The organism is Streptomyces albicerus (assembly GCF_008905045.1).
GTDB classification, from domain to species: domain Bacteria; phylum Actinomycetota; class Actinomycetes; order Streptomycetales; family Streptomycetaceae; genus Streptomyces; species Streptomyces albicerus.
In genome coordinates this window covers 1-56,243 of the sequence record NZ_VWMY01000062.1, presented here as the reverse complement: position 1 = coordinate 56,243, position 56,243 = coordinate 1, and the positions used below count along the sequence as shown (strand labels likewise).

General features: G+C 70.1%; 53 protein-coding genes and 1 pseudogene. 33 read left to right on the top strand and 21 right to left on the bottom strand.

Translation table 11 applies throughout. The annotated features are described in order from the left end of the window. Window positions 1-216 precede the first annotated feature (216 nt). Window positions 217-1,575, top strand: a complete 1,359-nt coding sequence (gene glmM, locus GAS53_RS41785) for a phosphoglucosamine mutase (RefSeq protein ID WP_151482992.1) — start codon at window positions 217-219, stop codon at window positions 1,573-1,575. Between the two features lie 142 nt (window positions 1,576-1,717). On the opposite strand, the gene GAS53_RS41775 is transcribed toward glmM, so the two are convergent. Both GAS53_RS41775 and coaA read right to left on the bottom strand, forming a co-directional pair. Continuing rightward, window positions 1,718-2,656 (bottom strand): DUF389 domain-containing protein, encoded by a 939-nt coding sequence (locus tag GAS53_RS41775; protein ID WP_151482991.1) that lies wholly within the window; start codon window positions 2,654-2,656, stop codon window positions 1,718-1,720. 37 nt (window positions 2,657-2,693) lie between these two features. Beyond that, window positions 2,694-3,683, bottom strand: a complete 990-nt coding sequence (gene coaA / locus GAS53_RS41770) for a type I pantothenate kinase (RefSeq protein WP_151482990.1) — start codon at window positions 3,681-3,683, stop codon at window positions 2,694-2,696. Between the two features lie 214 nt (window positions 3,684-3,897). Here coaA and GAS53_RS41765 point away from each other — a divergent pair, with 214 nt between their 5' ends. Both GAS53_RS41765 and glmS read left to right on the top strand, forming a co-directional pair. Then, on the top strand, window positions 3,898-4,095 hold the full coding sequence (locus GAS53_RS41765; RefSeq protein ID WP_151482989.1) for a hypothetical protein: 198 nt from the start codon (window positions 3,898-3,900) through the stop codon (window positions 4,093-4,095). A gap of 146 nt (window positions 4,096-4,241) precedes the next feature. After that, on the top strand, window positions 4,242-6,089 hold the full coding sequence (gene glmS / locus GAS53_RS41760) for a glutamine--fructose-6-phosphate transaminase (isomerizing) (protein ID WP_151482988.1): 1,848 nt from the start codon (window positions 4,242-4,244) through the stop codon (window positions 6,087-6,089). Here the strand turns inward: glmS and GAS53_RS41755 are convergent. Next, window positions 6,050-6,250 (bottom strand): annotated as a pseudogene (locus GAS53_RS41755) (DUF397 domain-containing protein); the annotation flags it as partial. The gene glmS and the pseudogene GAS53_RS41755 sit on opposite strands and share 40 nt — an antisense overlap. A 53-nt stretch (window positions 6,251-6,303) precedes the next feature. Between GAS53_RS41755 and GAS53_RS41750 the strand changes: the two are divergent. The 7 genes from GAS53_RS41750 to tsaE all read left to right on the top strand — a co-directional run bounded on the left by GAS53_RS41750 (window position 6,304) and on the right by tsaE (window position 13,260). Beyond that, window positions 6,304-6,675 carry a holo-ACP synthase gene (locus GAS53_RS41750; protein WP_151482986.1) on the top strand — a complete coding sequence of 124 codons (372 nt, stop codon included), beginning with the start codon at window positions 6,304-6,306 and terminating at the stop codon, window positions 6,673-6,675. A gap of 347 nt (window positions 6,676-7,022) precedes the next feature. Then, entirely contained in the window at window positions 7,023-7,547 is a 525-nt protein-coding gene (locus tag GAS53_RS41745; protein WP_151482985.1) for a hypothetical protein, read from the top strand. Between the two features lie 141 nt (window positions 7,548-7,688). Beyond that, window positions 7,689-9,128, top strand: a complete 1,440-nt coding sequence (locus tag GAS53_RS41740; protein WP_151482984.1) for an NAD(P)H-hydrate dehydratase — start codon at window positions 7,689-7,691, stop codon at window positions 9,126-9,128. Between the two features lie 153 nt (window positions 9,129-9,281). Further along, the gene (locus tag GAS53_RS41735) at window positions 9,282-10,175 is read left to right on the top strand and encodes a L,D-transpeptidase family protein (protein WP_151482983.1); all 894 of its coding nucleotides are present in this window, start codon (window positions 9,282-9,284) and stop codon (window positions 10,173-10,175) included. Between the two features lie 35 nt (window positions 10,176-10,210). Further along, entirely contained in the window at window positions 10,211-11,362 is a 1,152-nt protein-coding gene (gene alr / locus GAS53_RS41730; protein ID WP_151482982.1) for an alanine racemase, read from the top strand. A gap of 127 nt (window positions 11,363-11,489) precedes the next feature. Then, window positions 11,490-12,743, top strand: a complete 1,254-nt coding sequence (locus GAS53_RS41725; protein ID WP_151482981.1) for an alpha/beta fold hydrolase — start codon at window positions 11,490-11,492, stop codon at window positions 12,741-12,743. Then, window positions 12,709-13,260, top strand: a complete 552-nt coding sequence (tsaE, locus tag GAS53_RS41720) for a tRNA (adenosine(37)-N6)-threonylcarbamoyltransferase complex ATPase subunit type 1 TsaE (protein ID WP_151482980.1) — start codon at window positions 12,709-12,711, stop codon at window positions 13,258-13,260. The genes GAS53_RS41725 and tsaE overlap by 35 nt, the downstream gene beginning before the upstream one ends. A 494-nt stretch (window positions 13,261-13,754) precedes the next feature. On the opposite strand, the gene GAS53_RS41710 is transcribed toward tsaE, so the two are convergent. Then, entirely contained in the window at window positions 13,755-14,309 is a 555-nt protein-coding gene (locus tag GAS53_RS41710; protein WP_151482978.1) for a hypothetical protein, read from the bottom strand. 110 nt (window positions 14,310-14,419) lie between these two features. On the opposite strand from GAS53_RS41710, the gene tsaB reads away from it, so the two are divergent. Genes tsaB through GAS53_RS41690 form a run of 4 tightly spaced genes read left to right on the top strand, consistent with a single transcriptional unit; the run spans window position 14,420 to window position 16,953 of the window. After that, complete coding sequence (tsaB, locus tag GAS53_RS41705) at window positions 14,420-15,076, top strand: tRNA (adenosine(37)-N6)-threonylcarbamoyltransferase complex dimerization subunit type 1 TsaB (protein WP_151482977.1); 657 nt, start codon at window positions 14,420-14,422, stop codon at window positions 15,074-15,076. A gap of 20 nt (window positions 15,077-15,096) precedes the next feature. Next, on the top strand, window positions 15,097-15,600 hold the full coding sequence (rimI, locus tag GAS53_RS41700; protein WP_151483010.1) for a ribosomal protein S18-alanine N-acetyltransferase: 504 nt from the start codon (window positions 15,097-15,099) through the stop codon (window positions 15,598-15,600). Continuing rightward, entirely contained in the window at window positions 15,593-16,696 is a 1,104-nt protein-coding gene (gene tsaD / locus GAS53_RS41695; protein ID WP_151482976.1) for a tRNA (adenosine(37)-N6)-threonylcarbamoyltransferase complex transferase subunit TsaD, read from the top strand. Before rimI ends, tsaD begins: the two co-directional genes overlap by 8 nt. After that, window positions 16,693-16,953: a hypothetical protein gene (locus GAS53_RS41690; RefSeq protein ID WP_151482975.1), complete on the top strand. Its 261-nt coding sequence runs from the start codon at window positions 16,693-16,695 to the stop codon at window positions 16,951-16,953. The genes tsaD and GAS53_RS41690 overlap by 4 nt, the downstream gene beginning before the upstream one ends. A 91-nt stretch (window positions 16,954-17,044) precedes the next feature. On the opposite strand, the gene GAS53_RS41685 is transcribed toward GAS53_RS41690, so the two are convergent. From GAS53_RS41685 to GAS53_RS41670, 4 genes are all read right to left on the bottom strand, one after another. Continuing rightward, the gene (locus GAS53_RS41685; protein ID WP_151482974.1) at window positions 17,045-19,354 is read right to left on the bottom strand and encodes a beta-xylosidase/alpha-l-arabinosidase; all 2,310 of its coding nucleotides are present in this window, start codon (window positions 19,352-19,354) and stop codon (window positions 17,045-17,047) included. A gap of 97 nt (window positions 19,355-19,451) precedes the next feature. Next, the gene (locus tag GAS53_RS41680; RefSeq protein WP_404829405.1) at window positions 19,452-20,357 is read right to left on the bottom strand and encodes a carbohydrate ABC transporter permease; all 906 of its coding nucleotides are present in this window, start codon (window positions 20,355-20,357) and stop codon (window positions 19,452-19,454) included. A 4-nt stretch (window positions 20,358-20,361) separates the two neighbouring features. Next, window positions 20,362-21,264, bottom strand: a complete 903-nt coding sequence (locus tag GAS53_RS41675; RefSeq protein ID WP_151483008.1) for a carbohydrate ABC transporter permease — start codon at window positions 21,262-21,264, stop codon at window positions 20,362-20,364. Window positions 21,265-21,275: 11 nt separating this feature from the next. Beyond that, the gene (locus GAS53_RS41670; protein ID WP_151482973.1) at window positions 21,276-22,649 is read right to left on the bottom strand and encodes an ABC transporter substrate-binding protein; all 1,374 of its coding nucleotides are present in this window, start codon (window positions 22,647-22,649) and stop codon (window positions 21,276-21,278) included. Window positions 22,650-22,791: 142 nt separating this feature from the next. Here GAS53_RS41670 and GAS53_RS41665 point away from each other — a divergent pair, with 142 nt between their 5' ends. The 5 genes from GAS53_RS41665 to GAS53_RS41645 all read left to right on the top strand — a co-directional run bounded on the left by GAS53_RS41665 (window position 22,792) and on the right by GAS53_RS41645 (window position 28,510). Continuing rightward, the gene (locus tag GAS53_RS41665) at window positions 22,792-23,859 is read left to right on the top strand and encodes a LacI family DNA-binding transcriptional regulator (protein ID WP_151482972.1); all 1,068 of its coding nucleotides are present in this window, start codon (window positions 22,792-22,794) and stop codon (window positions 23,857-23,859) included. 163 nt (window positions 23,860-24,022) lie between these two features. Beyond that, window positions 24,023-25,114 carry an LCP family protein gene (locus tag GAS53_RS41660; protein ID WP_151482971.1) on the top strand — a complete coding sequence of 364 codons (1,092 nt, stop codon included), beginning with the start codon at window positions 24,023-24,025 and terminating at the stop codon, window positions 25,112-25,114. A 170-nt stretch (window positions 25,115-25,284) separates the two neighbouring features. After that, the gene (locus tag GAS53_RS41655; RefSeq protein WP_151482970.1) at window positions 25,285-25,641 is read left to right on the top strand and encodes a YciI family protein; all 357 of its coding nucleotides are present in this window, start codon (window positions 25,285-25,287) and stop codon (window positions 25,639-25,641) included. A 181-nt stretch (window positions 25,642-25,822) separates the two neighbouring features. Further along, window positions 25,823-27,055, top strand: a complete 1,233-nt coding sequence (locus tag GAS53_RS41650; RefSeq protein WP_225859415.1) for an RNA polymerase sigma factor — start codon at window positions 25,823-25,825, stop codon at window positions 27,053-27,055. A 228-nt stretch (window positions 27,056-27,283) separates the two neighbouring features. Then, window positions 27,284-28,510, top strand: a complete 1,227-nt coding sequence (locus tag GAS53_RS41645) for a dipeptidase (RefSeq protein ID WP_192583502.1) — start codon at window positions 27,284-27,286, stop codon at window positions 28,508-28,510. A gap of 25 nt (window positions 28,511-28,535) precedes the next feature. Here GAS53_RS41645 and GAS53_RS41640 read toward each other — a convergent pair whose 3' ends face one another. Beyond that, window positions 28,536-28,901, bottom strand: a complete 366-nt coding sequence (locus GAS53_RS41640) for a VOC family protein (protein WP_151482968.1) — start codon at window positions 28,899-28,901, stop codon at window positions 28,536-28,538. Window positions 28,902-29,114: 213 nt separating this feature from the next. On the opposite strand from GAS53_RS41640, the gene GAS53_RS41635 reads away from it, so the two are divergent. Next, entirely contained in the window at window positions 29,115-29,615 is a 501-nt protein-coding gene (locus GAS53_RS41635; RefSeq protein WP_151482967.1) for a CGNR zinc finger domain-containing protein, read from the top strand. Between the two features lie 113 nt (window positions 29,616-29,728). On the opposite strand, the gene GAS53_RS41630 is transcribed toward GAS53_RS41635, so the two are convergent. After that, window positions 29,729-31,072 (bottom strand): UDP-glucose dehydrogenase family protein, encoded by a 1,344-nt coding sequence (locus GAS53_RS41630; RefSeq protein WP_151482966.1) that lies wholly within the window; start codon window positions 31,070-31,072, stop codon window positions 29,729-29,731. Between the two features lie 190 nt (window positions 31,073-31,262). Between GAS53_RS41630 and GAS53_RS41625 the strand changes: the two genes are divergently transcribed. After that, complete coding sequence (locus GAS53_RS41625; RefSeq protein WP_151482965.1) at window positions 31,263-32,420, top strand: acyl-CoA dehydrogenase; 1,158 nt, start codon at window positions 31,263-31,265, stop codon at window positions 32,418-32,420. A gap of 106 nt (window positions 32,421-32,526) precedes the next feature. Here the strand turns inward: GAS53_RS41625 and GAS53_RS41620 are convergent, their stop codons facing one another. Further along, entirely contained in the window at window positions 32,527-33,249 is a 723-nt protein-coding gene (locus GAS53_RS41620; RefSeq protein WP_151482964.1) for a tellurium resistance protein TerA, read from the bottom strand. Between the two features lie 202 nt (window positions 33,250-33,451). Between GAS53_RS41620 and GAS53_RS41615 the strand changes: the two genes are divergently transcribed. From GAS53_RS41615 to GAS53_RS41595, 5 genes are all read left to right on the top strand, one after another. Then, window positions 33,452-34,693 carry a methyl-accepting chemotaxis protein gene (locus tag GAS53_RS41615; RefSeq protein WP_151482963.1) on the top strand — a complete coding sequence of 414 codons (1,242 nt, stop codon included), beginning with the start codon at window positions 33,452-33,454 and terminating at the stop codon, window positions 34,691-34,693. Next, window positions 34,690-35,187, top strand: a complete 498-nt coding sequence (locus tag GAS53_RS41610; protein ID WP_151482962.1) for a hypothetical protein — start codon at window positions 34,690-34,692, stop codon at window positions 35,185-35,187. Before GAS53_RS41615 ends, GAS53_RS41610 begins: the two co-directional genes overlap by 4 nt. An 85-nt stretch (window positions 35,188-35,272) precedes the next feature. Then, window positions 35,273-35,938 carry a vWA domain-containing protein gene (locus tag GAS53_RS41605; protein ID WP_151482961.1) on the top strand — a complete coding sequence of 222 codons (666 nt, stop codon included), beginning with the start codon at window positions 35,273-35,275 and terminating at the stop codon, window positions 35,936-35,938. Window positions 35,939-35,975: 37 nt separating this feature from the next. After that, the gene (locus GAS53_RS41600) at window positions 35,976-37,190 is read left to right on the top strand and encodes a protein phosphatase 2C domain-containing protein (protein WP_151482960.1); all 1,215 of its coding nucleotides are present in this window, start codon (window positions 35,976-35,978) and stop codon (window positions 37,188-37,190) included. Further along, a complete protein-coding gene (locus tag GAS53_RS41595; protein ID WP_151482959.1) occupies window positions 37,187-38,137 on the top strand; it encodes a hypothetical protein in 951 nt (316 codons plus the stop codon). Before GAS53_RS41600 ends, GAS53_RS41595 begins: the two co-directional genes overlap by 4 nt. Window positions 38,138-38,188: 51 nt before the next feature. Here the strand turns inward: GAS53_RS41595 and GAS53_RS41590 are convergent, their stop codons facing one another. After that, window positions 38,189-38,428 carry an HAD-IA family hydrolase gene (locus GAS53_RS41590; RefSeq protein WP_404829404.1) on the bottom strand — a complete coding sequence of 80 codons (240 nt, stop codon included), beginning with the start codon at window positions 38,426-38,428 and terminating at the stop codon, window positions 38,189-38,191. A gap of 259 nt (window positions 38,429-38,687) precedes the next feature. Then, window positions 38,688-39,965, bottom strand: a complete 1,278-nt coding sequence (locus tag GAS53_RS41585; RefSeq protein WP_151482958.1) for an LCP family protein — start codon at window positions 39,963-39,965, stop codon at window positions 38,688-38,690. Between the two features lie 119 nt (window positions 39,966-40,084). Here GAS53_RS41585 and GAS53_RS41580 point away from each other — a divergent pair, with 119 nt between their 5' ends. After that, window positions 40,085-40,633 (top strand): acyl-CoA thioesterase, encoded by a 549-nt coding sequence (locus GAS53_RS41580; protein ID WP_225859412.1) that lies wholly within the window; start codon window positions 40,085-40,087, stop codon window positions 40,631-40,633. 142 nt (window positions 40,634-40,775) lie between these two features. Here the strand turns inward: GAS53_RS41580 and GAS53_RS41575 are convergent, their stop codons facing one another. Continuing rightward, window positions 40,776-42,224 (bottom strand): LCP family protein, encoded by a 1,449-nt coding sequence (locus GAS53_RS41575; protein ID WP_450165028.1) that lies wholly within the window; start codon window positions 42,222-42,224, stop codon window positions 40,776-40,778. A 127-nt stretch (window positions 42,225-42,351) separates the two neighbouring features. Here GAS53_RS41575 and GAS53_RS41570 point away from each other — a divergent pair, with 127 nt between their 5' ends. Then, complete coding sequence (locus tag GAS53_RS41570) at window positions 42,352-43,380, top strand: glycosyltransferase family 2 protein (RefSeq protein ID WP_151482957.1); 1,029 nt, start codon at window positions 42,352-42,354, stop codon at window positions 43,378-43,380. Between the two features lie 108 nt (window positions 43,381-43,488). Here the strand turns inward: GAS53_RS41570 and GAS53_RS41565 are convergent, their stop codons facing one another. From GAS53_RS41565 to GAS53_RS41555, 3 genes are read right to left on the bottom strand one after another with little or no spacing between them, the layout of a single operon-like run. Further along, a complete protein-coding gene (locus GAS53_RS41565; protein WP_225859410.1) occupies window positions 43,489-43,854 on the bottom strand; it encodes an SH3 domain-containing protein in 366 nt (121 codons plus the stop codon). 59 nt (window positions 43,855-43,913) lie between these two features. Then, on the bottom strand, window positions 43,914-44,867 hold the full coding sequence (locus tag GAS53_RS41560) for a hypothetical protein (protein WP_151482956.1): 954 nt from the start codon (window positions 44,865-44,867) through the stop codon (window positions 43,914-43,916). A 15-nt stretch (window positions 44,868-44,882) separates the two neighbouring features. After that, entirely contained in the window at window positions 44,883-45,284 is a 402-nt protein-coding gene (locus tag GAS53_RS41555) for a hypothetical protein (protein WP_151482955.1), read from the bottom strand. A 254-nt stretch (window positions 45,285-45,538) separates the two neighbouring features. Between GAS53_RS41555 and GAS53_RS41550 the strand changes: the two genes are divergently transcribed. The 5 genes from GAS53_RS41550 to GAS53_RS41530 are packed head-to-tail and all read left to right on the top strand — an operon-like array spanning window position 45,539 to window position 50,273. Then, window positions 45,539-46,906 (top strand): peptidoglycan-binding protein, encoded by a 1,368-nt coding sequence (locus tag GAS53_RS41550; protein ID WP_151482954.1) that lies wholly within the window; start codon window positions 45,539-45,541, stop codon window positions 46,904-46,906. Continuing rightward, window positions 46,903-47,598, top strand: coding sequence for an ABC transporter ATP-binding protein (locus GAS53_RS41545; protein WP_151482953.1), 696 nt, complete (start codon window positions 46,903-46,905; stop codon window positions 47,596-47,598). Before GAS53_RS41550 ends, GAS53_RS41545 begins: the two co-directional genes overlap by 4 nt. 14 nt (window positions 47,599-47,612) lie before the next feature. Then, the gene (locus GAS53_RS41540) at window positions 47,613-48,866 is read left to right on the top strand and encodes an ABC transporter permease (protein WP_151483003.1); all 1,254 of its coding nucleotides are present in this window, start codon (window positions 47,613-47,615) and stop codon (window positions 48,864-48,866) included. A gap of 58 nt (window positions 48,867-48,924) precedes the next feature. Continuing rightward, complete coding sequence (locus GAS53_RS41535; protein WP_151482952.1) at window positions 48,925-49,803, top strand: hypothetical protein; 879 nt, start codon at window positions 48,925-48,927, stop codon at window positions 49,801-49,803. Between the two features lie 53 nt (window positions 49,804-49,856). Further along, window positions 49,857-50,273, top strand: coding sequence for a hypothetical protein (locus tag GAS53_RS41530; RefSeq protein ID WP_151482951.1), 417 nt, complete (start codon window positions 49,857-49,859; stop codon window positions 50,271-50,273). Window positions 50,274-50,387: 114 nt separating this feature from the next. Here the strand turns inward: GAS53_RS41530 and GAS53_RS41525 are convergent, their stop codons facing one another. The 4 genes from GAS53_RS41525 to GAS53_RS41510 form a co-directional block, all read right to left on the bottom strand. Next, window positions 50,388-50,849: a hypothetical protein gene (locus GAS53_RS41525; protein ID WP_151482950.1), complete on the bottom strand. Its 462-nt coding sequence runs from the start codon at window positions 50,847-50,849 to the stop codon at window positions 50,388-50,390. 276 nt (window positions 50,850-51,125) lie between these two features. Beyond that, window positions 51,126-52,760: an LCP family protein gene (locus GAS53_RS41520; RefSeq protein WP_151482949.1), complete on the bottom strand. Its 1,635-nt coding sequence runs from the start codon at window positions 52,758-52,760 to the stop codon at window positions 51,126-51,128. A 76-nt stretch (window positions 52,761-52,836) separates the two neighbouring features. Then, window positions 52,837-54,579 (bottom strand): LCP family protein, encoded by a 1,743-nt coding sequence (locus GAS53_RS41515; protein ID WP_151482948.1) that lies wholly within the window; start codon window positions 54,577-54,579, stop codon window positions 52,837-52,839. A gap of 236 nt (window positions 54,580-54,815) precedes the next feature. Then, complete coding sequence (locus GAS53_RS41510; RefSeq protein ID WP_225859408.1) at window positions 54,816-56,129, bottom strand: LCP family protein; 1,314 nt, start codon at window positions 56,127-56,129, stop codon at window positions 54,816-54,818. Between the last annotated feature and the right edge of the window lie 114 nt (window positions 56,130-56,243).

Sequence of the window (56,243 nt, the reverse complement as noted above, 5' to 3'; positions counted from 1 at the left end):
CCTCACGGGCGCGGGGAACAACCGGACTTCGGCAACGCATCGCCCCGGCGGCACTACTTGTGCCGCCGGGGCGTTCGTTTACGGCGGGGAAGCACTTATCCCGGCCTTAGGTCACGGTACGGACCTTTGAGGACAGGCCCGGGGGATATACCTGACCGAAGCCAACCTGGACACTCGGCATGAGCCGCAATTTCTGAGCAAGTTCGGAGGACACCAGTGGGACGACTCTTCGGCACGGACGGAGTACGCGGTGTTGCCAACGCGGATCTGACGGCCGAGCTCGCGCTCGGACTGTCCGTCGCGGCGGCGCACGTACTGGCCGAGGCGGGCACCTTCGAGGGCCACCGGCCGACGGCGGTGGTCGGGCGGGACCCGCGCGCGTCCGGGGAGTTCCTGGAGGCCGCCGTGGTCGCCGGACTCGCCAGCGCCGGCGTGGACGTGCTGCGCGTCGGCGTACTGCCGACTCCCGCGGTGGCGCATCTCACCGGCGCGCTCGGCGCCGACCTCGGCGTGATGCTGTCCGCCAGCCACAACGCCATGCCGGACAACGGCGTGAAGTTCTTCGCCCGCGGCGGGCACAAGCTCGCCGACGAGCTGGAGGACCGGATCGAGGCCGTCTACGAGGAGCACCGCACCGGCGCTCCCTGGGACCGGCCGACCGGCTCAGGCGTCGGTCGGGTCCGCTCGTACGAGGAGGGCTTCGACCAGTACGTCGCCCATCTCCTCACGGCGGTTCCGAACCGTCTGGACGGTATGAAGGTCGTCCTCGACGAGGCGCACGGCGCGGCCGCCCGGGTCTCGCCCGAGGTCTTCACGCGCGCGGGCGCCGAGATCGTCACGATCGGGGCCGAGCCGGACGGGTTGAACATCAATGACGGCTGCGGTTCCACCCATCTCGACCTGCTGAAGGCCGCCGTCGTCGAGCACGGGGCCGATCTCGGCATCGCGCACGACGGGGACGCCGACCGCTGCCTCGCCGTGGACCACACCGGCGCCGAGGTCGACGGCGACCAGATTCTGGCCGTACTCGCGCTTGCGATGCGGGAGCGTTCCGCACTGCGCTCCGACACCGTTGTCGCGACGGTCATGTCCAACCTGGGCTTCAAGCTGGCCATGGAGCGGGAGGGGCTGTCGCTCGTCCAGACCGCGGTCGGCGACCGTTACGTGCTGGAGGAGATGAAGGAGCACGACTACGCGCTGGGCGGTGAGCAGTCGGGGCACGTGATCATCCTGGATCACGCCACGACGGGTGACGGCACGCTGACCGGGCTGCTGCTCGCCGCCCGGGTCGCTGAGACCGGGCGTACGTTGCGGGAGTTGGCGGCCGTGATGGAGCGGTTGCCGCAGGTTCTCATCAACGTGCCGGATGTTGATCGGGCGCGGGTGGGGAGCTCTGCCGAGCTGGCCGCCGCGGTTGTCGAGGCCGAGCGTGAACTCGGGGCCACCGGGCGGGTGTTGTTGCGGCCGTCGGGGACCGAGCCGTTGGTTCGCGTGATGGTTGAGGCCGCGGATATCGATCAGGCTCGGTCTGTGGCTGGGCGGCTTGCCGATGCGGTGAAGTCCGCGCTGGGGTAGGTGCCGTTCCGGGTAGGGGGTGGGGGTTCTGTGCGTTGCGGGCTGCGGGTTCGTTGTGGCTTGTCGCGCCCACGCGGCGGAGCCGCATAATGTCAGAGCCCCGCGCCCCTAAGGGGCGCGCCCCTCACGGGCCGCGTACCCCTCACGGGGCGTAGCGGCGGCCTCCCTGCCTTGACCACAGCCACTTCTGGGCGAGCAGGGTGAGCGTGCCGGCGAGGATGATGCCCAGCAGGTTGAGCAGGAGTTGCCCCGTCGAGCCCCAGGTCTGGCTCATGTCCCCGTAGCTCAGGGCCACCGCCGCGTTGGCGGCCGCAGGGACGGTCGTCACGGAGATGGCGACGCCGACCAGGGCGCCCGACTTGGCGGAGGTCAGCGAGAGCGTGCCTGCGGCGCCCGCGAGGACGGCCACGACGAAGGAGAACGCGTCGGGCGCGTAGACGAAGGCGGTGTTGGGCCGTTCGCCCTCCAACTTCCCCTCGGTGAACAGGCCGACGCCGTCCATGAAGAAGCTGAAGCCCACGGTCACGGCCATCGCCACGGCGAAGCCCACCAGGAGCGCGATCAGCGAACGTGCCGCCAGCCGTGGACGACGCTGCACGACCGCCGTGCTGAACCCCGCGAGCGGTCCGAACTCCGGGCCCACCGCCATCGCGCCCACGATCAGGATCGCGTTGTCGAGGACCACACCGCAGGCCGCGATCATCGTGGCGAGGGTGATGAAGGCGACGTACGTGATCGAGAGCGTCGACTCCTCGTGCGTGGCCTCCGCCAGCTGCTCCCAGAGGACCGCGTCCGCGCCCTCGCCCGGCGCGTCCTTCTCCGCCTTCTCGGCGCGCTTCGACAGCGACAGGTGGATGTCGTCGACGGCGATCGAGCCGCACTTTTCGATGTCCAACGCGACCAGCCCGCTGATCAGTTCGTCGCCCGCCTCGCGTGCGACGTCGCACGTCACGATGTCTCCGACAGGATTGCGGGCGGCTCCCGCAATGACGACGAGGTGGGTGGCGCCGACCGTCTTCTCGATCAGGCGCACCACGTCGTCGGTCTTGTCGGCCGGGGTGATCAGGCGGAGGTGCAGCATGCGGGCAGAGTAACCGTGCCCGATTACGGCTGGTGGATCACAGCTTGCGCAGGCTCAGCCGCTGCACCTTGTGGTCCGGGCCCTTGCGGACGACGAGGGTGGCGCGGCCGCGGGTCGGGGCCACGTTCTCCAGGAGGTTGACCTTGTTGATGGTCCGCCACGTCGTACGGGCGTAGTCGAGCGCCTCCTCCTCGGAGACCTGGGTGTACTTGCGGAAGTACGAGGACGGGTTCTGGAACGCCGTCTCGCGCAGCCTGCGGAAACGGTTCAGGTACCAGCGCTCGATGTCCTCGGGCCGGGCGTCCACGTACACGCTGAAGTCGAAGTAGTCAGCCAGACCGACCCGGGTGCGGCCGTCCTTGCCGGGGAGGGCGGGCTGCAGGACGTTCAGGCCCTCGACGATCAGGATGTCCGGGCGGCGGACGGTGAGGCGCTTGCCGGGGACGATGTCGTAGATGAGGTGCGAGTAGACGGGGGCCGTCACCTCGTCCTTGCCCGCCTTGATGTCCGCGACGAAACGGGTCAGCGCGCGGCGGTCGTACGACTCCGGGAAGCCCTTGCGGGACATCAGGCCGCGCGCCTGGAGCTCCTTGGTCGGCAGCAGGAAGCCGTCCGTGGTGACCAGCTCCACCCGCGGATGCTCGGGCCAGCGGGACAGCAGGGCCTGCAGGAGGCGCGCGACGGTGGACTTGCCGACGGCGACCGAGCCGGCGACGCCTATCACGAACGGCGTACCGGACTGGGAGCCCTTCTCGCCGAGGAAGGTGTTCAGCGCCCCTCTGAGTCCGTCGGTCGCGCCGATGTAGAGATTGAGGAGCCGGGACAGCGGCAGATAGATGTCCCGTACCTCGTCGAGGTCGATGACATCGCCCAGGCCGCGTAGCTTCTCCACCTCCTCGGCGGTCAGCGGGAGCGGCGTCTTCTCACGCAGCGCACTCCACTCCGAGCGGGTGAGGTCGACGTAGGGAGTCGCCTCCGGCCTGGGCCGGTTGGCGCTCCGCGGCAACGAGGAGACCGGTGAGATCACAGTCCATTGTTACGGGAGTTCGTACGGACCGGCGGGTGGAGTCCGTCACGTCGGTGGGCTCTACACGCGTCCACAGGTATGGACCGCAGGGGCGTACGGGGATAGCGTCCCGCCATCCGGGAGCGAGCCGCCTTCCGGGGTTCTGGGGGGTTGGGTGGTCGTCATGGCCGTACGTTTCCGTGTGCGTGGCTTCGTCAGACGCAGACCCGGGTCCGTGGCGAGGGTGCCGTCGGCGGAGCTGGAGGGCCGGGTCTGCAGCGAGCTGTCCGTCGATCTGCCGGACGAGGATCTGGGGGAGTACCTCTACGACTGCATCGACCTGTACGAGATGGGCAGCAAGCCGCGCTGCGAGGAGGTCGAGTACCTGGGGCTGGTGCAGGAGGCGATTGACAGGGTCGAGCGGGGGGACTAGGGGGCCAGGGGATCGGCCGGTGCGGTATCGCGCCCCGTAAGGGGCGCGGGGCCGTGACATATGCGGCTCCGCCGCGCGGGCGCGACCAGCCCCCACCGGCCCGCGGCTTCATCACCTGTTCCCAGCGGAGCGCTTAGGCTGCCGCCATGTGCGGAATCGTGGGATACGTGGGGCCGCAGTCGGCGCTTGATGTGGTGGTGGCCGGGCTGAAGCGGCTGGAGTACCGGGGTTACGACTCGGCGGGTGTCGCGGTGCTCGCGGACGGCGGGATGGCGGCGGCCAAGAAGGCCGGGAAGCTCGCCAACCTGGAGAAGGAGCTGGTTGAGCGGCCGTTGTCGACCGGGTCCACGGGCATTGGCCACACGCGGTGGGCCACCCATGGAGGGCCGACCGACGCGAACGCGCATCCGCATCTCGACAACGCGGGACGGGTCGCCGTCGTCCACAACGGCATCATCGAGAACTTCGCCGCCCTGCGGGCCGAGTTGGCGGACCGGGGGCACGAGCTGGCCTCCGAGACCGACACCGAGGTCGTCGCGCATCTGCTGGCCGAGGAGTTCTCCGCGTGCGCCGATCTGGCAGAGGCCATGCGGCTGGTGTGCCGGCGGCTCGAGGGTGCCTTCACGCTGGTCGCCGTCCACGCCGATGATCCGGATGTCGTGGTGGGGGCGCGGCGCAACTCGCCGCTCGTGGTGGGGGTCGGGGATGGCGAGGCCTTCCTCGCCTCCGATGTCGCGGCGTTCATCGCGCACACGCGGTCGGCCATCGAGCTGGGACAGGACCAGGTGGTCGAGCTGCGGCGGGACGGGGTGACCGTCACCGGGTTCGACGGGCAGCCCGCCGACGTGCGGTCGTACCACGTCGACTGGGACGCGTCCGCCGCCGAAAAGGGCGGCTACGACTACTTCATGCTCAAGGAGATCGCCGAGCAGCCGAAAGCTGTCGCGGACACCTTGCTCGGGCGGATCGACGCGGGTGGGTCGCTGACCCTCGATGAAGTACGCATCTCCCCGGGGGAGTTGCGGAAGGTCGACAAGGTCGTCGTGGTGGCGTGCGGGACCGCCTTTCACGCCGGGTTGATCGCCAAGTACGCCATTGAGCACTGGACTCGGATTCCGTGTGAGGTGGAGCTCGCGAGTGAGTTCCGGTACCGGGATCCGATCCTGGACGCGCGGACGCTCGTCATCGCCATCTCGCAGTCCGGGGAGACCATGGACACGCTCATGGCGTTGCGGCACGCGCGGGAGCAGGGGGCCAGGGTGCTGGCCGTCTGCAACACGAACGGGTCGACGATTCCCCGGGAGTCGGACGCCGTGCTGTACACGCACGCGGGGCCGGAGGTGGCGGTCGCCTCGACGAAGGCGTTTCTGACGCAGCTCGTGGCCTGTTATCTCGTGGCGCTGTATCTGGGCCAGGTGAGAGGGACCAAGTGGGGGGACGAGATCGGGGCTGTTGTTCGCGATCTGTCCCGGATCTCCTGCGAGGTCGAGCGGGTGCTGGAGACCATGGAGCCGGTACGGGAGTTGGCCCGGTCGCTGGCCGGCAAGAACACCGTGCTGTTCCTGGGGCGGCACGTCGGTTATCCCGTCGCGCTCGAAGGTGCGTTGAAGCTGAAGGAACTCGCGTACATGCACGCGGAGGGCTTTGCGGCGGGGGAGTTGAAGCATGGCCCGATCGCTCTGATCGAGGAGGATCTGCCGGTGGTGGTGGTCGTGCCGTCGCCCCGGGGGCGGTCCGTCCTGCACGACAAGATCGTGTCGAACATCCAGGAGATCAGGGCGCGGGGGGCTCGGACGATCGTGATCGCGGAGGAGGGGGACGAGGCGGTCGTCCCGTACGCGGATCACTTGATTCGGATTCCGGCTACGCCGACGTTGTTGCAGCCGCTCGTGGCTACTGTCCCGCTGCAGGTGTTCGCCTGCGAGTTGGCTACCGCCCGGGGCAACGAGGTGGATCAGCCGCGGAACCTGGCGAAGTCGGTGACCGTGGAGTGAGTCGTCTTTAGGGCTTCGATGAATGGGGTGAAGGCTCCGGTCGGGAAGGTGAGGGCGGCCCTGGCCGGGGCTTTCGTGTCGCGTACGGCGACTTGAGTGGGGGAGTTGGCTATCAATACGCAGGCGTTCCCGTCGCCTTCGCCCGAGTAGGACGACTTCCGCCGTCACCGGGGAGCCGAGCGCGCGGCCGTCGGACGGATCGTAGAGTGCCCGGATGAGCATCATCGGCGTCGGAATCGACGTAGCCGAGATCGACCGGTTCGAGGCGTCGCTGAAGCGGACGCCCGGGATGGCGGAACGGCTGTTTCTGGAAAGCGAGTTGCTGCTGCCCAGCGGGGAACGCCGGGGCGTCGCCTCTCTCGCCGCCCGCTTCGCCGCCAAGGAGGCGCTGGCCAAGGCGCTCGGTGCGCCGTCCGGTCTGCACTGGACGGACGCCGAGGTCGTCGTCGAGGACAGCGGGCAGCCGCGACTGCGGGTCAAGGGCACAGTGGCGGCACGGGCGGCCGAGCTGGGCGTGCGGTCCTGGCACGTGTCGCTGAGCCATGACGCGGGGGTGGCCTCGGCGGTGGTGATCGCGGAGGGGTGACGGTTCTCGCGCGGCCTGGTCCTACTCGCCCGGAGAGTCGTTTCGGTCGGCGGGCGGCTGCCGGTGGCCGTTTCCCGAGCGCACAGCAAAAAGCCTTGCGCACAGGAATTCCGTGGAGTCGGCAGCTTTTGCGGCACCACCTGGACGAAGACCGCGTCCAAGCTCAACCACTACGGTGACGACAGCGACAGTCCCCGCTGGATCATCGAGGACACCGCCACGGGCGAACTGCTTCCACAGAAGGGGCCAACTCCTCGGCTACCTCCACGTCATCGGCGACTGGCTCTACCGGAGGGGTACCTCAAGTGACGACAAGTGAGGTCGAAGACGTGTCGAGAAGCGGACGGGTGCCCACGAAACCCTGGGTTCCCTTCGTGTCCCTCACGGTGTCCGTCGTGGCGGTTCTGTGCGCCGCGGAACTCGGCGCTGCCTACTTCCTCGGTGGCGGCCTGGTCCTGGACGGCACGGGAGCCGACTGCGAGGAGAGCGGCAAGCGCATGGCGCAGGTCTCCTCGGCGTCCGTCGTCCCGCTGCCGCCCGTTGGTGCCACCCTTCTCGGGGGACATGAGGATGCCGGCAGCGAGTGCATGGATGACAGTGGCCAGGCGTGGCTCGCTGTCGATCGCTACTACCGGTTCGACGGTGACCAGGAGGCCGTGATCACCCATTACCGGCAGGCGGCGGAGAAGAGCGGGTGGACTCCGAGCAGTTCGGAACCCGCGGATGCGAGTGCCTCGGGGGCACCCGCCGATGTCTGCTTCGGCAAGGATCTGGCGGGTGCACCGGCTCTCCTGCGGCTGCACGTCGACACGACGCGGACCTACCTGACGAGCGTCGAGTCCTCGCTGGACGGAGAGCCGATGGAATGCTGACGCGTCGTTGACGACAGCCCGGCCTCGCCAGGCGCGTGTGCGGACCCGGGGCCGGGCTGTTCCCTGCGCCGCGCGCGTACCAACGGCATCGGAGGCCGGCTGTTCCAGCGGAAGTGACGGTTTCGAGGGAAACTCGACTCCATGCGTACTGCGTACAGCGTGGAGACGGTGAGGGTGGCCGAGCGGGAGCTGATGGCGCGGCTGCCGGACGGGGCGTTGATGCAGCGGGCGGCGGCCGGACTGGCCGCGGCCTGTGCCGAGTTGCTGGGGCGGGTGTACGGCAGTCGGGTCGTGCTGCTGGTGGGGAGTGGTGACAACGGGGGCGACGCGTTGTACGCGGGAGCCCGGCTGGCCCGCCGCGGCGCCGGCGTCGTAGCTGTGTTGCTCGCGCCCGAGCGGACCCACTCCGGCGGGCTCGCCGCGCTGCGCCGGGCAGGCGGCACGGTGGTGCGGGCGGAGGAGGACGCCGCCGGGGAGTCGGTCCGCCGGGCCGACCTCGTCGTGGACGGCATCGTCGGGATCGGCGGCAAGGGCGGGCTGCGGCCGGACGCCGCACCGCTGGCGGAGGCGGTTGGTGAATCCCGGGCAGCCGTTGTCGCAGTCGATCTGCCCAGTGGCATCGAGGCCGACACCGGGGAGGTACGGGGCGCGGCCGTACGGGCCGACCTCACCGTGACCTTCGGGACGCACAAGCCCGGGCTGCTCGTTGATCCCGCGCGGGAGTACGCCGGATCGGTGCGGCTCGTCGATATCGGGCTGTCGCTGCCCGGTGAGGCCGAGTTGGAGGCCTTGCAGCACGCCGACGTGGCGGCGCTGCTGCCGGTGCCGGGGGCCGAGAGTGACAAGTACCGGCGGGGGGTGGTCGGGATCGTCGCCGGGTCCGCCCGGTATCCGGGGGCGGCCGTGCTGGCCGTCGCCGGGGCCCTGCGGGGCGGTGCTGGGGCCGTACGGTACGTCGGGCCCGCCGGGGACGCCGTGATCGCGAGGTTCCCGGAGACGTTGGTGTCGTCCGGTCCGCCCGAGCGGGCCGGACGGGTGCAGGCGTGGGTCGTGGGGCCCGGCGTCGGGGAGGACGCCGATGCCGTGGCGGGTGTGCTGAAGGCCGACGTTCCCGTGCTCGTGGACGCGGACGGGCTGCGGCTCGCGGACCGGGACGTCGTACGGGAGCGGACGGCGCCCACGCTCCTCACGCCGCACGCCGGTGAGGCCGCCGCGCTGCTCGGTGTCTCGCGGGACGAGGTCGAGGGAGCGCGGCTGGCGTCCGTACGGGAACTCGCCGGCCGGTACGGGGCGACCGTGCTGCTCAAGGGGTCGACCACCCTCGTGGCCTCCCCGGAAGGCGGGGCCGTGCGGGTGAATTCGACCGGGACGTCCTGGCTGGCCACCGCGGGGAGCGGGGACGTGCTGTCGGGGCTCACCGGGTCGCTGCTCGCCGCCGGGCTCGGGGCGTTGGACGCCGGGAGTGTGGGGGCGTACCTCCATGGGCTGGCCGGGCGCTTCGCGGCGGACGGGGCGCCCGCGGGGGCGCAGGACGTGGCCGACGCGGTGCGTGCGGCCTGGCGGGATGTCATGGACGGCTGAGCGGGTGGGGTGGTGACAGGTGGGCTGGTGAGTGGACGGGTCACTGGTGGGCTCGTGAGCGGGTGACGCGTGCCGCCGTCCGCGTGCGCACAACGGGGGACCCTGCCGCGCGGCTGACCCTGGCGCGGCCCGCTCCGGGGTTTCGCTGGGCGCATGGTCCGTCAGAGAACCGTCGCGCTGCTGGTCGCCGTCGTCGCCGTGCTGTCCGTGCCGGGGGCCGTCGCCGCGCCGCCGCCCGCCCCCGGCGCGCCCGTCGCGCTGAGTGAGCTGGTGCCCGGGGTGCCGCCGGGCCCGTACCAGCCATGGCAGTTGGACACACCCGACCAGGCGCTGGCCCCGAAGGTGTACACGCCGAGCGCCGAGGAGGACTCCGTCGAGCCGTGGGACGCGGCCGCGGAGAGTGACGCGCTGATCGAGTACGTACCGCTGAGCGACGCCGTGGCGCGGCACGCGGGAGTGGTGGCGTGCAGCAAGCGGACGGGACCGTACCAGCGGCAGGTCGAGCGGTGGCTGCGGCTCAGAGTGGACGGGAGGCAGTCGGCCAGGGACTGCAAGGCCATCCGGGTGTTTCAGGTCAAGCACGGGATTCGGCCCACCAGCGGCTTCGCCGGGCCCGTGACCTGGGCCCGGATGCGGCTCCTGTCGGCGGCGAAGAACCCGAACGCGGCCGGGAAATGCCCCGTCCGCCGGTACCGGGTCGCCTGTGTCGACCTCACCCGGCAGCTGACCTGGGTGCAGAAGGGGACGAAGGTGCTGTTCGGGCCCGTACCCGTGCGGAGTGGAAAGGCCGGCTACCGGACCAGGACCGGCCTGCACCGCGTCTACTGGAAGCACAAGAACCACTGGTCGACGCTCTACAACACCCGCATGCCGTACAGCCAGTTCTTCAGCAAGGGCCAGGCCTTCCACGGTATCTACGGGAACGTCTACAGCCCGCCCGGCTCGATGGGCTGTGTGAACCTGCGGGTCGCCGACGCCCGCACCCTGTGGGGTGTGCTGCACAAGGGTGACCGCGTGTACGTGTGGGGCCGGAAGTCCGGCACCTGAGGGCCGTGTCGGACCCCTCTGAGACACTGGGCGCGATGACTGGAACAGCACCCGCGCGCGCCCGCGCCGAGATCGACCTGGCCGCCCTGAGGGCCAATGTGCGGACCCTGCGTGCCCAGGCACCGGCCGCCGCCCTCATGGCGGTGGTCAAGTCCGACGCGTACGGACACGGGGCCCTCCCGTGCGCCCGCGCGGCCCTGGACGCGGGCGCGACCTGGCTCGGCACGGCCACGCCTGAGGAGGCCCTGGCCCTGCGCGCGGCCGGTCTGTCGGGCCGGATCATGTGCTGGCTGTGGGCTCCGGGCGGGCCCTGGCGGGCGGCTGTCGAGGCCGGTCTGGATCTGGGGATCAGCGGGATGTGGGCCCTGCGGGAGGCCTCCGAGGCCGCGCGCGCCGCCGGACTCACCGCCCGCGTCCAGCTCAAGGCCGACACCGGACTCGGGCGCAACGGCTGCCAGCCAGCCGACTGGCCCGAGCTGGTCGCGGAGGCCCTGCGCGCCGAGGCCGAGGGCCTGGTGGACATCACCGGGCTCTGGTCCCACTTCGCCTGCGCCGACGAACCGGGCCACCCCTCCATCGACGCCCAGCTCACCCGGTTCCGCGAGATGCTGGCATACGCCGAGGGGCAGGGCGTACGCCCCGAGGTGCGGCACATCGCCAACTCGCCCGCCACGCTCACGCTCCCCGAGACCCACTTCGATCTCGTGCGGACCGGGATCGCGACGTACGGCATCTCGCCCAGCCCCGAGCTGGGCACCGCCGCCGACCTCGGACTGCGCCCGGTGATGACGCTCTCGGCGTCGCTCGCGCTGGTGAAGCACGTGCCGGCGGGCCACGGCGTCAGTTACGGGCATCACTACGTCACGCCCGGCGTCACGACCCTCGGCCTCGTGCCCGTCGGGTACGCGGACGGCATCCCGAGGCACGCCTCAGGCACCGGCCCCGTCCTGGTCGGCGGCAAGTGGCGGACGGTCGCGGGACGGGTCGCGATGGACCAGTTCGCCGTCGACCTCGGCGGGGACGAGCCGCCGGTCGGCGAGAGAGTGATCCTCTTCGGCCCCGGCGACCACGGCGAACCGACCGCCGAGGACTGGGCCCAGGCCGCGGGCACGATCGCGTACGAAATCGTCACCCGGATCGGAACCCGCGTGCCCCGCGTCTACGTGAATAAGCAACAAGACGGGTAACGGCATATGTGTCCGATCCGGGACAGCGGGAACCAGCAGCACCGACAGCAACTGAAGCACCAGAAGCAATAGCAGCACCAGAAGCAACAGCAGACCTAGGGATCATCCCGGCGAAGAGGAGCGGTACGTGAGCGAGAGCAGTGCGGAGGCCGCCGTGGAAGCGGCCACGGCCGCAGCCTCGGCCGTCTCCGCGGCGGGGGCGGCGGCGAACTGGCGCAGGGCCGGAATCGCGGGCGCCGCCATAGGCGTGGTCGCCGCGGGCGCCGCCGCCGGAGTCGCGATCGAGCGGCTCACGGTCGGCCGCGGCATGCGCAGGAAGGCCCGCCTCGCCCTCGACTCGGCCGGTCCGTACGGGGCACTGCGCGGCATGCCCGGCAAGGCCGTCGCGGACGACGGCACCGAGCTGTACTACGAGGTCGACGACGTGGAGCCCGACGCCACCCTGGCCCCGCGCCGCCGCCGGCTCTTCGGCCGCAAGGCCCCCGCCCCCGTCACCGTCGTCTTCAGCCACGGCTACTGCCTCAGCCAGGACTCCTGGCACTTCCAGCGGGCCGCGCTGCGCGGAGTCGTACGGACCGTTCACTGGGACCAGCGCAGCCACGGCCGCTCCGGGCGGGGCGTGGCCCAGGTCCAGGGCGACGAGCCGGTCACCATAGACCAGCTCGGCCGCGACCTGAAGGCCGTCATCGACGCGGCGGCGCCCGACGGCCCGCTCGTGCTCGTCGGCCACTCGATGGGCGGCATGACGGTGATGGCCCTGGCCGACCAGTACCCCGACCTGATCCGCGAGCGCGTCGTCGGCGTCGCCCTCGTCGGTACGTCGTCGGGGAAGCTCGGCGAGGTCAACTTCGGGCTGCCCGTCGCGGGCGTCAACGCGGTGCGGCGGGTGCTCCCCGGTGTGCTGAAGGCGCTCGGCCAGCGGGCCGAGCTGGTGGAGCGCGGGCGGCGGGCCACGGCCGACCTGTTCGCGGGGATCATCAAGCGGTACTCGTTCGCGTCCAGGGACGTCGACCCGGCGGTCGCGCGGTTCGCGGAGCGGCTGATCGAGGGCACGCCGATCGACGTCGTCGCCGAGTTCTACCCGGCCTTCACCGACCACGACAAGACGGAGGCGCTCGAGCACTTCGCCGAACTGCCCGTGCTGGTGCTGGCCGGCGTCAAGGACCTCGTCACGCCGAGCGAGCACAGCGAGGCCATAGCGGACCTGCTGCCGGACGCCGAGCTGGTGCTCGTGCCGGACGCCGGGCACCTGGTGATGCTGGAGCACCCGGAGGTCGTCATAGACCGTCTCGCCGACCTCCTCACCCGCGCGGGCGCCGTCCCCGCGGGGGCTACCGTGGGTGGTTATGGAAGCACCAGCAGCACCGCGCAACCCGGCTGAGCCCTCGGGACCCTCGGAGCCTTCCGTGGCCGGCGTCAGCACCGAGATCATCGTCAACTCACCCGAACAGATGCAGGAGTTGGGCCGCCGCCTGGCCAAGCTGCTGCGCGCCGGCGACCTCGTGATGCTCACCGGCGAACTCGGCGCGGGCAAGACGACACTGACCCGCGGACTCGGTGAGGGGCTCGGCGTACGGGGCGCGGTCACCTCCCCGACCTTCGTGATCGCACGCGTGCACCCGTCCCTCGGTGACGGTCCGCCACTGGTCCACGTGGACGCGTACCGCCTCGGCGGCGGGCTCGACGAGATGGAGGACCTCGATCTCGACGTCTCGCTGTCCGACTCGCTGATCGTCGTGGAGTGGGGCGAGGGCAAGGTCGAGGAGCTGACCGACGACCGGCTGCACGTCCTCATCCACCGGGCCGTCGGCGACACGACGGACGAGGTACGGCACGTCACGCTGACCGGGGTCGGGGAGCGGTGGGCGACGGTGGATCTGGGCGTGCTGTCCGCCTGATCAGGGCCAGTCACAGCTTCGGCACACCCCCGCCTCGTACGTTCACCCCAACATTCCGACAAGACGTCGGGAAGATGTTGCGTCCGGTGGCTTCGGCGTGTTCACATGGACGGAGGAGTTAGTTAGGTCTACCTAACCACGTCTGCTCCCGGAGCCTCAGGAGGCCGCCATGCCGACGTCGGAACGTGACGTGACGCGTCCGCGGGTTCCTGCGGAGGTTCCTGCGGAGCCTGGCGGGGTGTCGATGCGGGAGTTGCTTGCGGCCGGTGTGCTTGCTCGGGCCGTTTCCACGCCGCCGCGGCCGCCGGAGCCGGCCCAGGCCTCGGCTGCGCCTGGGCGCCAGGGGCGGCGCCGGGCCGCGTAGCGCTTCGCGGGGAGCGCCGTTCGGATTCTGCGGGTTCGTTGTGGCTGATCGCGCAGTTCCCCGCGCCCCTACGGGGCGCCGTTCGCCGCGCCGCTTACGGGGTGCCGTTCGCCGCGCCGCTCGGGGTGCGCTACTTGATCACGACGACCCTCGTGCCGATTGTTGCGAAGTCCCACATCGCGTTGCCGTTCTTGCGGGACTCGCGGATGCCGCCGAGTCTCTTTCTGGGGTCGGGGGCGGAGATCGAGCCGTCGACGGCCGCGCTGAAACCGACCGCGACGCCCTCCACGTTCGCGAAGCGGACGACGTGCTCGACGGCCACACCGTCGGAGCCGGTGATCCTGCCCGAGCGCGAGGTGACGACGTACGCGTCGGGCGCCGGATCCACCGTCCCGGGGGTCACCCTGAACGTCCGCTTGACCCGGTCATCCCGGCCGACCAGCCACACCCGGTCGTCGTCCACCGAGTACACGACCCGCGGACCCGTGCCCGACCCGGAGGGCAGCGCCGTCGGGTGCTCCTTGTCCCGCGGGGCCTTGGAGACCGTGGCCGCGGTGGACTCGGCGGGCTGCGGTGAGCTCAGACTGGTCGGCGCGTTCGCCGACGCCTGATAGGCGAGGAATCCGATCGCGGCGAGCGCCGTCGCGGTGAGCCCGGCCACGATTCCCGAGCTGCTCCTGACCACCTTGGATGCCCACCTCTCGTACGGCTTATGTCCTTGCCGTGACGGTAGCAGCAGGTATGTACCGGATTGAGGCGGCCGTGCTCCGAGCGCGGGCGCCGTAGGCTGTTCGCGTGCTCTTGCTCGCTCTGGATACCGCCACCCCCGCCGTCACCGTCGCCCTGCACGACGGGACGTCCGTCCTCGCCGCCTCCAGTCAGGTGGACGCGCGTCGGCACGGGGAGTTGCTCCTGCCCGCCGTCGACCGGGTGCTCGCCGAGGCCGGGCTGCGCCTCGACGCCGTCACCGGCATCGTGGCCGGCGTGGGCCCCGGCCCGTACACCGGGCTGCGCGTCGGCCTGATGACCGCCGACACCTTCGGGCTCGCGCTGGGCGTGCCCGTGCACGGACTGTGCACACTCGACGGCCTCGCGTACGCGGCCGACGGCTCCATTGCCGACGGACCTTTCGTCGTGGCGACCGACGCCCGACGCAAGGAGGTCTACTGGGCGCAGTACGCCGACTCCCGAACGCGGGTCACCGAACCCGCCGTCGACCGGCCGGGGGACCTGGACATCGGCGGTCTGCCCGCCGTGGGCGCGGGCGCGCTGCTCTACCCTGACACCTTCCCGGACGCCCGCGGCCCCGAGCACGTCTCGGCGGCCGCCCTCGCGGCCCTGGCGGCCGAGCGGCTGGCGGCGGGCGAGGAACTGGAGGCCCCGCGGCCCCTGTATCTGCGCCGCCCCGACGCCCAGGTGCCCAAGAACTACAAGGTGGTCACCCCCAAGTGACGACCGCGGTGCTGCGTGAGATGCGCTGGTGGGACATCGAGCCCGTACTGGCGCTCGAGAAGGACCTCTTTCCCGAGGACGCCTGGTCGCGAGGCATGTTCTGGTCCGACCTGGCCCACGCGCGCGGGCCGGAGGCGACACGGCGGTACGTCGTGGCCGAGACAGAGGACGGCGGGCGGATCGTCGGGTACGGCGGCCTCGCCGCCGCCGGGGACGTCGCCGACGTACAGACCATCGCCGTCGCCCGCGACCAGTGGGGCACCGGCCTCGGCGCGCTGATCCTGACCGAACTGCTGCGGGCCGCGACCGCGTTCGAGTGCGTCGAGGTGCTGCTCGAGTGCCGCGTCGACAACGTCCGCGCCCAGAAGCTGTACGAGCGCTTCGGCTTCGAGCCGATCGGTTTCCGGCGCGGCTACTACCAGCCGGGGAACGTGGACGCGCTCGTCATGCGACTGGACACAGCATCCGACAGCGGCCTCGCCGCAAGCTCAACTTCCGTACAGGGAACAGATATCAATGACTGACGAACCTCTCGTCCTCGGCATCGAGACCTCCTGCGACGAGACCGGAGTCGGCATCGTCCGCGGCACCACGCTCCTCGCCGACGCGATCGCGTCGAGCGTCGACGAGCACGCCCGCTTCGGGGGTGTGGTGCCGGAGGTCGCGTCCCGCGCGCACCTGGAGGCGATGGTGCCGACCATCGACCGGGCGCTGAAGGAAGCGGGCGTCTCGGCGAGGGACCTGGACGGGATCGCGGTCACCGCCGGTCCGGGGCTCGCGGGTGCGCTGCTCGTCGGGGTGTCTGCCGCGAAGGCGTACGCGTACGCGCTGGGGAAGCCGCTGTACGGCGTCAATCATCTGGCATCCCATATCTGCGTGGACCAGCTCGAGCACGGGGCCCTGCCCGAGCCGACCATGGCGCTGCTCGTGTCCGGCGGGCACTCCTCGCTGCTCCTGTCCTCGGACATCACGAGTGACGTGCGGCCCATGGGCGCGACCATCGACGACGCGGCAGGCGAGGCCTTCGACAAGATCGCCCGCGTGCTGAACCTAGGGTTTCCCGGCGGTCCGGTCATCGACCGGTACGCGAAGGAGGGCGACCCGCGGTCCATCGCCTTTCCGCGTGGGCTCACCGGGCCGCGCGACGCCGCGTACGACTTCTCCTTCTCCGGACTGAAGACCTCCGTGGCGCGCTGGATCGAGGCCAAGCGGGCGGCGGGGGAGGACGTGCCGGTGCGCGATGTGGCCGCGTCCTTCCAGGAGGCCGTCGTCGATGTGCTGACACGCAAGGCCGTACGCGCCTGTCGTGACGAGGGCGTCGAGCACCTCATGATCGGTGGCGGCGTCGCCGCGAACTCGCGGTTGCGGGTGCTTGCCCAGGAGCGGTGCGAGGCTGCCGGGATTCGACTCCGGGTGCCACGGCCCAAGTTGTGCACGGACAACGGGGCGATGGTCGCCGCGCTGGGCGCGGAGATGGTGGCCCGGGGGCGGGCCGCCTCGGACTGGGATCTGTCCGCGGACTCGTCGTTGCCGGTGACGGATCCGCATGTGCCGGGGCGCTTGCGCTCGCATTCGCATGATCATGTGCACGAGGTCGCGAAGGGCAACCTGTACTCATGACCGTTGCGTTGATGTGGGAAGCCCGGGCTGTGGAGGGGCGTGGGGAGGAACTGCTCGCGTGGGTGCGGGAGCAGGACCTCCCGGCGCGGCCCCTGCGTCGGGAGGTCCTGCGGGCTCCGGGGGATCGGGTGCTCGTCATTACGTGGTGGGATGCCGCGTATGACTCCGAGCTGCCTGAATTGCCGGAGCCGGCTGGGGAGTTGGAGTTGGTTGCGCGGGCCGTTCATCGGTGGCGGTTTGAGACGGTGGAGGAGTAGGGCTTCTGCGGGTGGTTCGTCGGGTGCGGGTTGGGTGTGGCTGGTCGCACAGTTCCCCGCGCCCCTGAAAGATGCGCAGTTCCCCGCGCCCCTAAAAGGGCGCCTCTGTCTCCTTGGATTCGCAGCGTAGGCGGCGGTTCGGGCCCAGGAATCGTTCCTGGCCCTTCAGCGTCACGCGTGTCGTGTGGCGGATGTCGGTGCTGGACCTGCCCAGGCGGAGTTCCAGGGCGCCGGGTTCCACGATGCGGCGGCCTGTGCGGTCCGTGAACGCCGACAGGTCCGGGTGGAAGTGGAAGGTGACGCGGCGGGCCTCCCCGGGAGACAGGGTGAGGCGGTGGTAGCCGATGAGGCGGACGTCCGGGCGGGTTACGCGGGCCACCGGGTCGTGGAGGTAGAGCTGGACGACCTCCGCGCCTTCGCGGTCGCCCGTGTTGCGGACGGTCACCGACACGTCGTATGACGCGTCCGTGCCGATCTCCGCCTCCCGGTCCTCGACATCCTCCCAGGTGAACGCCGTGTAGCCGAGGCCGTGGCCGAAGGGGTGCAGGGGGGTCGGGTCCAGGTTGCTGACCGTGCCGGCCAGGCCCAGCGGGGGCTGGAGGTAGGTCCACGGCTGGCCACCGGGAGCGTGCGGGACGCTCACGGGGAGCCTGCCCGACGGGTTTACGCGGCCCGACAGCACTCCAGCCACTGCCGGGCCGCCCTCCTCCCCCGGGAAGAACGCCTGGACGGAGGCGGCCAGGCGGTCGTGCCATCGGCCCAGCGCGTACGGGCGGCCCGTGAGCAGGACCAGTACGACGGGTGTGTCGGTGGCGGTGAGAGTGTCCAGCAACTGGGCCTGTACGCCCGGCAGTTGAAGATCGGCCACATCGCAGCCCTCGCCCGATGTGCCCCGGCCGAAGAGGCCGGCCCGGTCGCCCAGTACGGCCACGCAGACGTCAGCCTCGGCGGAGCGCGCGATGGCCTCCTCGAACCCGGAGGTGTCCGGGTCCGTGGTGTCGCAGCCCTCGGTGAACGTGATCTTGGCATCGGGGAGTTCCGTGCGGAGGGACTCCAGCAAGGTGGGGATCTCGATGCCCATGGGCTTGTCGGGGTGGTGCGTTCCCACATGGGAGGGGAACGAGTAGCAGCCCAGCATGGCCAGCGCGTCGGCGGCCCGCGGACCCACCACGGCGATCCGGGTGTCGAGGGCGAGGGGGAGCAGGCCGTCCGGGTTGGAGAGCAGGACGACGGATTCCTCGGCCAGGCGACGGGCCAGGACGCGGTTCTCGAGCGAGTCCAGGTCGATCGGGCCCGTCGGCTCCGGGGACCAGTCCTCGTCCAGCAGGCCCAGTTCGCACTTCTGGCGCAGGACGCGGGCCGCCGCCCGGTCGACCAGGGACTCCGGGATGTCGCCCGCTCGTACCGCTTCCACGAGCGGGACTCCGTAACAGCGGACCGTCGGCAGTTCGACGTCGATCCCGGCCGCCAGTGCCGCGTGCGCGGCCTCCGCCTTCGTGCCCGCGACCCGGTGCAGGGTCTCGAGGAAGCCGATGCCGAAGTAGTCGGCGACGACCGTACCCGTGAACTGCCACTGCTCCCGCAGGAGTTCCGTCAGCAGATACGGGTCCGAGGAGGCGGGCACACCGTCCGTGTCCGTGTACGCGGCCATCACCGAGCGGGCCCCGCCCTCGCGCAGCCCGAACTCGAACGGCGGCAGGGTGATGTCGGCGAACTCCCGTACACCCGCCCGTACGGGAGCGAGATTGCGGGCGCCCGCCGAGGACGCGTACCCGGCGAAGTGCTTGAGCGTGGCGACGATTCCGGCGGACTCCAGACCGCGGACGTAGGCCGCGCCGATCGTGCCGACGAGATACGGGTCCTCGCCGATGGTCTCCTCGACTCGGCCCCAGCGCGGGTCCCGTACGACGTCCAGGACGGGGGCGAGACCCTGGTGGACGCCGACGGACGCGAGGTCGTGACCGATGCGGCGGGCCATCTCCTCGACCAGGTCCGGATCGAAGGTGGCGCCCCAGGCCAGGGGTACCGGGTATGCGGTGGCGCCCCAGGCCGTGAAGCCGGCGAGGCACTCCTCGTGGGCGACGGCCGGGATGCCGAAGCGGCCGGCCTCGGCGATACGGCGCTGGGCGCGGGCCAGTGCCTGTGCGGCGAGGGCCGGTTCCACGGGGGCCGTGCCGAAGGAGCGGGTGAGCTGGCCGAGGCCCTGGGCGATCAGCTCGTCCCAGTCGTAGTCCGAGGTCATCTCGGCCTGGTTCGGGGCGACTCCGTCGCCGTCCGTGGCGGCGCCCACCCACACGCCGTACAGCTGGGCGGTCTTCTCCTCCAGGGTCATCCGGGCGAGCAGGTCGTCGACCCGGGCCTCGGCGGGCAGGGCGGGGTCGCGCCAGGGGGCGGTGGTCATGAAACTCCTGTCAGATGCCGGACGTCGGATGACAGATGGGGGGTGACAGATATCAGATGACGGATGACAGATTTCAGATTTCGATATTTGTCAGGTGTCACTTGCCACCCACGCCCATCAGGCCGCCGACCAGAGCACGGCGGGCCACCAGATAGACGGCGAAGATGGGGATGCCGGAGAGGACGACCGAGGCGAGCAGGGCGGGGATGTTCACGCCGAACTGGCTGACGTAGTTGAAGAGTCCGAGGGTCAGGACGCGCGGGCCGTCCGACTGCGTGAAGATCAGCGGGAAGAGGAAGCCGTTCCAGGCCTGCAGCGCCGAGTAGATGACGACCGTGCTGATGCCGCCCTTGGCCATCGGGATGGCGAGCTGGAACAGCATCCGCTGCGGGGAGGCGCCGTCCAGGGCCATCGCCTCGTACAGCTCCTCCGAGACGTCCCGCAGGGTGCCCACGAGGACGAGTACCGAGACCGGCATCGCGAAGGCCGCCGTCGGCAGGATGACCGCCAGCAGGCTGTCGTACAGGTCGAGTTTGGCGATCAGGAGGTAGAGGGGGACGACGACCGCCTGGGCCGGGATCGCGACGCCGAGCAGGAAGAGCCGGAAGGCCATGCCCGACCAGCGGTTGCGGGTGCGGACGGCCACGTACGCGAGCGGGACGGAGAGGGTGAGGACGATGGCCACGACCGCGACGGCCACGATCGCCGTGTTGCTGAGCAGATGGCCGAAGCCGCTGTTCAGGACCGTGTTGTAGTTGTCGAGCGTCGGACTCGTGGGCGGAGTCAGCGGGTTGCCGGTGAGTGCCTTGTCCTGGCTGGTGAGCGAGGCCGACAGCATCGCGTAGATCGGGACGATGACGACCGCGAGCCACAGGACCGAGCCCAGGCCCGCGACCGGGTTGGCGCGCTTCGTCCAGTGTCGGCGGCGGCGCGTCGGGGGCGGCCCGGTGGGACGCTCCTCGGTCTTCACGGGATGCTGACGCGGCAACGTATCGTGTGACACTCCGTCACATCCCTTCGCGGGTACTGCGCATGCCGCCGAAGCCGGTCAGCCGCACGAGGATCAGGGACAGTCCCGTGGCGGCCACCACGAGGAAGGACGCGATGGCGCTCGCGTAGCCGAAGTCGTAGCTCTTGAAGCCCGCCTCGTACATCAGGTACGGCAGGATCGCCGTGTCGGTGCCCGGGCCGCCCTTGGTGAGGATCAGCACGGTCTCGAAGTACGTGAGCGAGCCGACGACCATCAGGACGGTGGACGTCGTGATGGTGTGGCGCAGCTGCGGGAGCGTGATCGAGAAGAACTGGCGGTAGCGGCCCGCGCCGTCGATCGCGGCCGCCTGGTAGAGGACGTCGGGTATCTGGCGGGCCCCGCCCTGGTAGATCAGGGTGTGGAAGGGGATGAACTGCCAGCCGCCGACGAAGACGATCGCGAGGAACGCGCCGCTGGAGGAGCCGAGGGTGTTCTTCTGGATGATGCCGAAGTTCGGGTCGAGCAGGGCGTAGAAGAGCAGCGCGATCGCCGTCGAGGAGAGCAGGAACGGGACGAAGAAGATCGCGGAGAGCACCGCCCGGTTGCGCTGGTGGCCCGCCGCCCAGACGCCGAGGAGCAGCGCGACGACCGTCTGGAAGACCCAGCTCGCGGCCGTCAGCAGGACTGTCAGCCACAGGGACTGGACCATCCGGTCGTCGTTGATCAGCTTCTGCCAGTTGTCGAGGCCGACGGGCTGTGGGTCGCCGAGGCCGTCCCAGGTGGTGAACGAGAGATAGAACGCCACGCCCATCGGGACGACGGCGAAGAACGCGAAGAACAGGACGCCGGGAAGGGCCCAGGCGGCGTGCGGACGGCCCGCGTGCGCCTTGCCGGGCTTCGCTGTCGCCGGCGGGTGTTTCGTCGGGACCGTGGTGCTCACTTTCGTGGCGCTCACTTCAACTCCTTGCAGGCCGCCACGAACTGGCTCGGCGAGGACTTGCCGAGGAACAGCTTGCTGATCTCCGTGTGCATGGGCGTGGCGAGCTCGTCACCGAGCGCCTGGTCCCAGGAGAGCGTGAAGGCGGGCGCCTGCTCGACCATGTCGTACTGGAACTTCGCGTACTCGGGATTCGGGGCCGAGGCGAGGAGCTTCGCCGCGTTGGAGGTCGTCGGTACGTCTCCGTTGGCGACGAGGGCCTGTGCGTACGCCTCCGACGCGGCGTCTTTGAGGAAGGCGACGGCGGCGTCCTGGTTCTTCGTGCGGGCGTTGATGGACCAGTAGTTGGTGGGGTTGCCGACGACGTTGCGGACGTCGCCGGTGCCGGCCTCGACCGTGGGGAAGGCGGCCCAGCCCAGGTTCTTCTTGGCGAAGTCCGGGAACTTTCCGAGCTGCGTCGAGTACTCCCACGAGCCCATCAGGTGCATGGCCGCCTTGCCCTTGGCGAAGGCCGCGGGCGCGCCGCCGTTGACGTACGACACGGAGTTGAAGGCGGAGCCGAAGACGCCGTCGTCGACCAGTTCCTTCACCATCTCGGCGGCCTTCAGCATGGCCGGGTCGCCCCAGCCCTCCGCGTCGCCGTTCTGGATCCGCTTGAAGACCTCGGGGCCGCCGATGCGGTCGACCAGGTACTCCAGCCACATCAGCTCGGGCCACATGTCGGCGCCGCCGAGCGCGAACGGGGTGATCTTCGCCGCCTTCAGCTTGGCGTTGATGTCCAGCAACTGGTCCCAGGTCTTCGGTGGTTGGAGCTTGTGCTCGGCGAAGACCGACTTGTTGTAGAAGAGGATCACGGGCTGCATGCCGCGCATCGGGATGCCGTAGTGACGCCCGTCGAGGTCGCCCGCCGCGAGCACCGAGGGCAGGAAGCCGCTCGTGAGGACCGGGTCGGCCTCGATGATGTCGGTCAGATCGACGAGCTGCTTCGACTCCTGGTAGGCCTTGATCGAGCCGCCGCCCCAGTTGAAGAAGACGTCCGGTTGCCTGGGCGAGCCCATGGCCGTACGCAGCTTGGGGGAGTAGTCGGAGCCCGGCACTTTCGTCAGCTTGACCTTGCCCTTGGCCTTCTTGGCGGCGGCCGAGGCGTTGAACCGCTTGACCGACGCCTCCTGCACCTTCACCGCGTCGTCCCCGTACACGAAGGCGGTGATCGTGCCGCCGCCCCCGCCGGAACCGTCGCTGGAGCCGCAGGCGGTGAGTCCGGTGGTGAGCAGGGTGGTGGCACCGGCGCCGAGGATCCAGCGCCTGCTGAATGTCCGGCTGCCCGGGCTTCCGAGGCCTCCGCCCGTGGGCCGCCCGTCGTTGGACCGCCCGCTGATCGACTCCATGACAGCACCTCTTTTTTTGGCTCGCGCAGCCCCTGCGGCTCGCTCGCGTCGCGAATGTTTCGGGTGGCATTTCGAATGTTCCGGGAACGTATGGCGGTCGAAGGGCTTCGTCAAGAGGTTGCGCAGGGATACGATCCAGTCCATGACTCGCCCGAATCCCGCTGTAGCCCAGTCAGCGACACTCGCCGAGATCGCCCGCGAGGCGGGAGTCTCCGCTCCGACTGTTTCGAAGGTGCTCAACGGCCGTGCTGATGTGGCCCCGGCGACCCGGACCCGGGTCGAGGAGCTGCTGCGCCATCACGGCTATCGGCGCCGCCGGGCGGAGGCGTCCCGGTCGCCCCTCATCGATCTGGTCTTCCACGAGCTGGAGAGCGCCTGGGCGATGGAGGTCATCCGGGGCGTGGAGAACGTGGCGCGGGACGAGGGGCTGAGCGTCGTCCTCTCCGAGAGCGCGGGCCGGCTGACCCCCGGCCGCACCTGGGCCGACCAGGTCGCCGCCCGCCGCCCGCACGGCGTGGTCCTCGTCCTGAACGGGCTCGACGAGTCCCAGCGGGCGCTGCTCACCAGCCGCTCGATCCCGTTCGTGGTGGTCGACCCGGCGGGGGACCCCGGCGACGACGTGCCGTCCGTGGGCGCCACCAACTGGCAGGGCGGACTGGCGGCGACCCGCCATCTGGCGGACCTCGGCCACCGCCGCATCGGCGTGATCAGCGGGCCCTCGCGGATGATGTGCAGCCGGGCGAGGCTCGACGGCTACCGGGCCGCGCTCGACACGGCCGGCCTGCCGGTCGATCCGTCCCTGATCCGCACCGGCGACTTCCACCACGAGAGCGGCTACCGGGAGGGGCTGGCGCTGCTGAAGCTTCCGGACCGGCCGACGGCCGTCTTCGCGGGCAACGACCTCCAGGCCCTGGGGCTGTACGAGGCCGCCCGCGAGCTGGGCCTTCGCGTACCCGAGGACCTGAGCATCGTCGGCTTCGACGATCTGCCGGTCGCCCGCTGGGTCGGCCCGCCGCTGACCACCGTCCGCCAGCCCCTCACGGAGATGGCCGAGGCCGCGGCGCGGCTCGTCCTCGACCTGGGGCGCGGGGAGCGGCCGTCGACGGCGACACGGGTGGAGCTGGCGACGAGCCTGGTGGTGCGGAGCAGTACGGCAGCGCCTGCCGGGGAGGGGCGGGCGGCGTACTACGGAGCAGGAGCGGGGGCGTAGAGGTCGGCCGAGGTCGGAGGATGCGGTCGAAACTTTCGAAGAATTTCGTGGGCGTCCGCCCGACCTCTGGTGTCACCTGATGTCATCTGAGAAAACTCAACGAAATATGAGAGTTTCCCTAGGAAAGCCGGGAAGTGGTTCCTCCTTGTAATAATTCGGACTTATGTTCCTCTGTGTGAGCGGAGAAAACGAGCACGGGGGCGGGGGCGCCGCGATACGCGGCGGGGGTCAACGGTCGCGACGGTCACGGCTGTTCAGGGCGGCGGGAGTCGCGCTCGGCTGCGTCCTCGTCGTCTCGATGGCCGGGGCGGCGTGGGCGTACTGGCATCTGAACCACAACATCAAGAGCGTCGACATCGACAGCGCGCTGGGGGACGACCGCCCGGCGAGGGGGATGACGACGCCGATCCCGACAGGGCCGGACTCGGTCTCCGCCACCCCGCTCCCCAGTGGCGCGCTCAACATCCTGGTTCTCGGCTCGGACTCGCGAAACGGCAAGCGGAACAAGGAACTTGGCGGCGGCAGCAGCGGGGGAGCCCGCTCCGACACCGCGATGATCGTCCACCTCGACGAGGGCCGTACGAAGGCGACCGTCGTGAGCATCCCGCGCGACACCCTCGTCACGCGCCCCTCCTGCCCGCTGGACTCGGGCGGTTCTACGGCGGTGGCCTACGGCGCGATGTTCAACAGTGCGTACTCGGTCGGCGGGCCCGTGTGCGCGGTCAAGACGGTGGAGTCCATGACGAACGTCCGCATGGACCACTACATCGAGATCGACTTCGCGGGTTTCGCGGACCTGGTGGACGCGCTGGGCGGGGTCACGGTGACGACGGACGAGGACATCTCCGACGAGGACAGCCACCTCGAACTGGAGGCGGGCACCCACCACCTCGACGGCACCGAGGCACTGGCCCTCGCCCGCACCCGGCACGGCATAGGCGACGGCAGCGACCTCGGCCGCATAACCCTCCAGCAGCAACTGGTGAAGGCCCTCCTCGACCAGGTCGCCTCCACCAGCCTCCTCACCAGCCCCACCCGCCTCTACAACGTCGCCGACGCCCTGACCGACAGCCTCACCACGGACACCGGCCTCAACTCCCTGACCGAACTGATGGGCCTCGGCCAGAGCTTGAAGGCCCTCTCCTCCTCCACCACCGAGACGGTCACCATGCCGGTGGTCACCGCCCCCTCGGACCGCAACCGGGTCGTGGCGGACGAGCCGGAAGCCGGCGAGCTGTGGGAGTCCCTGAAGTGAGAATTGACCTCGTGACCTGCGGAAACGCCCCTGGCGGAGATCTTCTCGGAGAAATCTCGAAGAAATCCGGCTGAGCCTGTCGATCCCGCCGCCTCCCGTTCGACGCACGGGTAAGAGGGAGAAGCGGGGAGGAGCCCCGCCTCCGTACCGAGAAGGACCAGGGAGTCACCATGCCGCGCTACCTGTCGATGATCCGTATCGACGAGCAGAACGCGCCCGCCGAGGGGCCCAGCCCGGAGCTCATGGAGCGGATGGGGGAGCTGATCGAGGAGATGACGAAGGCGGGGGTCCTGCTGGACACCTCCGGGCTGACGCCGACCGCGGAGGGTACGCGGGTTCGGTGGGAGGGCGGGGAGCTGTCCGTCACCGACGGGCCGTTCACCGAGGCGAAGGAGGTCGTCGGCGGGTACGCGATGCTGCAGGCCAAGGACAAGGCCGAGGCCATCGAATGGACCAAGCGGTTCCTCCAGATCCACGAGCCGCACTGGACGGTGACCTGCGAGGTTCGCGAAGTCGTCGAGAGCTGAACCTTGGCCGTACGCGCCCGGGGGTGTCTGATGGTGGAGCGTGAGACCAGAGTCAGCGCCGTCGTCAGAACCAGAGCCGACAGACACCCCGGGCCGCGATGCGGAGCCACCGGGCACCGCGAGCCGTCCCGCGGCCCCGCCCGACCCGGCCGCCGCCCCCGCCCACACGCCCGCCCACGCCATCGAAACCGTCTTCCGTATCGAGTCGCCCCGCATCATCGCCGGGGTCGCGCGCATCGTGCGGGACGTCGGGATCGCGGAGGAGCTCGCGCAGGACGCGCTGGTCGCGGCCCTGGAGCAGTGGCCCAGGGACGGGGTGCCGGACAACCCGGGCGCGTGGCTCATGGCCACGGCCAAGCACCGGGCGATCGATCTCGTACGGCGGCGCGAGCGGTACGCGCGGAAGCTGGCGGAGATGGGGCGCGATCTGGAGACGGCCGCGCCGTACGGGCACATCGACGAGCCGTCCGATCCCGATGACATCGACGACGACCTGCTGCGGCTCGTCTTCACCGCCTGCCACCCCGTGCTCTCCGCCGAGGCCCGCATCGCCCTCACCCTGCGACTGCTCGGCGGGCTGGCCACCGCCGAGATCGCCCGCGCCTACCTCGCCCCGGAGGCGACGGTCGCCCAGCGCATCGTGCGCGCCAAACGGACGCTCGCCGCGAAGGGCGTCGCCTTCGAGGTGCCGTACGGGCCCGAGCGCGAGGCCCGCCTCGGATCCGTACTCGAGGTCATCTACCTGATCTTCAACGAGGGGTACGCGGCCACCGCCGGCGACGACTGGCTGCGGCCCGCGCTGTGCGAGGACGCCCTGCGACTCGCCCGCGTACTCGCCGAGTTGATGCCCAAGGAGCCCGAAGTGCACGGGCTGGCCGCGCTGTTGGAGCTCCAGGCCTCGCGATCGGCCGCACGGACCCGGCCGTCGGGGGAGCCGGTCCTGCTCAAGGACCAGAACCGGTCCCGCTGGAACCGCCTGCTCATCCGCCGCGGTTTCGCCGCCCTCGCCCGCGCCGAGTCCGTCTCCACGGGTGGCCCGGGGCCGTACGTCCTCCAGGCCGCCATCGCCGCCTGCCACGCCCACGCCTACACGTACGAGGAGACGGACTGGACGCGGATCGCCACGCTGTACGGGCTGCTCGCCGCCCGTGCCCCGTCCCCCGTCGTCGAGCTGAACCGCGCGGTCGCCGTGTCGATGGCCGAGGGACCCGGGCCCGCGCTCGTCATCGTGGACGCGCTCGCCGCCGAACCCGCCCTGCGCGACTACCACTTGCTGCCCAGCGTGCGCGGCGATCTGCTGGCGCGGATCGGGCGTACGGAGGAGGCGCGGGCGGAGTTCGAGCGCGCGGCCTCGCTCACGCGCAACGAGCGCGAGCGGGAGCTGTTGCTGGCGCGGGCGGTCGAGTGCGGTTAGCTCCGCCGGGAGCGGTTCGGAATCCGCGGGTCGGCGGGGGCCGGTCGCTCCCCCACTCTCGGCTTCGCTCGAGCGGGGGGACCCCCATCGCGGCGGAGCCCCAAATGCCACAGGCCCGCGCCCCTCAAGGGGCGCGGTACCCCGAACGCTCCACCCACCAAGACCCCGCCCCGCTCCCGTGTCACGGTGGCTGTACCTGTCGCCACCACCGGACCCCGGAGCACCGCCATGGCAGATCTGCAGGACGAACTGCACGCAACCGCCGAGGCCGGCGAAGTGGATCACCTGGATGCGGGTCACCTGGATGGTGAGAGGGCGTTCGAGCCGGCAGCCCCGGACATCCTGGACGCCCTCGAGGACCCGAACGCCCTGGAAGCCCCGGACGCCTTCGAGACCGAGGGTGCGTACGAGGACGAGCGCGAGGCCGGCCTCGACGGCGACGCGGCCCGTGCCCCGCTGGCCCGCGCCCACGCCCTCCTCGCCGCACACCCCGTCGCCGACGGCTACAGCGGTCTGCCGTGGGCGCTGCGGCGCCTCCCCTGGTACGACCTGGAGCTCGGCGAGAGCACGGTCGGCACGGATATGCCGAGGCTGCGCGCGGGGCACGTAGGCGCGTTGCTGGTGTCGCTGCATCTGCCCGAGGGGCTCGCCGGTGAACGGGCGGTCGGGGCCACGCTGGAGCAGCTCGACCTGGTGAAGACCGTGGTGGAGGCGCATCCGGAGAGCCTGCGGATGGCGTACAGCGCGGCGCAGGTCACGGATGCCAGGAACTGCGGCCGGATCGCCGTACTGCTCGGCCCGGCGTGCGCCGCCGCGCTGGACGACTCGCTGGGCATCCTGCGCGCGCTGCACACCCTCGGCCTGCGCGTCCTCACTCTCTCCGGCGTGACCTGGGCCGGGGAGGGCGGGCTGACCAGGTTCGGCGAGGAGGTCGTACGCGAGATGAACCGCGTCGGCGTACTCGTCGACCTGTCTGGTGCCTCCGCCGCGACCGTCCGCCGCGCCCTCACCATCTCCAAGGCCCCGGTCGTGTGCACCCGCTCCGCCGCCCGCGCCCTGCGCCCCCACCCGGCGAACCTCTCCGACGACGTGCTCGTCGAACTCGGCGACACCAAGGGGCTGTGCCTGGTCCCGCTGACCGCCGAACAGACGGGCCCGTCGGTACGGGACGTCGCGGACCACCTCGACCACGTACGCGAGCTCGCGGGCCCGGAGTGCATCGGCCTCTCGGGGACGTACGACTCCGGGGCCGCGCACCCGCAGGACCTGCCCGACGCCTCGGGCTACCCGCGCCTCGTCGCCGAACTCCTCCGCCGCGGCTGGTCCGAGTCCGACCTGGCCCTGCTCACCTGGGGCAACGTCCAACGCGTCCTGCGCAGCGCGGACTTCACGGGCCGCGCGGCCCGGCAGCGCCGCGAGCCGTCCACGGCGAGGATCGCCGAACTCGACGGGTAAGCCGGCGGTCGGCCCACGGCCGGCCTCAGTCGGCGCAGAGGCAGAACGGGTGCCCGGCCGGGTCCGCGTACACCCGCCAGTTCCGCTTCCGGTCCTCCGTGTCGAGCGCCTTCGCGCCCAGCGCCAGGACCTCCTTCTCCGCCGCGTCCATGTCCTCGACCGTCAGGTCCAGATGGAACTGCTGCGAGTCGTCCGGCGCGGGCCACTTCGGCGGTACGTGCCCGGGGGCGGCCTGGAACGCCAGCGTCAGCGGCTGCCCGTCGGGCAGCCGCAGGTCGATCCAGTCGTCGTCACCCTCGACGGTGCCGCCCAGCACCTCCGCGTAGAACCCGGCGAGCGCCCGCGGGTCGGGACAGTCCAGGACGACGGCGCCCAGCTTGGCGAGAGCCATGACTTCCTCCTCGGTTCGTTACCACTATGTCTGTCCAACCAGTAACCGTTACCGCATGCTTCCCCATTGGGGGTAACGGCGCAAGGGTGAGGCGGGAAGAGGGGGAGGTGTCGGCAATGGCGGCTCAGCGTGCCGACAACGTGACGCGCCTGCGCACACGCAGCGGTGGTGCTCGGTTACCGCATGCCTCCCGCCGGAGGTAACGTCGCAACCATGAGCGACCGCGCGCCCGCACCTGGCGGACTGGCCCTGATCGAGTCCCTGGTGAACACCCTGGACATCGAGTCGGGTGCCGACTCGCTGGACACGGCGGAGGGGCGCGCGGGGCTGGGCCTGGCGGAGGCGGACGTGGAGGCCGCGCGCGAGCTGCGCGAATCACTGCGTGCCGTCTGCCTCGCGCACGCGGGCCACCCGCCTCACCGCGAGGTGCGCCCCCTGGACGAGCTGCTCGCGACGGCCCCGCTCGTCGTCGCGGTCACCGCGGCGGACGGCTCGGCGAGCCTCCGGCCGACCGACCCGGCCGCTCTCACCTCCCGCGTGGCGGCGGCCGTCGCCGAGTCCCTCGCCGCCGGCACCTGGCTCCGTCTCAAGGCCTGCGAGGCGCCGGACTGCCACTGGGCCTACTACGACCGCAGCCCGGCGGGGCGTGGCCGCTGGTGCTCGATGTCGGTCTGCGGCGCACGGGCGAAGATGCGCCGCTACCGCGCCAAGTAGCGGCTACCGCGCCGAGTAGCCCCTACCGCGCCAAGTAGCCACCACTCCCGCCAGGACGAGCAGTCCGTCGAGGCGCCTGCGGACCAGCGGAGTGGGTGTCGTGGCGGTGCGGCTCAGGCCGTCGGCCGCCCCATCGCCCGGTACGTCCAGCCCGCAGCGCGCCAGGTGGCCGGGTCGAGGGCGTTGCGGCCGTCCAGCAGGACGCGGTCCGTCACGGTCTCGCCGAGCGCCGCCGGGTCCAGCTCGCGGAACTCGCGCCACTCGGTGAGGTGCAGGACGACATGGGCGCCGCGCACGGCGTCGACCGCGGTGTCCGCGTATCCCAGGGTGGGAAAGAGCCGCCGCGCGTTGTCCATGCCCTTGGGGTCGTAGACCGTGACCTGGCCGCCCTGAAGGTGAATCTGCCCCGCGACATTCAGCGCGGGCGAATCCCGGACGTCGTCGGAATCCGGCTTGAAGGTGGCGCCGAGTACCGCGACCCGCTTCCCGAGGAAGGAATCCACGCCCAGCGCCTCGCGCGTCATTTCCACCATCTGGCCGCGGCGCCGCATATTGATGGAGTCGATCTCGCGCAGGAAGGTCAGCGCCTGGTCGGCGCCCAGCTCACCGGCGCGGGCCATGAAGGCACGGATGTCCTTGGGTAGACAGCCGCCGCCGAAGCCGATACCGGCCCGCAGGTATCGCTTGCCGATCCGGTCGTCGTATCCGATCGCCTCGGCGAGCTTCACGACATCGCCGCCGGCGGCCTCGCAGACCTCGGCCATCGCGTTGATGAAGGAGATCTTGGTGGCGAGGAAGGAGTTCGCGGAGGTCTTCACCAGCTCGGCGGTCGGGAAGTCGGTCACCACGAAGGGCGAGCCCTCGGTCATGGGCGTCGCGTACACCTCGCGCAGCAGCTTCTCGGCGCGCTCGCTGCGGACGCCGGCGACGATGCGGTCGGGGTGCAGGGTGTCCTGCACGGCGAAGCCCTCGCGCAGGAACTCCGGGTTCCAGGCCAGCTCGACGTCCTCGCCGGCGGGGGCGAGGTCGACCAGTGTGCGGGCCAGCCGCTCGGCCGACCCGACGGGCACGGTGGACTTGCCGACGACGAGGGCCGGGCCCTTCAGGTGGGGTGCGAGCGAGGCGAAGGCGGCGTCGACGTAGGACATGTCGCACGCGTACTCACCGTGCTTCTGCGGGGTGTTCACGCAGACGAAGTGGATGTCTCCGAACTCCGCGACCTCGGCGAAGTCCATGGTGAACCGCAGCCGCCCGCTGGCCCCCTCGATACCGGCGACATGCTTGCGCAGCAGCTCCTCGAGACCCGGCTCGTACATCGGGACCTCGCCCCGCTTGAGCATCTCGATCTTCTCGGGGACGACGTCGAGCCCCAGCACCTCGAAACCGAGCTCGGCCATGGCCGCGGCGTGGGTGGCGCCGAGATAGCCGGTACCGATCACGGTGATCTTGAGGGCCATGGGTACTCCTGGGATATGCGGCCTTGGGTGCGGTGCCCGAGCATAGTCGGGGCGTGTTCGAGCCCCTCACCGGGCACATTTCCCCCTGTCGCCAAGCTCACGTATCACTCGCGTGGGCAGGCCCCTAAAATTTGGGTTACTTAACGGTAATTAGCGTCAGCATCACAGCGTCTTTGGAGCGTGAGAGACCTTGGCCGGATCGGCTGATTTCGACCTGTACCGCCCGTCCGAGGAGCACGACATGCTCCGGGACGCGATCCGCTCGCTGGCCGAGGCGAAGATCGCGCCGTACGCCGCCGTGGTGGACGAGGAAGCCCGGTTCCCCCAGGAGGCCCTGGACGCCCTGGTCGCCTCCGATCTGCACGCTGTGCACGTACCGGAGTCGTTCGGCGGCGCGGGCGCGGACGCGCTGGCGACGGTCATCGTGATCGAGGAGGTGGCGCGGGTCTGCGCGTCCTCGTCCCTGATTCCCGCGGTGAACAAGCTCGGCTCCCTCCCCGTGATCCTGTCCGGCTCCGAGGAGCTGAAGAAGAAGTACATGACGCCGCTGGCCAAGGGCGACGGGATGTTCTCGTACTGCCTCTCCGAGCCGGACGCGGGCTCGGACGCGGCGGGCATGAAGACGAAGGCGGTCCGTGACGGCGACTTCTACGTCCTGAACGGTGTGAAGCGCTGGATCACGAACGCGGGCGTGTCCGACTACTACACGGTGATGGCGGTCACCGACCCGACGAAGCGCTCGAAGGGCATCAGCGCTTTCGTGGTCGAGAAGTCGGACGAGGGCGTCTCCTTCGGCGCTCCGGAGAAGAAGCTCGGCATCAAGGGCTCCCCGACGCGCGAGGTCTACCTGGACAACGTCCGCATCCCCGCCGACCGCATGATCGGCGAGGAGGGCACGGGCTTCGCCACGGCGATGAAGACCCTGGACCACACCCGCATCACCATCGCCGCGCAGGCCCTCGGTATCGCGCAGGGCGCCCTCGACTACGCCAAGGGCTACGTCCAGGAGCGCAAGCAGTTCGGCAAGCCGATCGCAGACTTCCAGGGCATCCAGTTCATGCTCGCGGACATGGCCATGAAGATCGAGGCGGCTCGCGCCCTGACGTACCAGGCCGCGGCGAAGTCCGAGCGCGGCGACGCGGACCTCACCTTCCAGGGCGCCGCGGCCAAGTGCTTCGCCTCCGACGTGGCGATGGAGGTCACCACGGACGCCGTACAACTCCTCGGCGGCTACGGCTACACCCGCGACTACCCGGTCGAGCGCATGATGCGCGACGCGAAGATCACGCAGATATACGAAGGCACGAACCAGGTCCAGCGGATCGTGATGGCCCGCAACCTGCCGTAGCGCCGGCTTCCGGTACAAGTCCGGAGAAGAGGCACCCCTTAAGGGGTGCCTCCGAACGCCTGTGGCCGGCCGACGGCCTGTCGCTCGGTCCTTCGTCCCCCGTGTCTCAGTCCTTCGTCCCCCATGTCCACGGGAAGCCGAAGCCGTACGTCCGGTCCATCAACTGCTGGACCGGATCCCGCTCCGTGGCGGTGTACCAGCGGACCTCGCGGCTGATCGTGAGCCCGTCCGGACCAGGTGCGGCCAGGGCGATCGCGCAGCCGTTGACGCCGCCGGGGGAGTCGTCGAGGGCGATGCGGAAGCCGCCGGAAGGGGCGGTGACCGTGGCCGTGGCGCCCAGGCGCCGGAAGTCCACGGCGCCCTCGTACACGTAGACATAGAAGAGCAGCCGCCGGAAGTGCTCACGCCGGTCGAGGTTGATCCGGAGCGTCTCCCCGTCGGACGAAGCGCCGGTGCGGTCGTCCTGGTCGAGCTCCACGTACGGCCACGTGGTCAGGGAGCCGAAGGAGTTGCCCAAGGGCTGCACCGCCAGGCCCGAGCCGTCGGTGAAGGCGGCCAGGCAGCCGAGGTCGAGGTCCGCCTCGGTCGCCGCCGACCAGTTGAGGTTCACCTGGAGGACGCCGCGCCCCGCGATGCGGGCCTGCGGCGCCGCCTTGGTGAGCGCGATGTCCGCCGACGAGGACGGCCGCGGACGCCCGTCACGAGCGGCGGCCCGCTCGCGGGCGGCGGTCTGTTCCCGGCCGGTGGCCGGCTCGCGGCCGGCGGCCTGCGCACCGTCGGCCGTGGGCCTCAGGCGGATGGTGCCGCGCGGTCGATCGTCCTTGCTCAACTACGCCCCCTCACAACGCCGTTCGGGATACTGCGGGTGCCGGGAGTTTATGCGCGGGCGCACGGATCTGGAGTACTCTCTGTGCCTTCGGTCACACGTCGGGTGCGTGTGAACTGGCGGGGGTTCAGGGGCACTTCATACGGGTGGGGATCCACGCGTGCCGTCAACGCACCCCCGCGTCCGTCGTGTTGTGGGGGTGGGCATGCCGAAAGGCGCCCTGATGGACCGTCATGTGGTCGCTCAGAGCATCAAGGATCTGGCCGAACGGCCGGCGCTCGGGACCCGGAAGGAAGAGCTGACCGCCCTCGCGGACGCGCTTCGGAACAAGGACACCGCCGCGCTCGATCCCTGGTCGGATCTCGACCTGCTCGCCGCGTACGCCCGGCCGGAGAGCCTCCACGCGACCGGCGACCGCGAGCCCGAGCACAAGGGCTGGTCCTATGCCGAAGCGGTGCTGGGCGCGCTGGTCTTCGTGCCGTTGATGCTCACCTGGTACGGCCTGACCCGGGCGTCGAGCGCGTACGGGGCGCTGACCGGAGCGGACCCGGAGGCCGCCGCCCGGCCGTTCCTGCAACTGTGGCAGTCCGGCTTCGAGGGGCGCCTCACCGGAGCGTTCACCTTCGGCCACGTGGCGATGAGTGCCACCGTGGCCATCGCCGTGCTGTTCGCCCTGGTCCTCGTGCACGGCCTGCGACGGTCCGCCGTCACGCGCCGGGAGGAGGACGCCGACCGCGCTTCCGAGGAACTGATGGCGCTGCTCGTACCGGCGCTGACCCGCGCCCAACTGCTGCTGAACCAGCAGCGGCTCAGCTCTCCCCAGCGCTTCGCCGCCGAGCTCACCGGAGCCGCGTCGACCCTCAACAAGCTGGGCAGCAAGGCCGTCCAGGTCCAGAAGGACCTCACGTCGGCCGCCTCCGTCGTGGGCGGGGCGGTGGAGGCCGCCGAGCGCCGGCTGGCCGGGGTGGACACCTCCATCCGGCCCCTGGAGGCCGCGGCCGGCCGCATCGAGGCGGCGGTCAGCGACGGGGGAACGCAGGTCCGCAAGGCGCTCGACGACGTCCGCGACGCCAGTGGTGAGGTACGGCTCGCCGTGGAGGGCGCCGGTGACCGTGTCGAGGAGTCCGTCACCGTACTGGCCGCGTCCCAGCGGGCCTACACGACGGGTATCGAGGTGGCCTCGGACGTGTCCGTCCAACTGCTCGGCAGGCTCGGTGACGTCACGGAGGGCACGGCACGCGCCGTCGAGGAGTCCCAGCACGCGGTGCGTGAACTGAGCGCCCACACGGAAGCGCTGCGCGCGGCGGCCGACAAGTTCTCACGGCTCGCCGACGAACTGCGGGCCGATCCGGCGCCGCGGCCGGCCGACGGCCAGGACGTCGGAGAGCCGGAACTCGCGGACCAGACCCCGCAGCTGCCTCCGGCGTCCCTGACCGAGGCCCGATGAGGAGGCCGGCGAGCCGGAAGGGCCGGAGGTTCCAGCCACTGCATCTGGCGGGATGGCTGTTCGCGGACATGCTGCTCGTTCTCGCCCTGGTGGCCATGGGAGACCAGGGAGACCCACAGGCCGCGAAGACCCCGGGCCCCTCGCCCTCCCCCTCGGCGTCGGAGCAGAGCAAGAAACCCCGGAACAAGGGCCCCCGGGCCGTGGTCCGCACGCCGGTCAAGGTGGGTGTCGACGCGAGGGCAGGGGACAAGGACGCCATCGTGCGCGAGCTGCGCAAGGCGACGGCACGCTACGAGGGGCGGCAGGCCGCCTTCGTGCTGACCTTCGGCCGCCACACCGACCCGGGGGCCGGCGGCAGCTACGCCCACGAGGTCAACGCACTGCTGGAGAAGGCCCGTTCGGACATGTTCCGCGGCGCCACCACACGCGACTTCTGGAAGGGCGGAGCCTCCTCGGGCCACGCCGACATCGAGATCTACTTCTACACGTACTGACCGTCCACCTGCACTGACCGTCCACCTGTACTGATCGTCCACCCGTACTGATCTTCTGCACGTACTGATCCGGAGGCACGAGACCTTGCAAATCCTGCCCTTCTACCTGCTCTGTGACGAGTCCGGGTCGATGTCCGGCGATTCGATCGACTCCATCAACGGCGCACTTCCGGAACTGCACCACGAGATCAGCACCAACCCCACCGTCGCCGACAAGACCCGTTTCTCCCTCATCGGCTTCTCCGACAGCGCCACCGTGCTCCAACCACTCGTCGACCTCAGCGACATCGACGAAGTGCCCGCGCTGGCCGCAGGCGGGCTCACCTCGTACGGCGACGCGTTCCGCACGTTGCTGCGCTGCATCGAAGCCGATGTGGCCGCGCTCAAGGCGGAGGGCCACGAGGTGTACCGCCCGGTGGCCTTCTTCCTGTCCGACGGCATTCCCACCGACTCGGACTGGGAGCAGGCGTACAAGGAACTGACCCAGTCCCGGTTCTGTCCGAAGATCATCGCCTTCGGCATAGGCGAGGCGCAGGAGTCCACGATCGGGCAGGTCGCCAACTTCCGGGCGTTCATCCAGAAGGACACCTCGGTGTCCCCGGCCCAGGCACTTCGCGAGTTCGCGTCCAGCCTCACGCGGTCGATCGTCCGGTCCGCCGGGAGCATCGCGGCCGACGGCGGCAACGGATTCACGCTGGCCGTGGACGACACCGTGCCCGGCTTCTCCACCGTCTCCCTCGACAAGCTGTGAGGTCACTCCGATGGGACAGGACAGGAGCGCCGCGCACATGAACGCCGGACCGTCCCATGCCGACCCGCAGCGGCACGATCCGCTGGACGAAACGTGGCGGACCGTCGACCAGTTCTTCTCCGAACCTCCGGAGCCCGCCCCGGCCGCCGTCGGTCCCGAGCCGGCACCGGAGCCACCGCCGGTGACGCCGCCTGCCCAGCCGCCACCGCCGGTGACGCCGTACGCCACCGAGCCGGCGCCCGCGCCCGCGCCCGCGCCCGGACCCGCACCCCAGGAAGCCGCCCTCCAGGAAGTCGCACCCCAGGGCGTTGCGCCCGAGGAAACCGCGGCACAGGTCCCCGTCCTCCCCGTCCTGGGTGTCCCCCCGCACTCCGGCCGGAAGCCCCCGATGTACCCACCGGAACCCCGTGGTGTCCCGGCGGTCCGGCACGACCCGACTGCGGCTCTGATCCCCGACATGGTGGTGGACGGCGCCGCCTACGGCTCGCTGACGGTGCGGGCGGCCTCCGTACGCGGCGACTCGCACCGCTATCAGAGCGAGCCGCGCCAGGACTCCCTGGCCGTGGCGCTCATCGGTGCGCCCGGCCCCGAGGGGCTGCTGCTGCTCGCCGTGGCGGACGGCGTGGGTTCGGCAGCGCGTTCGCACGTCGGCTCGCAGGAGGCCTGCCGGCTCGCCGCGATACACCTGGACACCGTCTCCGCGGAACTCGGTGCGGCGCTGCGCGCGGGTGACCAGAGCCGGTTCGCCGAGCTGGTGGACGCCGCGGTGGGGCGAGTGGGAACGCTCCTGACCCACCACTCCTACGAGCGGGGCGACGACCCGGCCGCGTACGCCACCACCCTGCGTGCCCTGCTCGTGCCCCTGGACCCGGAGATCCGCACCCGCGGATTCCTGGCCGTCGGCGACGGCGGCACCGCTCTGCTGCGTGACGCCCAGTGGAACCTGTCCCTCACGGATCCGGAGCACGGCGGCGACGGGATGATCGACACTCGCACGGCGGCGCTGCCGTACAGTCACCGCGCCCGCGCCCAGCTCCTCGGTCCGGTCCTGCCCGGCGACGTACTGGTCCTGTGCACGGACGGCCTGTCCACGCCGCTCGCGGGGGACGACGGGATGCGGGACTTCCTGCGTTCCGCGTGGGGTGCCGGGGCCGTTCCCGCCCCTGCCGATTTCCTCTGGCAGCTGCAGTACCGGGTGAAGTCGTACGACGACGACCGCACCGCGGTCGTGCTCTGGGAGGGCACGCCGTGAGCCCCGCCGACGGAGCCGATGTCCCGCTCGGCGCGCTCACCCTGGGGATCCGCGTCGGTGACGGCGGCCAGGGCGAGGTGTACGACGTGGACGGCGGCCCGGGACGACTGCTGTACAAGAGCTACCGCGAGCCGCGGAAGGTCGACGGCGGGGAACTCGGGGCCCTCGTGGCGCTGCGCCAGGGACTCGCCCCCGCCGACCGGGACCGGCTGGACCGGGAGACGGCGTGGCCGCTGTGCCGGGTCATGGACGGCGGCCGGGTGACCGGCTTCCTCATGCACCGCGCCCCGGACTCCATGACCTGGCGGACGTCGCGCGGTGACACCCGGCTGACCGAGCTGTCGTATCTGCTGCGCGCTCCCAAAGCCGCCTGGCAGGCCGTTCAGCAGCCGTCTCCGGCCGAGCGGTACGCCCTGGTGGTGGCCGTCGTCGAACTCTTCCAGTGGCTGCACGCACTGGGACTCGTCGTCGGGGACGTCTCGCAGGCCAACGTGCTGTGGACCGTGCGACCGGGGCCGGCCCCGTACCTCCTCGACTGCGACGGGGTGCGCCTCGTGGGACGGCCGCCGGTCCTGGAGCAGGCGGACACCCCGGACTGGCATGACCCGCTGGCGTCACCGGGCTCCGTCACCGTGGACAGCGACCGCTACAAAGTGGCCCTGCTCGTGGGGCGCGTCCTGGGCCAGGACGCCTACGCGGCTCCCGGCACGCCCCTGCAACCGTTGCCCGGCGTGCTCGACGACCGACGGGAGAACGCGGTCAGGGCGCTCTGGGAACAGGCCGCAGGACCGCGCGGCAGCAGACCGCACCTGGGCCAGTGGCGCACGGCCCTGGCCGGCCGGGACACCATCAGACTCCTCGCCGCCGAGCCGCCCCCGAAGCCCACTGTGGACCGCTCGAAGTTCGACGGCCCCCGCCACCGTGGACGCATCCCCCTTCGCGACTGATCCGCCGCTTCGCGCACCTCGGACCGCCCTGCAGACGTGCAGAAACGGAGTTCAGCCGTCCAGCAGGGCACTCAACGCGCCACGGAGATCCGCCGGTTCGCGATAGTGGACCCCCCGCATCCCGAGCGCGACCGCCGCCTCCACGTTCTCCAGGGTGTCGTCCACGAACAGGCAGCGCCCGGCGGGAGCGCCGGCCCGTTCAACGGCGATCTCGAAGATGCGCCGGTCCGGCTTCACGACACCCACCCGCGCACTGCTGACGACATGGTCGGCGAGATCGGTCAGACCCATTTGCCTCCAGGTCCTCCTCCAACCGGCGTTGTCGATGTCACAGAGCACCGCGTCGAACGGTGGTCGATCGGCGGGCGGTCTTCCGGTGGGGTGGGAGATCGTCATGGCGGCAGCCTGGCATCCGGGCTCAGGAGGCCGTCTCCCGGGCCGCGCGGGCGCACGGCAAGGGCAACGGCAAGCAACCGCGGGTGCAACGGCAAGGGCCCCGCCGAGTGGATCGGCGGGGCCCCGGAACGCGTACGCGTACGGCGGAGGTCGGTCAGTTGCCCGACACCGTTACCTTCTCGTCGTTCTTCAGCTCCTCCACCAGTTGCTTGACCTTGGTGGTGTCCCACTGGAGGTTGCCGTTGGCGGAGTTGCCGGAGATGGGCATGTTCATGGACTTGCCGTCGCCGCCGGTGATGCCCTTCATGGCCCAGAACATGGAGGCGAGGTCCCAGAGGGACATGTCCTTGTCGACGGTGAGGGTGCCGAGGCTGGAGCTCATCGTCGGGTAGAGCTTGAAGGGGTTCAGGATCGTGGACGGGGTGGCCGTCTGGTTGGCGAGGGCCGCGAGGAACTTCTGCTGGTTCTTCGTACGGTCCAGGTCGCTGCCCGCCAGCGCGTACCGGGTACGCACGAAGGCCAGCGCCTGCTCGCCGTTGAGGGTCTGCTTGCCCGCCTCGAAGTCGGCGCCGGACTTGTCGTCCTTCATGCCGCCCTTGGGGATCTCGATCTCCACGCCGCCGACGGAGTCGACGATCTTCGCGAAGCCGGCGAAGCCGATCTCCGCGTAGTGGTCGATACGCAGCCCGGTGTTGGCCTCGACGGTACGCACGAGCAGCTCGGGCCCGTCCTCCGCGTACGCCGCGTTCAGCTTCACCTGACGGCCGGTGCCCGGGAAGGTCTTGCCGGACTCGGAGCCCTTGAACGTGGGGATCGTCACATTCGAGTCGCGCGGCAGCGAGATCATCGTGTTCCCGTTGTCGCCGACGTGCAGGATCATCATCGAGTCCGTGCGCTTGCCGTCGGCGGAGCCCGTGTGGAGCTTCTTCTTCTCCTCCGCGGACATGCCCTCGCGGCTGTCGGAGCCGACGATCAGGTAGTTCGTGCCCTCGCCCGCGTCGGGCCGGTCGATGACCTTCGACAGGTCGACGTCCCGGTTGAGCTTGGAGTCGGCCCAGAAGTACGTGCTGACGGAGACCACGAGCAGGAGCGTGACCAGCGTGATCGCGGTCCACTTGATCCGCCGGCGCCAGTTCGGCGCGGGCCGCGGCCCCCGCCCGTGCGGCCCCGGCGGGTCCTCAGGACCCCCGCCGCCCGGCGAGCCGTACACCTGGCCCGTGTTGTACCCGCTGTCGTAGCCGCCCTCGCCGTAGCCGTCCGTGTACGTCGGCTGCGGCGGGACCCCTCGAGGCGGCGAGGAGCGCGGAACGGCCCCGGGGCCGCGCTGCACCTGCCGCATCACGCGGGCGCCCTCGGGCCTGGCGCTCGCGCTGCCGCGGCCGTACTGGTCGCCGCCGTTGTTTCCGGACCGTCCCTGGGGCCAATCGTTCATGCGCCCCAGTGTGCAGTGCCCGCCTGTGCTGCATACAAGAGTCTTCGGAAAATCGCACCACGGCTGTTGCAGAGCTGATGCAAATCAGCCCTTGCACGCCCCGGCATAAGGTGGACGCCATGACAGACCAGGCTCGCGCCCCGGAATCCGATATTCCGGGCAAGCCGATTTCGGCGTCCCGGACCACCCTCAGCCACATCATGACCCACAACGACACCAACCTCCTGGGAACGGTGCACGGTGGAGTGATCATGAAGCTGGTCGACGACGCGGCCGGCGCCGTGGCCGGCCGGCACTCCGGCGGGCCCGCCGTCACCGCCTCGATGGACGAGATGGCCTTCCTGGAACCGGTGCGCGTAGGCGACCTGGTCCATGTGAAGGCACAGGTCAACTGGACGGGTCGTACGTCGATGGAGGTCGGCGTCCGCGTTCTCGCCGAGCGATGGAACGAGTCGACGCCACCCCAGCAGGTCGGTTCGGCCTATCTCGTTTTCGCCGCGGTTGACGCCGATGGCAAGCCCCGACGGGTACCTCCGGTGGTTGCGGAGAGTGAGCGGGATCGGCGTCGGTATCAGGAGGCGCAGATCCGTCGTACCCATCGGCTTGCTCGGCGGCGGGCGATCATGGAGTTGCGGGAGAAACGTTCCGCTGAGGGGCTGGATGACTAGGGCTCCGCGGGTCGTGTGGAAGCTGCGGGCCGGATGTGGCTGGTCGCGCAGTTCCCCGCGCCCCTGAGGGGCGCGCCCTTGTCGGTCGGGATTTGAAGGTTCGCTGGGGGATTCGGAGGTGGGCCCTCGGTGGATTGGTGGTCTACGGGCATACCACCTGGTCTCCTGTCACCGCGCCGAACTCACCCTGGGTCGGGTCCTCTGCCCGTACCTTTCGGACCTCCTTGAAGTCCGAGCCCGCGATCACCCTCAGTAAGGGGCCCAGGCCCTTTGCCGGTCGTAGTTCGCTGCCCGGCAGGGCCGTCGCGAGGGACTTCGCGGAGCGGTCCCAGCCGGGGTCGTACTGGACGACCGTGCGGTGGACCGAGCGGTCGCGGGCGTTCACGGGAGCCCGTGTCGTGCGGAAGCCGGTGGCGGCCAGGGCGCTGTCGACGCGGCGGCCGAGCCCGGGGGTCGTGGTGCCGTTCTCGACCTGGACCCGGATCTGCTGCGGGGCGACATCGACGAGCAGGGCCTTCGAGCGGACCCGGTGGGGGGCGAGCGGCTTGTCGTCGCGCAGGGTCCTGAACAGCCGGCCCGCCTTCTTCTCGTCCCACTTCAGGGTCGAGCCGATGCCCTTCACGGCGTACCCCATCGTCCCGATCGGGACGGTCGTGAACTCCGACGAGGACGGCGAGAAGGTCCGCATCGCCCGCCCCAGGTCGATCAGCTCGTCCGTCCCGAAGCCCTTGTCCGCGCGCACCGAGCCGAGCACGGCCCCTGTCACGTCCTGGAACTTGATCGGGTTGAGCAGCACCCCGGACGAGGTGGCCCGGGCGATCAGCGCGGCCAGGAACCGCTGCTGACGCTGCATCCGGCCGAGGTCCGAAGCCCCGTCGGTGTGCCGCGCGCGCACGTACTGCAGGGCCTGCCCGCCGTTCAGATCGTGCGTCCCGGCCGGCAGGTCGAGCCCGGTGTACGTGTCCTTCAGCGGCCGCACCGTACAGATCCGCACCCCGCCGAGGACGTCCACGGTCTTCATGAAGCTGGTGAAGTCGACCTCCAGATAGTGGTCGATCTTCACATGGGTCATGTTCTCGACGGTGCGGACGGTCAGCTGGGGTCCGCCTTCCGCGTACGCGGCGTTGAGCTTGAGCGGGTGCGCCTTGTGCTGTTTGCCGGTGGTCCTGTCGGTGTGCGCGGGCGTCTCGGCGTACGAGTCGCGCGGCAGGCTCACGATGCTGGCCCGCTGCCGGTCCTCGGAGAGGTGCACGATCATGATCGTGTCCGTGCAGCGGCAGGGGGCGCCACCGAGCCGGTACTTCTTCTTCTCCGCCGGTGTGATCCGGTCCCGGCCGTCGGTGCCGACGAGGAGCACGTTCATGCCGTCGCCCCGCGCGGGCCGGTTCTTCATGTCCTTGAAGGGGTCGATCCGGTTGATGTCGGAGTCGAGCCCCGTGACCACCGCGTGCCCGATGCCGGCCGCCGCGAGCACGGCCACCGACAGCGAGGTCGCCACCCGCATGGCCCAGCGCGGCCGCTTGCGCCGTACGGGCGTCCGCCGGGGGCGGGGCCGTTGAGGGCGCGCGGGGGAGCGGGGCGGGGAGGACAAGGCGGACACCTCCGCGTCGGCCGGGTGTGGGGGTCCGTGAGCACCGTAGGGCCATACGATCTGCGGCCCGGCGCAGGGACCGGGCGGCGCGCGTCCGTGTCCCCCATTCGCGGTAACGTAATCCGCGATGAACGCCAAGCCCGACGTGCAGCTCCCCGCCGTGTCCGTGATCATGCCCGTCCTCAACGAGGAACGGCATCTGCGCGGAGCCGTCCAAGCGATCCTCGCCCAGGAGTACGCAGGCGAGATGGAGGTCGTGATCGCCATCGGTCCCTCGACGGACCGTACGGACGAGATCGCGGCCGAACTCGTACGCGAGGACTCTCGTGTACACACGGTCCCGAACCCGACCGGCCGCACCCCCGCCGCGCTGAACGCCGCGATCAAGGCGTCCCGCCACCCGATCGTGGTACGCGTCGACGGGCACGGCATTCTCTCGCCGAACTACATCGCGACCGCCGTCCGCCTCCTGGAGGAGACCGGCGCGCAGAACGTCGGCGGCATCATGCACGCCGAGGGCGAGAACGACTGGGAGCACGCGGTCGCCGCGGCCATGACGTCGAAGATCGGCGTGGGCAACGCGGCCTTCCACACGGGCGGCGAGGCCGGAAAGGCCGAGACCGTGTACCTGGGCGTCTTCCGGCGCGAGGCCCTGGAGCAACAGGGCGGCTACAACGAGGAGTTCATCCGCGCCCAGGACTGGGAGCTGAACTTCCGGATCAGGGAAGCGGGCGGCCTCATCTGGTTCTCGCCCGAACTGCGCGTCTCGTACCGCCCGCGCCCTTCGGTGAGGGCCCTGGCCAAGCAGTACAAGGACTACGGCCGTTGGCGCCACGTCGTCGCCCGCTACCACTCCGGCTCGATCAACCTGCGCTACCTCGCCCCACCGGTCGCGGTGTGCGCGATCGCGGCCGGCATCGTGGCCGGCGCCGCCCTGACCCCCTGGGGCTTCCTGGTCCCCGGCGGCTACCTCGCGGCGATCGCCCTCGGGTCCGTCCCCGCGGGCAAGGGGCTGTCACTGAAGGCGCGGCTGCAGATTCCCGTCGCCCTTGCCACCATGCACATGTCGTGGGGCTTCGGCTTTCTGACCAGCCCGAAGTCGCTGGCGAAGAAGGTCATCGCTTCACGGCGGCCAGCGGTGCTGAGCGAGGCCTGATCTCGACAGCGGCAGCGACAGCGGCAGGGTCCGGAGACGACACGACGGCGCCCGGCGTACACCGCCGGGCGCCGTCGTGCGGTCCGAGTACGAACTCCCGTCGGAGGTTCAGCACTTGCTGCTGTCGGCCACCGAACCGCCGTCGTCCAGATTCCCGTTCCACACCCAGCCGCCGGTGGCGGAGCTGGGCACGTCGACATGCGTCCAGCGGTTCCCGGCGGAGTTGATCACCCAGCAGTCGTAGTACAGGTTGTAGTTGCCGCCGACCGCGATGTTCACCGCGCAGTCCGAGCTCGGGCCGAGGCGGACCCGCGCGAAGCCCTCCTTGGCGTGCCCGACGCCGGTCGACTTGTTCGACCAGCTGGGGCGAACGCAGGCGTCGGCGGCCGCGGAGGCTGACGGAGCCGTGGCGGTCAGGGCGCCCGCGGTCAGCAGTGCGGACGCGGCCGCCGTCATGAAACGGATCTTCTTCATCGGTATCTCCCCGTGTGTTCGTGTCACCGGGCCTCCGGTGCCGTGTGCCGCGTGGTGGGTCAGCGGGCGCCGGCCGCCGCGGCGGCCTTGAGGATCGCTTCCTTGCGGTCCTTGAGCGTGTTCAGCTGCTGCTGGTTCTTCTCGACGGCCCGGTTCTGGTACGCGACTTCGACGGCGTACCAGGTGCCGATCACGTTGTGCTTGCGCTTGCACGCGACATCGGCCTCGGCCACCCGGATCTCCTCCGGCGTGGCGTTCGGCGCCTGCGCGAACCGCTTGTCCTCGACGGCGGCCATGGGGTGTGCGTAGGAGTAGCCGCTCTCCTTCATGCAGGCCGACCAGGCGGCGAACACCTTCTTCACCCGGGAGTCCTTCTGCGACTCCTGATAGGTGTAGCCGGCGAGCTGGTCCGCGAACTCCTCCTTGTCCGGGTGGACCTTGGGCCCCGCGGAGGCGAGGTCGCGCAGGGACTTGCCCCAGCAGCCCCCCTTCGGGATCGCCTTGCCGTTCTGCTCCTGCTGCGCCTTCTGACCGTCCTGCGGTCCGAACAGCACAAGGGACTCGGCGGGCGAGTAGTTCTCCTTCGGCGGTTTGGCGCCGCGCGCGGTGGGGTCCGGGTGGTAGCCGTAGCGCGAGGCGGTGGCCGGGTCGGTCACGCCGTAACGGTGGGCGTCGCGCAGCGCCTTGTCGCCCCGGTAGAGGGGTCGCGGCTCCAGGCCGAAGCCGAAGTCGCGCATGCAGTCGGCGGCGAGCAGATCCTCACCCTGCCGCTTGGTGCGCTCCTCGGCGTCGGTCCAGGCGTACGCCTCCAGCGGCAGTTGCAGATTGCGCGCGCCGGACATGGACGGTGTGGCCGTGACCTTCGGAGGGTTCTTGAAGTCGACCGGAGGCGCCTCTTTGGAGCGGCTGCCCGGTTCGTCGTCGCTGTCCGAACCAGATGCGCAGCCGGTCAGCCCGAGGGCGGCGCAGACGAGCGCCGCCCCGAGCAGTCGTGCGGTGGTACTGCGTGACATGTGGTCGTCCGCTGCCTAGAAGGGCTCGTAGCTGGACGCGTTGTTGTTCTGCAGCCAGCCAGGCGTGTTGCGGCGCACACCGTCGCAGGTGTGGTTGTGCCGCTGCCCGTTGAAGTTCGAGTTGAAGAAGATCGCGTAGTTGTAGCGGGTGCCGGCGCACTTGGCGGAGGACGCGTTGTTGCCGACGACCTGGCCCCTGCCCGCGCCGCTCGAGAGGAACACCTCGAGGTGGTGGTTCGGGGCCTCGTCGTAGAAGTCCCTGAAGGACGAAGCCCCGTACTGGGTCGAGTGGTAGTACATGCACAGCTCACCGCTGTTGCAGTTGCCGTCGTCGTAGTCGGCCTGAGCCGGCGCCGTGCTCAGCGCGATGGTCCCGAGCGCGAGCGCCGCCGCGGCGAAGAGAGAGCGAACTCTCATGGTGTCCTCCCGTTGTTTGTGAGCTTTATGTGCTCAACGGCGAAGGATCTTGGCATGACTTTTGTTCAGATGGGTGGCTTGGGCGGTCCATATGACTGAAAAATGATCACTGTGGCCGTAAGTGATCGTTCGGTAAAGGGCGTGAAACGAAAGCGACTTGACAGTGATCGAAGTCAAATGGTCATCTCTTGGGCGACCATGACGATGTGACGCCCTGACCCGGCACACCTCGTCCACAGTTGGGGGAGTGTGCGGTGTCGAAACAGGGGGACAGCTCCGGCCTGACCCGGCGCAAGCGGTCGCTGACCGCCGTCGCCGTGGGGTCCGTGGTGCTTGTCGGCGCCGCGCTGTGGACCTCGGTCTATGTGAAGTCGCCGGCGCAGGCCGCCGCCGAGGCGCAGCCGCCGGCCCCCGATGTCCTCACCGCAACCGTCGAACGGCGCGTGCTCGCCGACACGGTCGTCACACGGGGTGCGGTCTCGGCGTCGCAGACGGTGGACATCGCCCCGGGCGGAACGGCCGCGGAGGACGCCGCCAGGCCCGTGGTCACCAAGGTCATGGTGCGCTCGGGCCAGACGTTCCGAGGCGGCCGGGTCCTCGTCGAGGTGTCGGGCCGCCCGGTGTTCGCGCTGCGCGGCAAGCTCCCCGTCTACCGGGACCTCAAGCCCGGCTCCCACGGAGATGACGTACGCCAGCTCCAGGAGGCGCTGCGCGACCTCGGTCATGCCACGGGCGCCGACGCCGCGGGCACCTTCGGCGCGGGCACCAAGGCGGCCGTCGGCGCGTTGTACGCGTCCATCGGCTACGAGCCGGTGACCACGGGCGGCGGCAAGGACGGCGGCGACCCCCTGGAGGGCGCACGCGACGAGGTGAAGGGTGCCCAGCGCGCGCTCGACGGCCTCGTGCGGGACAAGGCCGACGCCGACGAGATCCGTTACGCACGCGAGGACCTGGCCGAGGCCGAGTCCGAACTGGCCGATGCCGAGGCGGTGTCGGGGCCGATGGTGCCCGCCTCCGAGGTGGTGTTCCTCTCCGGTTTCCCCGCCCGGGTCGACAGCATGACCGCCAAGGTCGGAGCGGCCGCGGGCGAGAAACTCGCCACCGTCTCCGCGGGGAAGCTCGTCGTCACGGGTTTCCTCGGCGCCCAGGAGAAGGACCTGATCCGCCCGGGCCAGAAGGTCCAGGTGCTGTCCGAGGTGTACGGCGACGAACTGACCGGCACGGTCAGCGCCGTCGCGAACACTCCCACGGTTCCCGAGGCGGACGGCGAGGGGGCGGCCGCGGAGGCGCCCGCCGGACAGGGGTACGCGGTCACCGTGAAACCGGACCGCGCACTCCCCGGCCGCCTCGCGGGTCAGGATGTACGGCTCACCGTCGAGGCGGGTTCATCCGGCGGGAAGGTCCTGGTGGTCCCGGTCTCCGCGCTGTCCGCCGGGGCCGACTCGCGCACCAGGGTCACCGTGCTGGAGCGCTCCGGCGACCGGCGCCGTGTCGAGGTGCGCCCCGGCACCTCCGGTGACGGCTACACCGAGGTGACCCCGGTGGGCGGGGCCCGGCTCGCCGAGGGCGACAAGGTCGTCGTGGGCGTCAGGCCTGCGGAGGGTGACGAGGCCGCCAAGTGACCACACCCGCCGTGCCGCCGGTCATCGAGTTCCGCGGCGCGGGTCTCACGTATCCCGGGCCGCCGCCCGTACCGGCCCTGAAACCCTGTGACCTGGTGATCCGGCACGGGGAGTACGTCACGATCGTCGGACCCTCCGGCTCCGGCAAGTCGACGTTCCTCAACATCGCCGGGCTGCTGGACGCACCCACCGAGGGGCAGTACCTCCTCGACGGCATCGACACCGGACCGCTGGCCGACGCCGACCGCACCGGACTGCGCGGACGGCGCATCGGATTCGTGTTCCAGAGCTTCCACCTGCTGCCGCACCGCTCCGCGCTGGAGAACGTCGAGCTGGCGATGGTCTACAACGGCGGGGTGCGCCGCGGCCGCCGGGAGCGGGCCCGCGAGGCACTGCACCGAGTCGGCCTCGAACACCGGACCGACGCACTGCCCACCCGGCTCTCCGGAGGCGAACGCCAGCGCGTCGCCATCGCCCGGGCCCTGGTCGCCCGGCCGTCGCTGCTGCTGTGCGACGAACCGACCGGCAACCTCGACACGCACACGGCCGAGTCGGTCCTCGGGCTCCTCGACGAGCTCCACCGGGACGGCATCACCCTCCTGGTGATCACCCACGCGCCGGACGTCGCCGCCCGCGGTCGCCGCACGATCGCCATCAGGGACGGCGCGCTCAGCGAGCAGGTGGCTGTCTGATGCCGGGCCGCAAGATGAAGTGGGTGCCGCGACGGAGGGCACGGGAAACGACAGCCGACCGGTCGCGGTTCAGTCCGCGCGACCTGCTGTCCGAGTCCGTCGCCGGAATCCTCCAGCGTCCGGCGCGCTCCGTCCTGACCGCGCTGGGTACCGTGCTGGGCGTCGGCACGTTCGTCGCGGTCCTCGGCCTCACGGCGACCACGTCCTCACAGATCGACTCCCGCTTCAACGAGTTGACCGCCACCGAGGTGACCGTCGAGGACACCGGAGGCGAGCGGCCCGAGTTCCTCCCCAACGCCTTCCCCGCCGACGCGGACCGCCGTATCGGTGCGCTGGGCGGGGTCCGCGAGGCCGGTGTGTACTGGCCCGTGCGCCTCGGGCCCGACACTGTGGTGAGCGCCGCGCCCGTCGGTACGGAGGGCACGGGGGAGCAGACGCAAGTGGTCGCCGCGTCACCCGGAGTCCTCGCGGCGGCCGGCCCGCACCTCGCGCAGGGGCGGATCTTCGACGCGTACCACGACCGGCGTGGTGAGAACGTCGCCGTGATCGGCGCCGGGCTCGCCTCCCGCCTGGGCATCACCACGCTGGAGACGGCCCCGGCCATCTTCGTGGAAGACCGTGCCTTCACGGTGATCGGCATTGTCGACGACGTGCAGCGCAAGGCGGACCTGCTGCTGTCGGTGGTGGTGCCGCGGACCACGGCCGAGGAGATCTGGGGCGGTCCGGAGGCAGGACAGCGGGCCAAGATGCTCATCTCCACCGAGCTGGGGGCCGCCCGGCAGATCGCCTCCGAGGCAGCCCTGGCCCTCGACCCCGCGCACCCCGACCACTTCAAGGTCGTCCCGCCGCCGGATCCGAGATCCCTGCGCGGCGACGTCACCTCCGACCTCAACCAGCTCTTCATGCTGATGGCCGGGATCTGCCTGGTGATCGGAGCGGTCGGTATCGCCAACACCACGCTCGTCGCCGTCCTCGAACGAACCGGGGAGATCGGCCTGCGCAGAGCGCTCGGCGCCCGAGGCCGCCACATCACCGTGCAGTTCCTGACGGAGTCGGGCGCCCTGGGGGCTCTCGGCGGGCTGGTCGGCACGAGCCTCGGCACGGTGACCGTGGTCGTCATGGCGGTGGTCCGTGACTGGACACCGGTCATCCACCCGGCGACCGTCGTCGCCGCCCCGGCGATCGGCCTGGTCACCGGGGTCCTCGCGGGGCTCTACCCGGCGTGGCGCGCCAGCCGCATCCAACCCGCGGAGGCGTTGCGCCGCTGAGGCACACCGCTCCCCGTTCGCTCAGCTCCCAGCCCCCCATGGCTCCCAAGGAAGAGACGTGCGAAAGACGACAGCGACCGCCCTGCTCGCCACAGCTCTGCTCCTCGCGGGCTGCTCCGGCTCCGGCGACGGCGACAAGACGGCCGTACCGGAGCAGCCGGACAGCTCCATCGCGCCCAAGTCGTCCAGCCTCACGGCGGATCTGGCCCTGCCCATCGAGGGCTACATCTTCTCGGAGTCCGAACTCGGCCTGATGACCGACGCGATGAGCAGCCTGGCCCAGCGCTGTATGAAGCGCTCCGGCTTCGACTACCGCCCGGACGACACGCAGTCCCCCGACATCGGGGTCATGGACCGCCGCTACGGCATTGCCAACTCGCATACGGCAGAGGCGTACGGCTATCACTTCCCGACCCCGAAGGCCGGTGAGTCGGCCACCAAGTCGCTGGGCGAGGCCGGCCGCGTCGCGCTCGCGGGCAAGCCTCTCGCGGACGGTTCGCTCGACCCCGACGGCGGGTGCATCGGCGAGGCCAAGCGACGACTGGCGGGCGGGGACGCCGAGTTCGGCCCGGACAAGTCTGCCCGCGAACTGAACATGGAGAGCTTCGTCCGCAGCCAGAAGGACCCCCGCGTCCTCACTGTCTTCCGCACGTGGTCCTCGTGCATGGCGGCCAAGGGGTACCGCTATGCCTCACCCATGGACGCCATCGACGACCCGGCGTTCGGGGCCGAGAAGACCAGCCCCGCCGAGATTTCGACGGCCCGAGCGGACGTCGAATGCAAGAAGAAGACCGGACTCGTCAGCACCTGGTTCGACGTCGAGTCCGAATGGCAGCGGGCGGAGATCGACGAGAACGCCGAGGAACTCGCCCGGATCAAGCGGCACAAGACGGACCAGCTCAAGCGGGCTGCCGCCGAGCTGGGCGAATCCCGGTGAACCGTCGCTGCCTGACCACCCCCCATCCGCAGGACAGAAGGGACACCCATCTCATGCGTTTCCGTACTTCCGCCCTCACCGCCGCCCTGGCGGCCGCCGGCGCTCTCGGCATGCTGGCCACCGCGGCACCGGCCCAGGCCGACGACATCCCGGACGGTCTGTGCGGCGGTGTCATCGATGTCGACTACTGCCTCTGGTACAACTCCGGCCAGAGGGGCGGCTGGACCAACACATACGAGAACCGCTCGAACTGGGCCGGCTGGAACTTCTCGAACGGCGGCCAGGGCACCAACGGCGTGGGCACGCCCGTGAAGAACAACGCCGCGTCCTACGCGAACAGCCACGACAGCAAGACCGGTGTCTCCTACTTCAACTCGAACTACGCCGGCGCCTCCGACGTCGCGCCGCCGCGCGACAAGGGCAACCTCTCCAACACCTACAACAACAACGCGTCCTTCCGCTGGCGCTGAGCCGACGCTGACCCCGTAGGCCCTGCGGGAACTGGAGCGGGCCCCTCCCCGGTGGGGGAGGGGCCCGTCCTCGTCAGGAGCGCTGCTCTTGCGCCAGTCGGCTCGACGCTGAGGTCAGCCGCAGTGTTTCGCCCCGTAAGCGGTTCCGAACGCCTTGTTGCCGTTGTAGTTGATGCGCCCCGAGATATTGATGCAGTGGTTGGCCGCGCTCACCGTGACCGGCCCGGCGTAGTACTTGAAGGGGTAGTAACCCTCGAAGTCCTGATCCTGTACATGGCACGTGGAGGAAGGAGACGTTTCGGAACAGCGCGTGATCGTCACCTCCATGTACTTGTCCACCCCGTACCCACCCGCGGTGGTGGCGACGTTGACCGCGCAGTTCTTGCCGGTCGACGAGTCGTAGTACACGTGGAGGGTGCCGTACGTGGTCGAGCCGTACTTCACGGGGTAGGTGGCGATCTGGTTGCCCGCGCAGCCGTAGCCGCCGGCCGAAGCCGTGGGAGCGCTGATGACCAGGGTGGCTGCCGCGATGCCGAGTGCGGCGGCGGCACTGCCAAGTCTCTTGCGTATAGCCATGATTGATCCCCCTATGTGGTTACAAGATCGGTCGTTGTGGTACCGAGCGGTGATCTTGGCATGTCGGAGATCAACACGAACATGTCATGCTCATGAATTGGCTCAAATCCGCAGCGCGGTTGGCCGGAAGATACTGATCATGGATCCAGTGTCTCGGATCTCGGATCCAGTGCCTCGGATGCCGCGCCTCAGATCGGCTGTCAGGCCGGATGTGTCAGGGGGTCTCGTCCTCCCTGGACGAGACCCCCTGACACAGCACGGCCGGCCGCCGCACCGTCACAAGCGGTAGGGCTCGTACACCGGCATGCACGCGTCACTGTCGGAACCGCTCACGGCGTCGGCATCCTTGGGGAGATCCCCGGCCTCGGGCGCGGACTGCTTCGGATAGGCCGTGCCGGTACGCCAGTCGGCGCCCACGACAAGGGTGACTCCGGATACGTCGGTCGACTTCTTCACCGAACTCAGCGGAATCCCCAGCGACTTGGCCACGCGCTGGGCGTCGCCCTCCAACTCGGCGCTCGGGAAGCGGACGACCGTCTTGTCCTCGGCCACCGCCGACAAGTCGGCCGCCGCCTTGGTGAAGCCCTTCTGGGCGAGCAGCTGGGTGATCGCGTTCGCCCTGCCGCCGACCGGGCCGAGCGTGGCCGACCGCGTGCCGTTCTGCACCACCACGCCGATCTCGTCGTCCGCGGCCGCGGGGTCCTTGGAGACCGGCTCCGCGGCCGGCTTCTTCTTCGAGTCCCCGCCCTTGTCGAACGGGATGTCGTCGCGGATCATCGTCCACATCTTCTCGGCGTCGGCGCCCGCCGGGATCAGATGGTTCGCGTCCAGAGGGTCCTTGACGGTCGGAATGGTCGTCATGGTGATGCGGCCGGCCGGCACCGTCTTGAGCTGCATGCCCAGGTCGTACAGTTCCTTGACCGAGCCGAGCTCCTCGGAGACCTTCAGGGACTTCGTGGCGGCCTCGGCCAGGCTCATCAGCCGCCCGCCGTCGGTGAAGACGTTTTGGTCCTTCAGTGTGCGGATCATCGAGTTCATGTACATGTGCTGGGCCTTGGCCCGGCCCAGATCGCTGTAAAAGGCGTGCCTGGTGCGCAGCCACTGCAGTGCCTTCTTGCCCTTGACCTTCTGCTTGCCGGCATCCAGCTTCAGGCCGGAGCCGCCGGAAACGCCGGGCAGCGGGCGGTCCCACATCTTGTGCTCCACGCAGACCTCGACACCGCCGATGGCGTCCGCCATCTTCACCACACCCGCGAAGTCGATCGTCATCCAGTGGTCGATGTAGACCCCGGTGAGGTTCTGCCAGGTGGCAAGGGTGCAGCCGGCTCCGCCGCGGCCCAGCGACGCGTTGATGATGTTGTTGGTCGCCGGGTACGGCTCGTCGGTCTCGGGGTCAGTGCACTTCGGGATGTCGACCCGGGTGTCGCGCGGAATACTCACGACGGCGGCGCTCTTGCGGTCCGCGGCCAGGTGGATGAGCATCTGGACGTCGCCCAGCGGTTTGCTGCCGACCTGGTCCCTGCTGCCGCCGAGCTTGACGTTCTCCGTGGAGTTACGGCTGTCGGAGCCGATCAGCAGGATGTTCAGCGGTGTCTGGCCGGCCGCGTTCGGTTTAGCCTTCTCCGCCTTGGAGTCTCCGCTGGTGCGCTCGCCCTTGCGTATGTTGCTGTTCAGATGCTGGTAGTAGAGATAACCGGCGCCGGCCGTCCCGAGTATGAGCACCGCGAGAGTCGCGGCGGACCACCGGAGTATGCCGTGTTGTTTGCCGCGGCGTCGCGGTGATCTGCCGTGCCGGCCACCGCCGGCGTCACCCCCCTCCGACTTGGCACCACCACTGCGCGAGCCGCCGTCCCCCGCGGCCGACTGGTCACGTGGTCGGGTCCCCTCCCCACGCACGTTGCTTTGCACCATCTCCCTGCCTCCCCACCCTGCGCCTGACACACGGAATCCCTCGTACGTCAGTTAGACGCACGAGGGACCCGGTGGGTTACTCGGCGCACTCAACCTTGTCTGCAGTGGACTTGTCGACGTCCGCCGACCCGGCTGCCGGAGCGGTCAGTGAAACCCCGGCCCCCTTGAAGTCCTCTCCCAGAGTCAGCGAGATCGCAGGCAGGCCCTGGGAGTTGGTCACGCTCTCGCCCGGCTTCATCGCCGACCCGGGCAGACCCATGAGGTCGGCGAGCCTACGTGCTTGATCGGCCTGGTCGGGAGCGTACTCGAGAGTCGTCTTCTTCAGCGTCACCCCGGCGTTGCCCGCGTTCTCGGACTTGGTCACGCCCTTCTCGATCTGCAGCCAGTTGAGGGCTTGCTGCGCGGACCCGGCGGGGGCGCCGCCGTTGAGGACCCTGACGCGTACCTCCGAAGGGTCGGCCTTGGTGCCCTTGAGCCGGGCGGCCACGGCGGCCTTCTCCTTCTTCTCCTGCTGCTTGACGGCGGTGAGTGACACGTCGTCCTTCACCAGGGAGAACAGCTCCCTGGCACCGGGCTCCTTGAGGACGACCGTCGCCTTGATGTCCTCGGTCGGGTTGTCGACCACCGGCACCGTCGTGAAGGACAGGTTCTTCATGTCGAACTTGCCCAGTTCCAGGCCCAGATCGCGGAGCTTGGTGATGCTGCCGATCTCCGAGTCGACGGTCAGCGCCTTGGTGCCCGCCTCGGCCAGCTTCACGAGCTTCGTCGGGCTGGTGAGGGTGTCGTTCGACTTGAGCTTGCGCATCAGCGAGCTGAGGAACTGCTGCTGGATCTCGATCCGGCTCAGGTCGCCGCCGAAGCCCACGGAGTGGCGGGTACGGACGAAGGAGAGTGCCTCCTCGCCCTCGATGGTGTGCTTGCCCTTGGGCAGGTTGAGCTTGGAATCCGGGTCGTTGATGTCCTTGGCCAGGCAGACCTCGACACCTTCGACCGCCGAGGTCAGCGTCTTGACCGCATTGAAGTCGGCCACCATGAAGTGGTCCATCTTGATGCCGGTCATCGCGGTGACGGTCCGCATTGTGCAGCTCGGCGTACGCCCTTCCTGGCCGAGGCTGTTGTTGAAGCGAGTGCTCGGCGTGCCCTTGATGACCTTGGTGCTGCCGTCCTCCTGAGTCGTCGGGCAGTCCGGGATGTCGGTGATCAGGTCACGAGGGATGCTCATCGCGGTGGCGTTCGAACGGTCCTTGGCGACGTGCAGCAGCACCGTGGTGTCGGCGTGACCGGCGCTCCCGGAGTCGCCGTACCCGGAGTTCCCCGAACCGGTGCGCTTGTCCGTGCCGACCAGCAGGATGTTGATCGCGCGGTCCTTGCTGAAACCGCCGGTGCCCGCGCCGTCGTCGGAGACCGACGTGATGTTGTTGTTGAGGTGCTGGTAGTAGAGGTACCCGCCCACGCTCGCCGCGACCAGCAGGAAGGCCACCGTGCCGCCTGTCCCGACCAAGATCTTCTTGCCCTTCGACTTCTGCGGTCGGCCCTTGCGGCGGCCTGGCGGCGGGGCCTGCGGCGTGCGTCGTCTGCGGGGTCCCGGGATGCCCGGGTCAGGTGCCTCCTCGGGCGTCCCCCGGCGCTCCCGGCCCGGCACGGTGGTCTGGCGCGCTGTTGCCCCTCCGGCGCGCGTGGCGGTTCTCCGGGGACCGGGAACCGCCGGCTGCGGTGCGGAAGCCTGCAGTCGCAGTTCGTAGTCGCCGGTGTTCGGATTGAGTACCCACTGGTCTGCGGGGTCGATATCGTCCGCCCGCCCACGGCCTTGCGCGTCCACGGTTACTTGAGTCCTCCGTCGGGGCCACGCGGCGTCTTTCCCCCTCAAAAGACGCTCGGTCAGTCGGTCCATCCAGTGCGCGACCTCAAGTCAGACCTCGGGGCCGGGTACACCGGATCGCTCACACTATCCGCCCAGTTCAGCGTCGAGCGACGCCAGTGACAAATTCCACGTACCTACAACTGGGCAATCCGACGCATTTGTTAGAGCAGGGGTTCCCCGTCTTGGTGAGCGCTTTACCCGCAGGTGTCCTCGGCGGCCGTGTTCCCGTGAAAAGTCGGCACCGGTTCCGGAGTCTCGGCGGGACCGTCGGGCCGCTTTCCGCCTGGCTTCCCGTCGTCGTACGACTCCTCTTCGTAGTCGTACGAGGAGTCGTACGCCTCTTCGTCACCGCCCTCGTACGGGGTTTCCTCATCCTCCGATGCCGCATTACCACTCTTTTTGCCGGAATCCTCCGGAAGTTCCTTCGCGACCTCCAACGGCGCGTCCTTGCGCAGCCGTTCGAAAAGCTTCTCCGCCTCGGGTTCCATGAGCTGGTCACGATTGGCGTTGTAGATGTACGACTCCCGCGGCACCGTAAGGAATTGCACGCGTTCGGTGGGGATGTTGCGCATGCCGCGCACCAGGTCGTACAGGCCCCGCAGGCTCGCCAGTCCCGGGTCGGTGGTGAGCGACGAGGTCGCCGCGTCCAGCACCGGGTAGAGCTTCACGGGATTCAGCAGTACGTCATTGCTGCGCACCTTGCTGACGAGCGCGCCCAGGAAGCGCTGCTGGCGGTCGATCCGGTCGGTGTCGCTGCCGTTGCCGAGGCTCTTGCGGGCGCGTACGTAGCCGAGGGCCTGTTCGCCGTTGAGTTTCACCTTGCCCGCGGGCAGCCGCAGTTTGGCGGCGGGGTCGTCCATCGGTTCCTTCAGGCACACCTCGACGCCGTCGACCGCGTCGACCATGTCCTTGAAGCCGTGGAAGTCCACGACCACGTGGTGGTCGATCCGGACGTCAGTCAGCTTCTCGACCGTACGGATCGTGCAGGCCGAACCGCCGCGCTGGAAGGCGTAGTTGAACATCACGAACATGGGCTCGGTGCGGCTGCCGTCGGGCCGGCGGCAGCTCGGTACCTCCACCATCAGATCCCGGGGGAGCGAGACCGCGGTCGCGCTGCGCCGGTTCGCCGCGAGGTGCAGCAGGATCGTGGTGTCCGAGCGCTCGGTGCCGGGGTCCCGTCCGTACTTGCGGTTCTCGTCCCCCGACCGCGAGTCCGACCCGATCAGCAGAATGTTCTGTGCGTCGCGTACGAGTGAGGTCGGCCGCTCCTTCTCGTACCGGGCGAGCTCGGCGGCGGCGTCCTCGTCCGACGTGATGTTGCCGTTCAGCTTCTCGTACATCGCCCAGCCGGTCCCCGCGGCCCCCAGTACGACCACGGCGACCCCGACACCCGTATACCGCAGCCACCGCCGCCTACGCCGCGCGACACCGGCACCGGTCGCGGAAGCGCCGACCCCGGGCCCCACCACGACCACCCCCTCGCCGGTCGTCCCTCCGGTGTCGCTCACGTCTGAATCCACCCCTCATGACGTACGGAACTGCTCCTACGACCATGGCCCGGGTGGGGGCGGGGGGCTTTGGGGGGTGGGCCGAATGGGGGATGCGTATGGGGGGCGGTGGGG

Excerpts from the sequence above, each read along its gene's own strand:
- GAS53_RS41665 (WP_151482972.1), top strand. The coding sequence starts at position 22,792 with ATGACTCGCCCGAATCCCGCTGTAGCCCAGTCAGCGACACTCGCCGAG.
- GAS53_RS41570 (WP_151482957.1), top strand. The coding sequence starts at position 42,352 with ATGAACGCCAAGCCCGACGTGCAGCTCCCCGCCGTGTCCGTGATCATG.
- GAS53_RS41630 (WP_151482966.1), bottom strand. The coding sequence starts at position 31,072 with ATGGCCCTCAAGATCACCGTGATCGGTACCGGCTATCTCGGCGCCACC.
- tsaE (WP_151482980.1), top strand. The coding sequence starts at position 12,709 with ATGGAAGCACCAGCAGCACCGCGCAACCCGGCTGAGCCCTCGGGACCC.
- GAS53_RS41530 (WP_151482951.1), top strand. The coding sequence starts at position 49,857 with ATGCGTTTCCGTACTTCCGCCCTCACCGCCGCCCTGGCGGCCGCCGGC.
- tsaD (WP_151482976.1), top strand. The coding sequence starts at position 15,593 with ATGACTGACGAACCTCTCGTCCTCGGCATCGAGACCTCCTGCGACGAG.
- GAS53_RS41565 (WP_225859410.1), bottom strand. The coding sequence starts at position 43,854 with ATGAAGAAGATCCGTTTCATGACGGCGGCCGCGTCCGCACTGCTGACC.
- GAS53_RS41520 (WP_151482949.1), bottom strand. The coding sequence starts at position 52,760 with ATGGTGCAAAGCAACGTGCGTGGGGAGGGGACCCGACCACGTGACCAG.
- GAS53_RS41525 (WP_151482950.1), bottom strand. The coding sequence starts at position 50,849 with ATGGCTATACGCAAGAGACTTGGCAGTGCCGCCGCCGCACTCGGCATC.
- GAS53_RS41600 (WP_151482960.1), top strand. The coding sequence starts at position 35,976 with ATGAACGCCGGACCGTCCCATGCCGACCCGCAGCGGCACGATCCGCTG.
- GAS53_RS41540 (WP_151483003.1), top strand. The coding sequence starts at position 47,613 with ATGAAGTGGGTGCCGCGACGGAGGGCACGGGAAACGACAGCCGACCGG.
- GAS53_RS41660 (WP_151482971.1), top strand. The coding sequence starts at position 24,023 with ATGTTCCTCTGTGTGAGCGGAGAAAACGAGCACGGGGGCGGGGGCGCC.
- GAS53_RS41610 (WP_151482962.1), top strand. The coding sequence starts at position 34,690 with ATGAGGAGGCCGGCGAGCCGGAAGGGCCGGAGGTTCCAGCCACTGCAT.
- GAS53_RS41670 (WP_151482973.1), bottom strand. The coding sequence starts at position 22,649 with ATGGAGTCGATCAGCGGGCGGTCCAACGACGGGCGGCCCACGGGCGGA.
- GAS53_RS41560 (WP_151482956.1), bottom strand. The coding sequence starts at position 44,867 with ATGTCACGCAGTACCACCGCACGACTGCTCGGGGCGGCGCTCGTCTGC.
- GAS53_RS41640 (WP_151482968.1), bottom strand. The coding sequence starts at position 28,901 with ATGGCTCTCGCCAAGCTGGGCGCCGTCGTCCTGGACTGTCCCGACCCG.
- GAS53_RS41645 (WP_192583502.1), top strand. The coding sequence starts at position 27,284 with ATGGCAGATCTGCAGGACGAACTGCACGCAACCGCCGAGGCCGGCGAA.
- rimI (WP_151483010.1), top strand. The coding sequence starts at position 15,097 with ATGCGCTGGTGGGACATCGAGCCCGTACTGGCGCTCGAGAAGGACCTC.
- GAS53_RS41685 (WP_151482974.1), bottom strand. The coding sequence starts at position 19,354 with ATGACCACCGCCCCCTGGCGCGACCCCGCCCTGCCCGCCGAGGCCCGG.
- GAS53_RS41690 (WP_151482975.1), top strand. The coding sequence starts at position 16,693 with ATGACCGTTGCGTTGATGTGGGAAGCCCGGGCTGTGGAGGGGCGTGGG.
- GAS53_RS41635 (WP_151482967.1), top strand. The coding sequence starts at position 29,115 with ATGAGCGACCGCGCGCCCGCACCTGGCGGACTGGCCCTGATCGAGTCC.
- GAS53_RS41750 (WP_151482986.1), top strand. The coding sequence starts at position 6,304 with ATGAGCATCATCGGCGTCGGAATCGACGTAGCCGAGATCGACCGGTTC.
- GAS53_RS41580 (WP_225859412.1), top strand. The coding sequence starts at position 40,085 with ATGACAGACCAGGCTCGCGCCCCGGAATCCGATATTCCGGGCAAGCCG.
- GAS53_RS41590 (WP_404829404.1), bottom strand. The coding sequence starts at position 38,428 with ATGGGTCTGACCGATCTCGCCGACCATGTCGTCAGCAGTGCGCGGGTG.
- alr (WP_151482982.1), top strand. The coding sequence starts at position 10,211 with ATGACTGGAACAGCACCCGCGCGCGCCCGCGCCGAGATCGACCTGGCC.
- GAS53_RS41735 (WP_151482983.1), top strand. The coding sequence starts at position 9,282 with ATGGTCCGTCAGAGAACCGTCGCGCTGCTGGTCGCCGTCGTCGCCGTG.
- GAS53_RS41615 (WP_151482963.1), top strand. The coding sequence starts at position 33,452 with ATGCCGAAAGGCGCCCTGATGGACCGTCATGTGGTCGCTCAGAGCATC.
- GAS53_RS41775 (WP_151482991.1), bottom strand. The coding sequence starts at position 2,656 with ATGCTGCACCTCCGCCTGATCACCCCGGCCGACAAGACCGACGACGTG.
- GAS53_RS41555 (WP_151482955.1), bottom strand. The coding sequence starts at position 45,284 with ATGAGAGTTCGCTCTCTCTTCGCCGCGGCGGCGCTCGCGCTCGGGACC.
- GAS53_RS41655 (WP_151482970.1), top strand. The coding sequence starts at position 25,285 with ATGCCGCGCTACCTGTCGATGATCCGTATCGACGAGCAGAACGCGCCC.
- glmS (WP_151482988.1), top strand. The coding sequence starts at position 4,242 with ATGTGCGGAATCGTGGGATACGTGGGGCCGCAGTCGGCGCTTGATGTG.
- GAS53_RS41740 (WP_151482984.1), top strand. The coding sequence starts at position 7,689 with ATGCGTACTGCGTACAGCGTGGAGACGGTGAGGGTGGCCGAGCGGGAG.
- GAS53_RS41585 (WP_151482958.1), bottom strand. The coding sequence starts at position 39,965 with ATGAACGATTGGCCCCAGGGACGGTCCGGAAACAACGGCGGCGACCAG.